Genomic DNA, 57,671 nt, shown 5'->3' with positions numbered 1-57,671 from the left:
GCCTGATCCCGTACTCGGTGCAGTACGTCGTCCTACGCGCCTTCTACGCGTACGAAGACACCCGCACCCCCTTCTACAACACGGTCATCGTGGCGGCGGTCAACGCGGGTGCCTCCGCGCTCTGCTACTTCCTGCTCCCGGCCCGCTGGGCCGTGGCGGGCATGGCGGCCGTGTACGGCCTCTCCTACGCCATCGGCGTCGGTGTCGCCTGGCGGCGGCTGCGCAAGCGGCTGGGCGGCGACCTCGACGGCTCCCGGGTGCTGCGTACGTACGCGCGCCTGGCGATCGCCTCGGTTCCGGCGGCGCTGCTCAGCGGCGCGGCCTGCTACGGCATCGGACACTCCCTCGGACAGGGCGTCTTCGGTTCCCTCGTGGCGCTCGTGGCAGGTGGGGCGGTACTTCTCGGTGTCTTCTTCGTGGCCGCCCGGCGCATGCGGATCGATGAGCTGAATTCGCTCGTCGGCATGGTGCGCGGGCGTCTGGGGCGCTGAGGCCGGGGTAGTCGCACAACCATCGTCCCCCTCTGCGTGTCGTGCATAGCGGCGGACTGTGGGCACAATTGGTTTCGGCGTCGGACAGCGTGCAACGGATGGGGAGGCAGGGACGACGGTGGCGGAACGGAGCACGGCTGCCGTCGACGTGGCAGACAACAGCGGCGATGAGCCGCTGACCGCCAAGGCGGATCAGGCCACGGCCGACGGGGTGGCCAAGAACCCGAAGCGGGACTCGGACATCGACCAGGTACAGGGGAACGGCGCGGTGGAGGCCCTCGGAGAGACGTCCTCGACCACCGAACTGCACAGCGGTCACAAACTCGCCAGGCGCTACCGCCTGGAGGAGTGCGTCACCCGTCTGGACGGATTCAGCAGCTGGCGGGCGGTCGACGAGAAACTACGGCGAGCCGTCGGGGTGCACATCCTGCCCGCCGACCACGTGCGCGCCCGTGCCGTGCTGGCGGCCGCCCGTTCGGCGGCGCTGCTCGGCGATCCACGTTTCGTCCAGGTCCTCGACGCGGTCGAGGAGAACGACCTCGTCTACGTGGTGCACGAGTGGCTGCCGGACGCCACCGAGCTGACCGCCCTCCTCGCGGCGGGCCCGCTGGAGCCGCACGACGCCTACCAGATGGTCAGTCAGGTCGCCGGAGCCATGGCCGCCGCTCACCGCGAGGGCCTCTCCCATCTGCGGCTGAACCCGAACGCGGTGCTGCGCACCTCCTCGGGGCAGTGGCGCATCCGCGGCCTCGCCGTGAACGCCGCCCTGCGGGGTGTGGGTTCCGACACCCCGCAGCGCACGGACACCGAGGCGATCGGCGCCCTGCTCTACGCCGCGCTGACCCAGCGCTGGCCCTACGAGAGCGACGCGTACGGCCTGGCCGGCCTGCCCAAGGACATCGGGCTCATCGCGCCGGACCAGGTGCGCGCCGGAATCCACCGGGGCCTGTCCGAGCTGACGATGCGCGCGCTCGTGAACGACGGCGCCACCGCCTCCCGGCACGAGTCCGCGTGCACCACGCCGGAGGAGCTGGTCAAGGCGATCGGCGAGATGCCGCGCGTGCGGCCGCCGGAGCCCTCGTTCACCCGTCCGCCGGAGTACCAGCGCACGACCTACCAGCAGGGCACCTACGGCCGTTCCCCGGCGCATCCCGGGGCCGCGCAGCCCATGGAGCCCCCGCCGGCCCCGCTCCAGAGCCGTACGGGCAAGGCGCTGAAGTGGACGGTCTCCGCCCTGCTCATCGCGGCGCTCGGCCTCGGCAGTTGGCAGCTCGCGGACGCCCTGATGCACCGCGGCGACAACTCCGACGACACGAACACCACGCAGACGCAGGACGACGGTGACAAGAGTCCCGTCAAGGCGGCGCCGCAACCGGTGAAGATCCAGAGTGCCCAGGAGTTCGTCGCCAAGGGGGATGCCCAGCACCCGGCGGACGTCGCCGAGACCTACGACGGGGACCCGTCGACGGCCTGGCGCACCAAGACCTTCAACGAGGGGCCGACGATCGCCCCCTTCAAGCCGGGTGTGGGCATCGTCTACGACCTCGGCTCGGCGAAGGACCTCGACGCCGCCACCATCGGGCTCCGCTACGGCGGCGACCACACGACGGTGGACCTCTACACGTCCGACTCGGCGCCTGTCTCGCTGGACTCGATGAACAAGGTCGGCAGCAGCACCACCACGAGTACCACCGCCACGGTGAAGCCGAGCAAGCCGGCCAAGGCGCGGTACGTCCTGGTCTGGCTGACGGCGGTTCCCAATTCCGGCTATGACGCGGCCACCTACTCGGGCGCGGGCTTCAAGCAGGGCATCACCGAAGTGCATTTCACAGGCTGACGTCTCATCCGAGTCGGAGGGGGACGATGGCAGGCGGCGGTGGGTACGGGGACGTGCGGGACGAGGATCTGCTCGCGCGTCATGTACAGGGTGACCCCGATGCCTTCGCGGAGATCGTGCGGAGGCACCGGGACCGTCTGTGGGCGGTCGCGCTGCGGACGCTGGGGGACCGCGAGGAAGCCGCGGACGCGGTGCAGGACGCCCTGGTGTCGGCCTACCGGGCCGCGCACACCTTCCGGGGACAGTCGGCCGTCACGACCTGGCTGCACCGGATCACCGTGAACGCCTGCCTGGACCGCATCCGCAAGGCGGCCTCCCGGAAGACCGCGCCCGTGGACGACACCGAGCGCCTGGAACAGCTGCTGGAGCCGCACGAGTCGGCCGCCGCTCCCGCCGAGCGCAACGACCTCCACCGGCAGCTCCTGGAAGCCCTGGGCACCCTGCCCGCCGAGCAGCGTGCCGCGCTGGTCCTGGTGGACATGCAGGGCTACCCCGTCGCCGAGGCGGCCCGGATTCTGGACGTGCCCACCGGGACGGTGAAGAGCCGGTGCGCGCGGGGCCGGGCCAGACTTCTCCCCCTGGTCACCCACCTGCGTCCCGGTACCTCGGCCGACGGTGGAAAAGAACCCGCGACGGGACGGAACCGGGTGCACGGGGCATCCGTCCCACCTGCGACAGGATCTGCGGGCAAGGGAACCGAAGACTCCGGGCCGAGTGGTTCAGCCGTCGTGAAGGGCGGAGGTGGGCGAGCATGACGTCCTCGACGGACACGACCGGGCACCCGGACGTCGCCGAGATCTCCGACCTGGCCGAAGGGCTTCTGCAGCCGTCCCGCAGCGCGGACCTGCGCCGCCACCTGGAGGGGTGCGAGCCGTGTGCGGAGGTGCACGCCGCGCTCGCGGAGATCCAGAGCCTCCTGGGCACGGTCACGGACGTGCCTCCCATGCCCACGGACATCGCCGACCGGATCGACGCCGCCCTCGCCGCCGAGGCCGCGGGCGGGCCCGAGCGGGCGGAGACCTCCGGGGCCGGTGGTCCTGTTTCACGTGAAACACCGCCCTCGTCGGACCGCCCCGCCACGCGCTCCCGCGCCACCAGCGGCCCCGGCCGGAAGGAGCGTGTCCGGAGCCGTCGCAGGACGGCCGCACTGGGCGCCGTCCTCACCGCCGCCGTTCTCGGGGCCGGGTCCCTGCTCATGCAGTCCCTCGGCGGCACCACGTCCGACAAGACGGCGCAGAGCGCGGCCTCGGCTCCCGCCGGCGCCTTCTCCGGGGTCAGTGTGAAGAGTCAGGTGTCGGACCTGCTCACCGCCCGGCAGGGACTCCAGCGCGGCAGCCAGCGCCCGCAGGGGGACGCGGAGACCGACCTGAGCCCCTCGGGGGGTACGCAGAGCGCGAACACACTGATCCAGACCGAGGTCCCGGTGCCCGACTGCGTCCGGCGGGCGCTCAACTCCGGTGAAACGGTTCTCGGCGCGAAGAGCGGCACCTACGCCGACAAGAGCGCCTACCTCGTCGTGGTGCCCGACAAGGCCGACAGCAAGCGCGTCACGGCCTATGTGGTCGACGCCTCCTGCACGGTCCGGCGCCCGGCGGCCGTCGGCGACGTGCTGCTGAAGCAGTCGCTCGCCCGCCCCTGAAACGGCGGGGGCGCCGGCTCCGTACCTCGCTCGTCGTCGCCATGGCGTGAGCCGTCGTGTGGTCGGACATCAGGGGAATGTGTGCCCCTTAGGATCGGTTGGGTGGTGTGAGAGTCCCGGCAGGGACTCCCACCGGTCGGCCGAAACAGACCAGAGACGAGGAACCAAGCCGTGAGCGACGTCCGTAATGTGATCATCATCGGCTCCGGGCCCGCGGGCTACACGGCGGCGCTGTACACCGCCCGTGCGTCCCTGGAGCCCCTGGTGTTCGAGGGTGCCGTCACCGCCGGTGGCGCGCTGATGAACACCACCGAGGTGGAGAACTTTCCGGGCTTCCCCGACGGCATCATGGGCCCCGAGCTGATGGACAACATGCGGGCGCAGGCCGAGCGCTTCGGCGCCGAACTGCTCCCGGACGACATCGTCTCCGTCGACCTGACCGGCGACGTGAAGACCGTCACCGACACCGCGGGCACGGTCCACCGGGCCAAGGCCGTGATCGTCGCCACCGGCTCCCAGCACCGCAAGCTCGCGCTGCCCAACGAGGACGCGCTGTCCGGCCGTGGCGTCTCGTGGTGCGCCACCTGTGACGGCTTCTTCTTCCGGGACCAGGACATCGCCGTGATCGGCGGCGGTGACACCGCGATGGAGGAGGCGACCTTCCTCTCGCGGTTCGCCAAGTCCGTGACGATCGTCCACCGCCGGGACACCCTGCGCGCCTCCAAGGCGATGCAGGAGCGCGCCTTCAACGACCCGAAGATCAAGTTCGCCTGGGACAGCGAGGTCGTCGAGATCCAGGGCGAGCAGAAGCTCACCGGGCTGAAGCTGCGCAACCTCAAGACCGGCGAGCTGTCCGAGCTGCCCGTCACGGGACTGTTCATCGCCATCGGCCACGACCCGCGCACCGAGCTGTTCAAGGGACAGCTCGACCTGGACGCGGAGGGCTACCTGAAGGTGGACGCGCCCTCGACCCGGACCAACCTGCCCGGCGTCTTCGCCGCGGGCGACGTGGTCGACCACACCTACCGTCAGGCGATCACCGCGGCCGGCACCGGCTGCGCCTCGGCGCTGGACTCCGAGCGCTACCTCGCGTCCCTGCTGGACGAGGGCGGCCACGCCGAGCCCGAGAAGACCGCCGTCTGACTTGCCCCATCCCCCCCCACCGAAAGATCAAGTGAGGAGCCCGCTGTGGCCGGCACCGTGAAGAAAGTGACTGACGACTCCTTCGACGAGGACGTCCTCAAGAGCGACAAGCCCGTCCTGGTGGACTTCTGGGCCGAGTGGTGCGGTCCGTGCCGCCAGATCGCTCCGTCCCTGGAGGCCATCGCCGCCGAGCACGGCGACAAGATCCAGATCGTCAAGCTGAACATCGACGAGAACCCGGCCACCGCCGCCAAGTACGGCGTCATGTCGATCCCGACGCTGAACGTCTACCAGGGCGGCGAGGTCGTCAAGACGATCGTCGGCGCCAAGCCGAAGGCCGCTCTCGTCCGCGACCTGGACGACTTCATCACCGGCTGACGTTTCACGTGAAACATGGCCCACGAAGGGGCCGACCCGCTGAGGGTCGGCCCCTTCGTCGTGTCCGTGTCGCCGCACGGGCCGGTAGGGCAGTCAGAGCGGCCGCAGCGCCGGTTCCTTGTGCACCGCGCCCAGGAGCCGGTCGAGGGCCAGCTCGACGTCTTCCTTCCAGGACAGCGTGGAACGCAGTTCCAGACGCAGCCGGGGATGCTGGGAGTGCTGCCGGACCGTCTTGAAGCCGACGGCGAGAAGATGGTCGGCGGGCAGCAGGCAGGCGGGCTCTTTCCAGCGGGTGTCCCCGAACGCCTCGATGGCCTTGAAGTTCCGCCGCAGCAGATCCTTGGCGACCGCCTGCACCAGCGTCCGGCCCAGCCCCTGCCCTTGATAGCGGGGCATGATGAACGACGTGATGAGCTGGACGGCATCCGGAGAGACCGGGCTCGTGGGGAACGCCATGGAGCGCGGCACATAGGCAGGCGGGGCGTAGAGGACGAAGCCGACCGGCACATCGTCCACATAGGCCACCCGGCCGCAGGAGCCCCAGTCCAGCAGGACGGCGGAGATCCAGGACTCCTTCTCCACCACCGTGGTGCCCGCCCGCACGGCGGCCTCGGCACTGACGGGGTCCAGCTCCCAGAAGACGCACGAGCGGCACCGCTGGGGGAGATCCTGAAGGTTGTCCAGCGTGAGCGGTACGAGCCGACGCCCCATGAAAGCCGTTCCTCGCTTCCTTCGCCGCATCACATCCGTTCGCATCGTATCCACGATGGGATTCCCTCGATACCGGCGCAAAGCAAAGAGCGGACCGTGTTCCGGTACACACCGGACACGGCCCGCTCAGGCGGCCTCGCTGACGCCGACGGCCTCCAGGAGTACTACTCCTCGGAGTCGTCCTCCTGGAGCCCCTTCGACAGGATCGGCCCCTCGCCCGGAGCCAGCGTGCCGAGGATGCGCTCCAGATCGTCCACCGAGGCGAACTCGACGGTGATCTTGCCCTTCTTCTGACCGAGGTCGACCTTCACCCGGGTCTCGAACCGGTCGGAGAGCCGCGTCGCCAGATCGCTCAGCGCCGGGGAGACGAGTGCGCCCGCCCGCGGCCCCTTGGCGCGCTGGGCCCGCTGCGGCCGCGACCCCATCAGGGTCACGATCTCCTCGACGGCCCGCACCGACAGCCCCTCGGCCACGATGCGGTGGGCCAGCCGGTCCTGCTCCTCGGAGTCCTCCACGGACAGCAGCGCCCGCGCGTGACCCGCCGAGAGCACGCCCGCGGCAACCCTCTTCTGCACCGTCGCCGAAAGCTTCAGCAGTCGCAGGGTGTTGGAGATCTGCGGCCGGGAGCGCCCGATCCGGTCGGCCAGCTGGTCGTGCGTGCAGTTGAAGTCCTTGAGCAACTGGTCGTAGGCGTGTGCCTCTTCCAGCGGGTTCAACTGCGCGCGGTGCAGGTTCTCGAGCAGGGCGTCCAGCAGCAGCTTCTCGTCGTCCGTCGCACGGACGATCGCCGGGATGGACTCGAGCTCCGCCTCACGGCTCGCGCGCAGCCGGCGCTCACCCATGATGAGTTCGTAGCGGTCGTCGCCCAGTTCACGGACCACGACGGGCTGGAGCAGGCCGACTTCCTTGATGGAGACGACCAGTTCGTTCAGCGCGTCCTCGTCGAAGACCTCGCGCGGCTGGCGCGGGTTCGGCGTGATGGCCTCGATCGGCAGCTCGGCGAAGTAGGCACCGGCGGGCGGCGCGGGCCGCTCGTCCACCAGGCCCACGGGAGTGTCCTCCGGCTCCTGGGCCTGCGGCGGCAGGACACCGCTGCGGCCGATTCCGGTCGGCCTGCGCTCGGGCGACTGCGCCGGACCCGATGCCGGGGAGGCGGACGAGCCGCCGCCCAGCACGGCCGAGGCCGGGATCTTCTCGGTCGGTGCCGCGGGGATCAGCGCGCCAAGTCCTCGGCCCAGCCCCCTCCGTCGTTCGCTCACTGCGTCCCCTCCACCATGTTCGGGTCGTTCTGAGTACCGAGGTGGGCCTGGGTCGGGTCGTAACCGATCCCCACGCCCCTCAGCGCGATCTCTCGGGCGGCCTCGAGATAGGAGAGCGCGCCGCTCGATCCTGGATCGTAGGTCAGGACCGTCTGCCCGTAGCTCGGCGCCTCGGAGATACGGACCGAGCGGGGAATGCTCGTCCGCAGCACCTCCTCGCCGAAGTGGGTGCGCACCTCTTCCGCGACCTGGGAGGCGAGCCGGGTCCGGCCGTCGTACATGGTGAGCAGGATCGTCGACACATGCAGGGACTGGTTGAGGTGGCCCCGCACCAGATCGACGTTACGCAGGAGCTGGCCCAGACCCTCCAGTGCGTAGTACTCGCACTGGATCGGGATGAGGACCTCCTGGCCGGCGACGAGCGCGTTGACCGTCAACAGGCCCAGCGACGGCGGGCAGTCGATGAGGACGTAGTCCAACGGCTGCTCGTACGCCTGGATCGCGCGCTGCAGCCGGCTCTCGCGGGCCACCAGGGAGACCAGCTCGATCTCCGCACCGGCGAGGTCGATCGTGGCGGGAGCGCAGAAGAGGCCCTCGACATCGGGGACGGGCTGGACGACCTCGGCGAGGGGCCGGCTGTCCACCAGGACGTCGTAGATGGAGGGAACTTCGGCGTGGTGGTCGATCCCCAGTGCCGTGGAGGCGTTGCCCTGCGGGTCGAGGTCGACCACCAGGACCCGGCCGCCGTGCAGCGCGAGCGAGGCGGCGAGGTTGACGGTCGTCGTCGTCTTGCCGACGCCGCCCTTCTGGTTGGCGACCACGATGACTCGGGTCTGCTCCGGCCTCGGCATGCCTTCCGCGGCACGGCCGAGGGCGTCGACCGCCACTTGGGCCGCACGACCGATGGGAGTGTCGTCCATCGGAGGCGGTGTTTCACGTGAAACATCCGCCCCCCTCGATTCGGTACGGGGACCGGGGACCGGATCGGTCATCGGTCCCGCGATGTTGGCGTCGGACCGCAAGGATTCACTCTCCTCGACTACAGGCTCGCAATGAACAGAGCCTCCCATGTCTTCGGGGGCGCGAACCAGTGAGCCCTGGCGTTCTGTGGAGAAGTCCACCTCTGTGGACAACTTCGGTACCCCTCCGAGTGAACCAAGAGGCCGCCGGTCGTGGGGTTCTGCCGCGGCGCGACCGCGGCTGATGATGCCGTGCAGCAGGGAGCGACGTTTCACGTGAAACACGATGCTCCGCCACGACGACCGGGGCTCCGCGACACTCCGTCCCGGCCGGCCGACTAGTCCGGCCGAGGCAGCCTGGCGGGGCCTCCCGCATGAGAGGGCAAGAAAAATGCGCCCCCGGCATCAGCCGAGGGCGCACTTCACAGAACTCAGCGGCGGCGACGCGTCCGGCTGGTCCGGGCCGCCTTGGCCCGCTTGGCGGCGAACCGCACACCGCCCGGGCTCTCACCGACCTCCACCCGGACCACGGTGGACAGCGGGTCCACCACGCCCTCGCCGACCTGGAGCACGGAGGTGGACACCGCGCCGAGCTTGCTGAGCGCGGTGGACGCCGCCTTCAGCTCCTCCTCGGCGGTGTCGCCCTTGAGCGCCAGCATCTCGCCGTACGGCCGCAGCAGCGGGATGCCCCAGGTCGCAAGCCGGTCCAGGGGAGCAACGGCGCGAGCGGTCACCACGTGGACCGGCGGAACCTTGCCGAGCATCTCCTCCGCCCGGCCCCGGACCACGGTGACGTGGTCCAGCCCGAGCAGCTCCACGACCTCGGTGAGGAACGTGGTGCGCCGCAGCAGCGGCTCCAGCAGGGTGATGTTCAGGTCGTCCCGCACCAGGGCCAGCGGAATGCCCGGCAGTCCCGCACCCGAGCCGACATCGCACACCGTCACCCCCTCGGGCACGGCCTCGGAGAGCACCGCGCAGTTCAGCAGGTGCCGCTCCCACAGGCGGGGCACCTCCCGCGGGCCGATCAGACCACGCTGGACTCCGGCCTCGGCCAGCAGCTCCGCATAGCGGACCGCGTCGTCGAAGCGATCGCCAAACACTTCCCGCGCCTGTTCGGGCGCGGGGGGAAGCTCCGCTGCCTCCGTCACGGGGACCGTCCTTCCGTACCGCGCCGGTGCTTCACGCACCGGCCCTCAGAACTACCAGGCTGACAAACTTCGGCCCCGTCTGTAGGTCAGACGGGGCCGATGGAACCATGGGGCCGATCAGGCGGGCAGCACGACGACGAACCGCTGCGGCTCCTCGCCCTCGGACTCGCTGCGCAGTCCCGCACCCTTGATCGCGTCGTGGACGACCTTGCGCTCGAAGGGCGTCATCGGCTTGAGCTTCATGGGCTCGCCGCTGCTCTTGACCTCGGCGGCCGCCTTGGCGCCCAGCTCGGCCAGCTCGGCGCGCTTCTGGGCCCGGAAACCGGCGATGTCCAGCATCAGCCGGCTGCGGTCACCGGTCTCGCGGTGCACGGCCAGGCGCGTCAGCTCCTGCAGCGCCTCCAGCACCTCGCCGTCCCGGCCGACCAGCTTCTGCAGGTCGCGGGCGTTGGCGTCACTGATGATCGAGACAGAGGCCCGGTCGGCCTCCACGTCCATGTCGATGTCGCCGTCGAGATCGGCGATGTCCAGCAGACCCTCGAGGTAGTCCGCAGCGATCTCACCCTCCTGCTCCAGGCGGGTGAGGGTGTCTGCACCCTCGGCGGCGGCGGTGGTGGTGCCTTCCGTCACGGGATGGGCTCCTTCTTACTTCTTGGACGGGGACTTGGGCCGCTGGCCACCCTTGCGCTGCCCGGACTGGGCCTTGCTGCGGGTGCCGGAACCGGGCTTCGGGGTCTGCTTCGGGGCCGTGGGCGCGGCGTCCTTCGGCTCGTCCGACTTGGTCAGCGAAGGCGAAGAGGGCGAGGCGGACGAGGGCTCGTCCTCCTGCTCGGCCTCGTGCGGCTGCTTCTGTCCCGACTGGCGCTGGGACTTGCTCTGCCGCTTGGGCTGCTGGCGACGGGCCGCGGTGGGCGTACCGTCCTCGGCGTGAGCGACGGTCTGGGTCTCGCCCTTGACCACGCTGCCGTCGGCCTGGGCCACGAGGCCGGCCTTGCTGAGGGCGTTGATGAACTTGCGCTCGGCGTCGTTGCGGTCGCGGCCCTTGGCGACGATCGCCTTGACGATCAGGCGGGAGCTGCGCCGGCGGACCTTGCCGTGGTGCGTGACGTGGCCGGTGAGCCGCTCCAGGTAGGCGGCCTGGGCCTTGGAGCCGGGAGTCGGGTTGTTGCGGATGACGTACATCTGCTGGCCCATGGTCCACACGTTGGTGGTCAGCCAGTAGACGAGGACACCGACCGGGAAGTTGATGCCGAAGACGGCGAACATGATCGGGAAGACGTACATCAGCATCTTCTGCTGCTGCATGAACGGCGTCTTGACCGAGGTGTCGACGTTCTTCGTCATGAGCTGGCGCTGCGTGTAGAACTGCGACGCCGACATCAGGATGATCATGACCGCGGTGACGACCCGCACGTCGGTGACCGTGGCACCGAGCGCGTGGAGGGTGTCCGCGCCGTCCTTGAACTTCGCCGCGAGCGGGGCACCGAAGATGTGGGCCTTACGGGCGCTCTCCAGCAGCGAGTCGTTGATGACGCCGATGGTCTTGCCCGACGCGATGCCGTTGAGCACGTGGTATAGGGCGAAGAAGAACGGCGACTGCGCCAGGATGGGAAGGCACGAGGAGAGCGGGTTGGTACCCGACTCCTTGTACAGCTTCATCATCTCTTCGGACTGGCGCTGCTTGTCGTTCTTGTAGCGCTCCTGGATCTTCTTCATCTCCGGCTGGAGCGTCTGCATCGCGCGCGTCGCCTTGATCTGCTTCACGAAGAGCGGGATCAGGCAGATGCGGATCAGGACCACCAGGGACACGATGGACAGGCCCCAGGCCCACCCTGTGTCAGGACCGAAGATCGACCCGTACACCGTGTGGAACTGGACGATGACCCAGGAAACGGGTGTCGTGATGAAGCTGAAGAAGCTGGCAATCGTGTCCACTAATCATGCTCCTTGGGCATGGGACGAGGTCTCTGCGGCCGGGCCCGAAGGTGGCTCGGAAGAAAGCTTCGCCTCGGTGGCCGGGTCGGCGGAGTTCCCGCCCTTACGTGCGCCCCAGGCATTGCGCAGCATCTCGTGCCACCGCGGGCGCTTGCGCGGCGGGACATGGTCCACACCGCCGAGCGACCACGGATTGCAGCGGAGGATGCGCCAGGCCGTGAGAGCTGTTCCCTTGATGGCACCGTGCCGGTCGATGGCCGTGTAGCCGTAGTGGGAGCACGACGGGTAGTACTTGCAGACCGGCCCCAGCAGCGGACTGATCGTCCACTGGTACAACTTGATCAGAGCCAGTAGCGGGTACTTCATCGCGTGCCCCCTCCCAGTAGCCGTTGGAGAGCGGCGTCCAGGTCTTGGGCCAGCCGTGCGTGGTCAGCGTCGCCCGATCCGGGCAGCGCGCGTACGACTACCAGGCTACCGGGGGGAAAAAGGGCGACTCGGTCACGCATCAGGTGACGCAGTCTGCGCTTGACGGTGTTGCGGACGACCGCGTTGCCCACGGCCTTGCTCACGACGAAACCCGCACGCGTCGGGGGAGCGCTCTCCCCAGGCGCGTGCGGGTCCGTGGCACCGCTACGAAGGTGTACGACGAGGGTCGGGCGACCGGCCCGACGGCCTCGACGTACCGCGGATGCGAAGTCCTCGCGCCGCCTCAGCCGGTGTTCGGGGGGCAGCACGATGTCATGACCTGATCGGGATCAGGCGGACAGACGGGCGCGACCCTTGCTGCGGCGGGTCGCCAGGATGGCACGGCCGGCACGGGTACGCATACGAAGCCGGAAGCCGTGGGTCTTCGCGCGACGACGGTTGTTCGGCTGGAAGGTGCGCTTGCTCACTCGGGGGCTCCAGAAGAAATCGGTTAGCGGCGGGGTGCCGTCCTGGCTGTCACCGTGCGCCCACGAGTAGCTCGCGTCACGCCCGAGTGCACCGCTTCCCGATCACCTGAAGCGATCTGTGCCCATCGGAGGCAGGCGGCAGCAGCCATCGACAACTCGACCTGGTCACGGTACGCGCGGCTACGCCATCCGGTCAAACCGGCGCCCGTCGGGGGACACTGTCCACAGGCTGGGGACAACAACTTGAACCCTACCCGCCGCCCTGACTACCGTGGCTGGACTCCGATTCGTTCCCTTGTCCCCGCACGACCGGGATTGCCCGGCCCAGTCCGGCGTCCACCTGATTTTCGTCCCGACCCATCCCACGACCACACGTTCGTGGGACCTGCGAGAGAGCGTGCCCCGTGGCTGACGTACCTGCCGATCTTGCCGCAGTGTGGCCACGCGTACTGGAGAAACTCCTGGGCGAGGGCCGGGGCCAGGGTGTCGAGACCAAGGACGAGCACTGGATCCGGCGCTGCCAGCCGCTGGCCCTGGTCGCGGACACCGCGCTGCTCGCCGTGCCGAACGAATTCGCCAAGGGCGTACTCGAGGGCCGCCTGGCCCCGGTCGTCAGCGAGACCCTGAGCCGTGAGTGCGGCCGCCCGATCCGGATCGCCATCACCGTGGACGACTCCGTCGGCGGCCCCCCGGCCCCGCAGCCGTCCGCCGGCCACGAGCAGCCGGACACCCGCGACCAGGGCGCCCCGCCGCGCTACGAGGAGCCGGAGCTGCCCTCCGGTCCCTACGAGGGCTACGGCCGCCACCGCGCCGAGGACCAGCAGCGTCCGGGCGACGGCCCGGCCGGCCGCGGCGAGCGCCCGCCGACCGCGCGCGAGGAGCGGATGCCGACGGCCCGCCCCACCTACCCGGCGGAGTACCAGCGCCCCGAGCCGGGCGCCTGGCCGCGCCCGGGCCAGGACGACTACGGCTGGCAGCAGCCCCGCCTCGGCTACCCCGAGCGCGACCCCTACGCCTCCCCGTCCCAGGACTCCTACGACGGGCAGGACTACCGCCCGTCCGGCCGCGAGCGCCAGGGATACGAGCAGCAGCGCCCCGGCTACGACGCGCCGCGCCCCGAGTACGGCCCGCCCCGCGCGGAGTACGACCAGCGCGACCCGGTGAGGCGTGAGCGCCCCGAGCCGCCGTCGGAGAGCGGCGGGCACCGCGGTGGCGGCGGGACCGGGCGTCCCGAGATGCCGTCCGCCGGCCGCGGCGGCTCCGGCTCCTCGTCCTCCTCGCCGAGCCCCGGGGGCCCCGGTGAGCCGACCGCGCGGCTGAACCCGAAGTACCTCTTCGACACCTTCGTCATCGGCGCCTCCAACCGCTTCGCCCACGCGGCCGCGGTGGCCGTCGCCGAGGCTCCGGCGAAGGCGTACAACCCCCTGTTCATCTATGGGGAGTCGGGGCTCGGCAAGACCCACCTGCTGCACGCGATCGGGCACTACGCGCGGAGCCTCTACCCCGGCACGCGCGTGCGGTACGTGAGCTCGGAGGAGTTCACCAACGAGTTCATCAACTCCATCCGCGACGGCAAGGGCGACAGCTTCCGCAAGCGGTACCGGGAGATGGACATCCTGCTCGTCGACGACATCCAGTTCCTCGCGGACAAGGAGTCGACGCAGGAGGAGTTCTTCCACACCTTCAACACGCTGCACAACGCCAACAAGCAGATCGTGCTGTCCTCCGACCGGCCGCCCAAGCAGCTGGTCACGCTGGAGGACCGGCTGCGCAACCGCTTCGAGTGGGGTCTGATCACCGACGTCCAGCCGCCCGAGCTGGAGACGCGGATCGCCATCCTGCGCAAGAAGGCGGTGCAGGAGCAGCTCAACGCCCCGCCGGAGGTGCTGGAGTTCATCGCCTCCCGGATCTCGCGGAACATCCGTGAGCTGGAGGGCGCGCTGATCAGAGTGACGGCCTTCGCCTCGCTCAACCGGCAGCCGGTGGACCTGGGGCTCACCGAGATCGTCCTCAAGGACCTGATCCCCGGCGGCGAGGACTCCGCCCCGGAGATCACGGCCACGGCCATCATGGCGGCCACCGCCGACTACTTCGGGCTGACGGTGGACGACCTGTGCGGCACCTCGCGCGGCCGCGCGCTGGTCACCGCCCGGCAGATCGCCATGTACCTGTGCCGCGAGCTGACGGACCTGTCGCTGCCGAAGATCGGCGCGCAGTTCGGCGGCCGCGACCACACGACCGTCATGCACGCGGACCGCAAGATCCGGGCGCTGATGGCCGAACGGCGCTCGATCTACAACCAGGTGACCGAGCTGACGAACCGCATCAAGAACGGCTGACAGCGGCCGCCTACGGGCTCTGAGGGCGCTCCGGGAGATCTCCGGGGCGCCCTTCGCCGTTCCGGGGCGAGAGTGCCCGGAGGGACGCCACTGCTCCCGCCGGCGACCGCCCTCGGCGCCGCGCCGGCCGGCCGCGGGTGACTCCGCGACCGCCGCGCCCCGGCCGAGTCCGCGCTGAGCCGCTACCGAGCTCCTGCCGAGCCCTCTCCAGGCACCCCCACCACCCCTCCGAAGCCCGCTGAAGCCCCCCGGAACCCCGCCGACGGCCCCCGCAGACGCCTAAGTCCCGTGTCCCACCAGCAACCTTGTGTTCGATTCGCTGTGGGGTTACGGCCGCCCTCCACAGATTTCCCGACTTTCTTCCGCCCACAGGCTGGGGACTGCGAAGTTGTCCCAAGCTGTGTCCACAGGGACCCTGGGGGTTGGCCATCTGCCCAGCTCAGAGGGCTGTGGATTCGTGGACGAATGATCTCCACAGGGTGTGGACAAAGACTTCGTCCACACCCTGTGCGTAACGTTGTCCACGACTCGGCCCACAGGTTGGAGGTGGTTGTCCCCAGCGGAGACCAGCTTCTCCACATCACTGTCCACTGTTCGGCAACTCGACGGGCCCGGTCACTGCTCCGAGTGAAAGGCGTCACACGAAGCTGCCGAGGGGCCCTGTGGGAAACGTCGCCAAACCTGGGGACGCAACTGGGGAGAACTCGCCCCGTCCTGTGGGCGGTGTGTGCAGAACTTTCTGTTCTCCACAGAGAGGCCGAGTTGTCCACGGGCTTCGCCCACAGGCGCAGTGGATAAAATTTGGGCCCTGACCTGCGAAAACGGGGTTATCCACGGTATCCACAGGCCCTACTACTACTCCCGACTAGAGAGAGCTAGGAATCCGTTTCGAAGCGGGGCCTGTGCACAACTCGCTGTTTCGCGCTCGGCTGCCGCCCGGCCCGACTTGACCCTGACCGGCACCCGCTGTCAGCGCAGTGCGTCAGACTGGTCACCGGTGTCCTTCCCCTGGCAACGGGCGGCGACACCGAGTCGGAGGACTCAGACGGCAACAGCAGGAGGCGGCTTACGGTGAAGATCCGGGTGGAACGCGACGTACTCGCGGAGGCAGTGGCGTGGGCGGCACGCAGCCTTCCGGCCCGTCCGCCGGCGCCTGTCCTCGCCGGCCTGCTGCTGAAGGCCGAGGAGGGCCAGCTCAGCCTGTCGGGCTTCGACTACGAGGTCTCCGCCCGGGTGGGCGTCGAGGCCGAGGTCGAGGAGGAGGGCACGGTCCTGGTCTCCGGTCGCCTGCTCGCCGACATCTGCCGCGCGCTGCCGAACCGTCCCGTGGAGATCTCCACAGACGGTGTACGGGCGACCGTGGTCTGCGGCTCCTCCCGCTTCACCCTCCACACCCTGCCGGTGGAGGAGTACCCCGCACTGCCGCAGATGCCGACCGCCACGGGCACCGTCCCCGGCGAGGTCTTCGCGGCCGCCGCGTCCCAGGTGGCCATCGCCGCCGGGCGCGACGACACGCTGCCCGTCCTCACCGGTGTGCGCATCGAGATCGAGGGCGACACCGTCACCCTGGCCTCCACCGACCGCTACCGCTTCGCGGTCCGCGAGTTCCTGTGGAAGCCGGAGAACCCGGACGCCTCCGCGGTCGCCCTGGTCCCGGCCAAGACGCTGCTGGACACCGCCAAGTCGCTCGGCGCCGGTGACAGCGTCACCCTGGCGCTCTCCGGCTCCGGTTCGGGCGAGGGCCTCATCGGCTTCGAGGGCGCCGGCCGCCGCACCACCACGCGGCTGCTGGAGGGCGACCTGCCGAAGTACCGCACGCTCTTCCCGACCGAGTTCAACTCCGTCGCCGTGATCGAGACCGCCCCCTTCGTGGAGGCCGTCAAGCGCGTGGCCCTGGTCGCCGAGCGCAACACCCCGGTGCGGCTGAGCTTCGAGCAGGGCGTGCTGATCCTGGAGGCGGGCTCCAGCGACGACGCACAGGCTGTGGAAAGGGTCGACGCCCAGCTCGACGGCGACGACATCTCGATCGCCTTCAACCCGACCTTCCTGCTGGACGGTCTGAGCGCCATCGACTCGCCCGTCGCGCAGCTGTCGTTCACCACCTCCACCAAGCCGGCGCTGCTCAGCGGCAAGCCCGCGCTGGACGCGGAGGCGGACGACGCCTACAAGTACCTGATCATGCCGGTGCGGCTGAGCGGCTGAGTCGGGCTCCCCGGCAAAAGCCCAGGTGGGGGCGTACGTATGAGCGCGTATGCCCACAGCTGTGCGGGAGGGGTCGCCGTTAGGCTCGGTGCCGGGCACCCACGTGCCCGGCACGCCATTCAGCGACCTAAGGAACAACTGATGGAGCTCGGTCTCGTCGGCCTCGGCAAGATGGGCGGCAACATGCGCGAGCGCATCCGCCGCGCAGGCCACACCGTCATCGGATACGACCGCAACGCGGACCTCGCGGACGTCCACAGCCTCGAGGAGCTCGTGGGCAAGCTCAGCGCCCCGCGCGTGGTCTGGGTGATGGTCCCGGCGGGCGAGGCGACCCAGGCGACCGTCGACAGGCTCGGCGAGCTGCTGGAGCCCGGCGACGTGGTCGTGGACGGCGGCAACTCCCGCTGGACGGACGACGAGAAGCACGCCGAGGAGCTGGCGGCCAAGGGCATAGGTTTCGTCGACTGCGGCGTCTCCGGCGGTGTCCACGGCCTGGCCAACGGCTACGCGCTGATGTACGGCGGTGACGAGGAGAACGTCGCCAAGGTGCGGCCGGTCCTCGACGCGCTGAAGCCCGAGGGCGACTTCGGTTCCGTGCACGCCGGCAAGGTCGGCGCGGGCCACTTCTCCAAGATGGTCCACAACGGCATCGAGTACGCCATGATGCAGGCGTACGCCGAGGGCTGGGAGCTGCTGGAGAAGGTCGACTCCGTGGAGAACGTCCGCGAGATCTTCCGTTCCTGGCAGGAGGGCACGGTCATCCGTTCCTGGCTGCTCGACCTCGCGGTCAACGCCCTCGACGACGACGAGCACCTGGACGGCCTGCGGGGCTACGCGCAGGACTCCGGTGAGGGACGCTGGACGGTGGAGGCCGCGATCGACAACGCGGTGCCGCTGCCGGCGATCACCGCGTCGCTGTTCGCGCGCTTCGCCTCGCGGCAGGACGACTCGCCGCAGATGAAGATGATCGCCGCGCTGCGCAACCAGTTCGGCGGCCACGCGGTCGAGAAGAAGCCGTAGCCAGGAAGAAGAAGTAGTCCACAGGGTCGCCCCGGCGATCCACAGGCTGTTGAGGGAGGTCGGCGAACGACCATGCACGTCACGCATCTTTCGCTGGCCGACTTCCGCTCGTACGCCCGGGCCGAGGTTCCGCTCGGCTCGGGCGTCACCGCCTTCGTGGGCCCCAACGGCCAGGGCAAGACCAATCTGGTCGAGGCGGTCGGCTATCTGGCCACCCTCGGCAGCCACCGGGTCTCCGCCGACGCCCCGCTGGTCCGCATGGGCGCCGAGCGCGCCGTCGTGCGGGCGCAGGTCCGCCAGGGCGAGCGGCAGCAGCTCGTCGAGCTGGAGCTGAACCCCGGCCGCGCCAACCGGGCCAGGATCAACCGGTCCTCGCAGGTCAGGCCGCGTGACGTGCTGGGGATCGTGCGGACCGTGCTGTTCGCGCCCGAGGACCTGGCGCTGATCAAGGGCGATCCCGGTGAGCGGCGCCGGTTCCTGGACGAGCTGATCACCGCGCGCTCCCCGCGCATGGCGGGCGTCCGCTCCGACTACGACCGGGTGCTCAAGCAGCGCAACACCCTGCTGAAGTCCGCCGCCCTCGCGCGGCGGCACGGCGGCCGCTCCATGGACCTGTCCACCCTCGACGTGTGGGACCAGCACCTGGCCCACGCGGGCGCCGAGCTGCTGGCCCAGCGCCTGGACCTGATCGCGGTCCTGCAGCCGCTCGCCGACAAGGCGTACGAGCAGCTCGCCCCCGGCGGCGGGCCCGTCGCGCTGGAGTACAAGTCCTCCGCGCCCGGCGAGGCGCACACCCGCGAGGAACTCGCCGGGCAGCTTCTGGCGGCGCTCGCCGAGGCGCGCAAGCAGGAGATCGAGCGGGGCGTGACCCTGGTCGGCCCGCACCGCGACGACCTGGTGCTGCGGCTCGGCCGCCTGCCCGCCAAGGGCTACGCGTCGCACGGCGAGTCCTGGTCCTACGCGCTCGCGCTGCGCCTGGCCTCGTACGACCTGCTGCGGGCCGAGGGCAATGAGCCGGTGCTGATCCTGGACGACGTCTTCGCCGAGCTGGACGCGCGCCGCCGTGAGCGGCTGGCCGAGCTGGTCGCCCCCGGCGAGCAGGTGCTGGTGACGGCCGCGGTGGACGACGACGTGCCGCACGTCCTTGCGGGCGCCCGGTACGCGGTCTCGGGCGGCACGGTGGAGCCGGCGTGAGCGCCGGGGACGAGCGGGACCGCAAGGCGCCGGAGCCCTCCGGCGTCGACCTCGCGCGGGTGGCGCTGCGCGCCGCGAAGGAGCAGGCACGCGCGCGTGGGGACGCCGCGCGGCAGAAGAAGCAGGCGCGCCGCGGCGGTGGCCTGCGCTCGGGCGCGCGGGCGGACGGCCGCGATCCGATGGCTCTGGGCGCGGCGATCAACCGGCTGCTGAACGAGCGGGGCTGGGAGGCCCCGGCGGCGGTCGGCGGGGTGATGGGCCGCTGGCCGCAGATCGTCGGTGAGGACCTGGCGAAGCACTGCGTGCCGCAGCGGTACGACGAGGACGAGCGGGTGCTGTCGGTCTCCTGCGACTCGACCGCGTGGGCGACGCAGCTGAGGCTGCTCGCGCCGACGCTCGTGGCCCGGCTGAACGAGGACCTCGGTCACGGCACGGTCCGGATGATCAAGGTGAACGGTCCGGGCGCCCCGGTGCGCCGTTACGGGCCTCTCAGGGCGCCCGGAAGCGCCGGTCCGGGCGACACCTACGGGTGACGTACCTCACGTCCCACCTGTGAGTCGTACGCCCACTCCAGAGCCGTACAGACGTGCGGACGACGGGCCGATCATGGGCTTACCCCCCGATGGACAAGGGCTGACGGCCCGAAGCCCTGAGCGCCGCTGTGAGCCCCTCGCAGCCCCCTTCCCCATATCGGGACCCGGTCGGGGCCGGTTCAGGGCGGCACATGCGGACTCAGGTGCCCGCAAGCCCCCATCATTGTCGGCGCTACCGGTAGACTGGAAGGCAATCCCGCCCCAATCACGGGGACCGTCCGGGAAAAGCTGAGCAACGCTGATTCAGGGCTTACCAACGCAACATGCCGCAGCCGCTCCGGCAACCCTCCTCCCGGAGGGCGCGCACCCGCAAGGAGCGCTCGTGCTGTGCCAGAAAGGGCGCTTCGTGGCCGATTCCGGCAACCCCAACGAGAACATCCCTTCCACCGACGCCGGTCTCGGCGAGGCAGTCTCAGCAGCCTCGTACGACGCCAGCGCCATCACCGTGCTCGAAGGGCTGGACGCGGTCCGCAAGCGCCCCGGCATGTACATCGGTTCCACCGGTGAGCGCGGTCTGCACCACCTGGTGTACGAGGTCGTCGACAACTCCGTCGACGAGGCGCTGGCCGGCCACGCGGACACCATCGACGTGACGATCCTGCCCGACGGCGGGGTCCGTGTGGTGGACAACGGCCGAGGCATCCCGGTGGGCATCGTGGCCTCCGAGGGCAAGCCGGCCCTCGAGGTCGTGCTGACCGTGCTGCACGCGGGCGGCAAGTTCGGCGGTGGCGGTTACGCCGTCTCCGGCGGTCTGCACGGTGTGGGCGTGTCCGTGGTGAACGCGCTGTCCATGAAGGTCGCCGTCGAGGTGAGGACGGACGGCTACCGCTGGACGCAGGACTACAAGATGGGCGTCCCCACGGCGCCGCTGGTGAAGAACGAGGCGACCGAGGAGACCGGCACGTCGGTCACCTTCTGGGCCGACCCGGAGATCTTCGAGACCACGGAGTACTCCTTCGAGACGCTGTCCCGGCGTTTCCAGGAGATGGCGTTCCTCAACAAGGGCCTGACGATCAGGCTCACGGACGAGCGCGAGTCGGCGAAGGCCACGAGCGGCGCGGACGAGGCGGGCGCGGACGAGAAGGCCGAGGTCAAGTCGGTCACGTACCGCTACGACGGCGGCATCGTCGACTTCGTGACGTACCTGAACTCCCGCAAGGGCGACGTCGTGCACCCGACCGTCGTCTCGCTGGAGGCCGAGGACAAGGACAAGAGCCTGTCCCTCGAGGTCGCCATGCAGTGGAACGGCGGGTACAGCGAGGGTGTCTACTCCTTCGCCAACATCATCCACACGCACGAGGGCGGCACGCACGAAGAGGGCTTCCGAGCCGCGCTGACCTCCCTGATCAACAAGTACGCGCGCGACAAGAAGCTGCTGCGCGAGCGGGACGACAACCTCACCGGTGACGACATCCGCGAGGGTCTGACCGCGATCATCTCGGTCAAGCTGAGCGAGCCGCAGTTCGAGGGCCAGACCAAGACCAAGCTGGGCAACACCGAGGCCAAGACCTTCGTGCAGCGCGCGGTCTACGAGCACCTCAACGACTGGCTGGACCGCAACCCGGTCGAGGCGGCGGACATCATCCGCAAGGGCATCCAGGCGGCCACCGCGCGTGTGGCGGCCCGCAAGGCCCGTGACCTCACCCGGCGCAAGGGCCTGCTGGAGTCGGGCGCGCTGCCGGGCAAGCTGTCCGACTGCCAGTCGAACGACCCGTCCAAGTGCGAGATCTTCATCGTCGAGGGTGACTCCGCCGGCGGTTCGGCCAAGTCCGGCCGCAACCCGCAGTACCAGGCGATCCTCCCGATCCGCGGCAAGATCCTCAACGTCGAGAAGGCGCGGATCGACAAGATCCTGCAGAACCAGGAGATCCAGGCGCTGATCTCCGCGTTCGGCACGGGTGTGCACGAGGACTTCGACATCACGAAGCTCCGCTATCACAAGATCATCCTGATGGCGGACGCCGACGTCGACGGTCAGCACATCAACACCCTGCTGCTGACCTTCCTGTTCCGCTTCATGCGGCCGCTGGTCGAGTCCGGGTACGTGTACCTGTCGCGTCCCCCGCTGTACAAGATCAAGTGGGGCCGCGACGACGTGGAGTACGCGTACTCCGACCGCGAGCGCGACGCGCTGATCGAGATGGGCCGCCAGCGCGGCAAGCGCATCCGCGAGGACTCCATCCAGCGCTTCAAGGGTCTGGGCGAGATGAACGCGGAGGAGCTGCGCGTGACCACGATGGACCCGGAGCACCGTGTCCTCGGCCAGGTCACGCTCGACGACGCGGCCCAGGCCGACGACCTGTTCTCGGTCCTCATGGGCGAGGACGTCGAGGCCCGCCGCCTCTTCATCCAGCGCAATGCCAAGGACGTCCGCTTCCTCGACATCTGAGTCGGTCCCGGCTGACCGCACCAGGAAGGATCTTCACCAGCAATGACCGACGAAACTCCCGAGTTCATGCCCGAACCGGTGACCCCGGCGGAGGAGACGGGCGAGACCGTCACCCTCCGGATCGAGCCGGTCGGCCTCGACGCCGAGATGCAGCGCTCGTACCTCGACTACGCGATGTCCGTCATCGTGTCGCGCGCGCTGCCCGACGTCCGGGACGGCCTCAAGCCCGTCCACCGCCGTGTGCTGTACGCGATGTACGACGGCGGCTACCGCCCCGACCGCGGCTTCTACAAGTGCGCCCGCGTCGTCGGTGACGTGATGGGTAACTACCACCCGCACGGCGACAGCTCGATCTACGACGCCCTGGTCCGCCTCGCCCAGCCGTGGTCGATGCGCATGCCGCTCGTCGACTCCAACGGCAACTTCGGCTCCCCGGGCAACGACCCGGCGGCCGCCATGCGCTACACCGAGTGCAAGCTGGCGCCGCTGTCGATGGAGATGGTCCGCGACATCGACGAGGAGACCGTCGATTTCAAGGACAACTACGACGGCCGCTCCCAGGAGCCGACCGTCCTGCCCGCCCGCTTCCCGAACCTGCTGATCAACGGTTCGGCCGGTATCGCGGTCGGCATGGCGACCAACATCCCGCCGCACAACCTCCGCGAGGTCGCGGCCGGCGCCCAGTGGCACCTGGAGCACCCGGAGGCGTCGCAGGAGGAGCTGCTGGACGCCCTCATCGAGCGCATCAAGGGCCCGGACTTCCCGACCGGCGCGCTGGTCGTGGGCCGCAAGGGCATCGAGGAGGCGTACCGCACCGGTCGCGGCTCCATCACGATGCGCGCGGTCGTCGAGGTCGAGGAGATCCAGAACCGGCAGTGCCTGGTCGTCACCGAGCTGCCGTACCAGGTGAACCCCGACAACCTGGCGCAGAAGATCGCCGACCTGGTGAAGGACGGCAAGATCGGCGGCATCGCCGACGTCCGCGACGAGACGTCGTCCCGCACCGGTCAGCGCCTGGTGATCGTCCTGAAGCGGGACGCGGTCGCCAAGGTCGTGCTGAACAACCTGTACAAGCACACCGAGCTGCAGACGAACTTCGGCGCCAACATGCTGGCCCTGGTCGACGGGGTGCCGCGCACGCTGTCGCTGGACGCGTTCATCCGGCACTGGGTGACGCACCAGATCGAGGTCATCGTCCGCCGGACCCGGTTCCGGCTGCGCAAGGCCGAGGAGCGCGCCCACATCCTGCGCGGTCTGCTGAAGGCCCTGGACGCCATCGACGAGGTCATCGCGCTGATCCGGCGCAGTGAGACCGTCGAGATCGCCCGCGGCGGCCTGATGGACCTCCTCACCATCGACGAGATCCAGGCCAACGCGATCCTCGAGATGCAGCTGCGCCGTCTGGCCGCCCTGGAGCGCCAGAAGATCGTCCAGGAGCACGACGAGCTCCAGGCGAAGATCAACGAGTACAACCGCATCCTCGCCTCCGAGCCGCTCCAGCGCCAGATCGTCCACGACGAGCTGGCCACGATCGTCGAGCGGTTCGGCGACGACCGGCGCAGCGCCCTGGTGCCCTACGACGGCGACATGTCCATCGAGGACCTGATCGCCGAGGAGGACATCGTCGTCACCGTCACGCGCGGCGGTTACATCAAGCGCACGAAGACGGACGACTACCGGGCGCAGAAGCGCGGCGGGAAGGGGGTGCGGGGCGCGAAGCTGAAGGAGGATGACATCGTCGACCACTTCTTCGTCTCCACCACGCACCACTGGCTGCTGTTCTTCACGAACAAGGGCCGGGTCTACCGGGCCAAGGCGTACGAGCTGCCCGACGCCGGCCGGGACGCGCGCGGCCAGCACGTGGCCAACCTGCTCGCCTTCCAGCCGGACGAGGCGATCGCCGAGATCCTCGCGATCCGCGACTACGAGGCGGTGCCGTACCTGGTGCTCGCCACGAAGGCGGGCCTGGTCAAGAAGACCCCGCTGAAGGACTACGACTCGCCGCGTTCCGGCGGTGTCATCGCCATCAACCTGCGGGCCCGCGAGGACGGCACGGACGACGAGCTGATCGGCGCGGAGCTGGTCTCGGCCGACGACGACCTGCTGCTCGTCAGCCGGAAGGCGCAGTCCATCAGGTTCACCGCGTCGGACGACACGCTGCGCCCGATGGGCCGTGCCACCTCCGGTGTGAAGGGCATGAGCTTCCGCGAGGGCGACGAGCTGCTGTCGATGAACGTGGTGCGGCCGGGTACCTTCGTGTTCACCGCGACGGACGGCGGTTACGCCAAGCGCACGGCCGTGGACGAGTACCGCGTCCAGGGGCGTGGCGGTCTGGGCATCAAGGCTGCCAAGATCGTGGAGGACCGTGGTTCGCTCGTGGGCGCGCTGATCGTCGAGGAGAGTGACGAGATCCTCGCCATCACCCTCTCCGGCGGTGTGATTCGTACGCGCGTCAGCGGGGTCAGGGAGACGGGCCGTGACACCATGGGCGTCCAACTGATCAACCTGGGCAAGCGCGATGCCGTGGTCGGCATCGCTCGCAACGCCGAAGCGGGGCGCGAGGCGGAGGAGGTCGACGGCGAGATCGTCGTCGACGAGACCGCCGAGGTCACTGTCATCGACGGCACGGACGAGGGTGAGGCGCCCTCGGCCGAGTAGGCACGAGGAGTGAATCACGTGAGCGGAGCCACGGGCGCCGGATCGGCCGGTACCTCCACAGGTACCCAGACGGACGGCGGCGGCCGTGGCTCCGCCGCGAACGAGGGGAAGCAGGGGAAGGCGGGGAAGAAGCGGGGCGGCGAGGCCGGCCCGCGGCCGGCTCCCGCCGCCGCCTCCTCCTCCGCTCCTGCTCCTTCCTCTTCGAGTTCCCAGGGGGGAACCGTGACGGACACCCGTGGTGCCCGGGCCGAGGCCGACGCGACCGAGGGCACGGCGGCGTCCCCGCTGCCCGGTGAGCGCGGCCCCGAGCAGCCCGCCGGGCCCTACCACCCGCCGCAGGCGTACGCGGCGCAGCCGCCCGAGGGTGCGGTACGCCGTCCGCGCACCGGGGTGGGCACGGCGCCGCGCACCCGCAAGGCGCGCCTGAGGGTGGCCAAGGCCGACCCGTGGTCGGTGATGAAGGTCAGCTTCCTGCTCTCCATCGCGCTCGGCATCTGCACGATCGTGGCGTCGGCGGTGCTGTGGATGGTGCTGGACGCGATGGGGGTGTTCTCCACCGTGGGCGGCACGATCTCCGAGGCGACCGGGGCCACCGAGGCGACCGGTTTCGACCTCCAGTCCTACCTCTCCCTGCCGCACGTCCTGATGTTCGCCACGATCATCGCGGTCATCGACGTCGTGCTGGCCACGGCCCTGGCGACCCTGGGCGCCTTCATCTACAACCTCTCCGCGGGCTTCGTTGGCGGCGTCGAACTGACGCTGGCGGAGGACGAGTGAGGGTGCCTCCGGGCTCCCGTGACCGTCCCCCGACAACCGATTTTGGGACTGCCCCGGTCGTGCGCTAATCTTCAGGAGTCAGCGCGCGGGACACACCCCGCAGAGCGCGGGCGGGGCTATAGCTCAGTTGGTTAGAGCGCATCCCTGATAAGGATGAGGCCACAGGTTCAAATCCTGTTAGCCCCACATCGACGAAGACCCCCGGTCCACTTGGACCGGGGGTCTTCTGCTGTTCCGGGGAAGTGGGGCGGGCGCCTCGGCGTCGCCGGTGCCTGTGGCCGTGCCGGGAACGCGAAGACCCGATCGCTGGCGACGGGGGATGCACCAGCGATCGGGCTATGGCCAAGGGTAACAAGGTTGAGGGCGTTGCGGGGCCAACGGGGTTGATCCGAGGGGGAGTTGGCTGATCTTGGTCGGTCAGGGGCGGCACGGGGGGTCGTAGGAGAGGCGGGGGAGGTACTCGTGCCACTTCTCCCGGGTCAGGACGTTCCGGGTGACCGCGCAGATGTGGTGGACCGCCGCGTCGGCGTCCAGGCTCCACAGCCGTACCGTGTCCGCGCCGCTGGAGACGCCCAGGACGTGGCTGCGGGGGCTGAAGGCGAGGAAGTTGCCCGTCTTGGCGTACGGGCTCATCGACTGGCCGATCGGCGCCGCCGAGGCGGGGTCGGTGAGGTTCCAGAGGCGGACGGTGTTGTCGTTGCCGCCGCTGGCCAGGGTGCGGCCGTCCGCGTTGAAGGTGAGCGAGGTGACCGACTCCGTGTGCCCGGTCAGGGTGCGGCCCACGGGTGCGGCCGAGGCGGGGTCGGTGACGTCCCACAGGCGGACCGTGTCGTCGTCGCCGCCGCTGACCAGGGTGCGGCCGTCCGGGCTGTACTCCAGCGCGTTGACCGGGCCGGAGTGGCCGGTCAGCGGGTGGCCGCGCGGCACGGGGCGGGCCGGGTCGCGCACGCTCCACAGCCGGATCGTCCCGTCCGCGCTGCCGCTGGCCAGGGTGCGGCCGTCCGGGATGAACTCGAGGGCGTTGATGTAGCCCCGGTGCCCGGCCAGGGGCGGGCCCCAGGGGGCCGGGTGCGCGGGGTCCGTCACGTTCCACAGCCGCAGGCGGCGGTCGTCGTAGGCGGTGGCGAGGATGCGGCCGTCGGGGCTGAAGGCGAGTGCGTCGGAGCCCATGAAACGGGTCATCAGCCGCAGCGGCGGCCCGGCGACCTCGGGACGGGCGAGGTCGCGGACGTTCCACAGGTAGACCGAGCGGTTGCCGGTCAGCACGGCCAGCCTGCGGCCGTCCGGGGCGAACATCAGGGTGCGCTGCCCGCCGTCCGCCGGCATGAACGGCGCGCCCAGCGCCACCGGCCGGCCGGGCGCCGTGATCCGCCACAGCCGTACCCGGCCGTCGCGCGCGGCCGTGGCCAGCACCTTGCCGTCCGGGCGGAACGAGGCGCTGCGCCCCGTCATGTCCGAGGTGGGCACCGCCCACAGGCGGGTCTTGCCGTCCCCGCTGCCGGTGGCGAGGGTGCGGCCGTCAGGGCTGAAGCCCAGCGCGTACATCTCGCCGCTGCTGCCCGCGAGCGGTTCGCCGACCTGGGAGGGGGAGCCGGGGTCGGTGACGTTCCACAGGCTGGCCGTGCTGTCGGCGCTGGCCGCCGCGAGCCGCCCGCCGTCCGGGCTGAAGGCCACCGACCACACGGGCCCGGTGTGCCCGGTCAGCGGGGAGCCGAGCGGGGCGGGACGCGCCGGGTCGGCGACGTCCCACAGCCGGATGGTGTCGTCCGCGCTGCCGCTGGCCAGCACCTTGCCGTCGGGGCTGAACGCGACCGAGTGCACCAGGTCGGTGTGGCCCCGCAGCACCTCGCGCCGCGCCTCGGGGTGCCGGGGGTCGGCGACGTCCCACAGCCGCACGGTGTCGTCGTCGCCCGCCGAGGCCAGGGTCCGCCCGTCCGGGCTGAACGCCACCGAGCGCACCGGCGCGGTGTGCGCGCGCAGCGTCCGCAGCGGGCGCGCCCGGTGCGGATCGGCCACGTTCCACAGGCGTACGGTGCGGTCCTCGCCCGCGCTGGCCAGGGTGCGGCCGTCGGGGCTGAAGGCGACCAGGTAGATCGTGCCGTCGTGCCCCGCCAGGGGCTCCCCCAGCGGCTCGGGGTGCGCGGGGTCGGTGACGTCCCACAGGTGGACGGTGCCGTCGTCGCCCGCGCTGGCCAGGGTGTGGCCGTCCGGGCTGAACACCGCGCTGCTCACCCAGCTCCGGTGGCCGCGCAGCGGCGCCCCCAGGGGCTTCGGGCGGCCTCGGTCGGCGACGTCCCACAGGCGGACGGTGCGGTCGTAGCTGGCGGTGGCGAGCAGGCGGCCGTCCGGGCTGAAGGAGGTGAGGTAGACGGCGCCGGTGTGGCCGGTCAGGGGGGTGGCGAGCGGGGCGTTCACGATGGAGATCAGCCTGCTGTAGGCGCCCTCGTCGTCCGGGCGCAGCCGGTGCGCCACCAGGTCGAGGCCGGCCGCCAGCGAGGGGTCGGTGTGCTGGACCCGGTCGGCCTCCGCGAGCACCTGCTCGAACACGGCGTCGTTGCGCTGCTGCCAGGCCACCACCGCGGCCCCCGCCGCGAGCACCGCCAGCACGGTGAGCGCCGCCACCGCGGCCCGGCTGATCAGCACGGTCCGCCTGCGCAGCCGTACCGCGGCGGCCAGGAAGTCCAGCGCGCCCCGGGTGAGGTAGGTGTCCCCCGCCGACTCCGCCCAGCCGCGCGCCTGTTCGAGACGGGAGCCCCGGTACAGCAGGGAGCTGTCGCGCGCGGAGTCCTCCCAGGCCCGCCCGTCCTCCTCCAGCCGCTGGCGCAGCAGATGGTCGCCCCGGTTGTCGTCGATCCAGTGCCGCAGCCGGGGCCAGGCGTGCAGCAGCGCCTCGTGGGTGATCTCCACGGTCTCCGCGTCGAGGGTGACCAGCCGGGCGCGGACCAGCGCCTCCAGCGACTCCTCGGTCTTGTCCGGGTCGGTGGACTCCGCTGCCAGCTGGCGCCGGGTGCCGCGCCTGCGGGTGGCCTGGGTGTCCTCGCCGAGCCGGACCAGGCGCAGCAGGAGCAGCCGGGCGGCGGTGCGGGCGGCCGGGTCGAGCCCGGACCAGGCCCGCTCGGCGGTGGCCGCGACCGCGCCCTGGATGCCGCCGGCCGCCCGGTATCCGGCGACCGTCAGGCGTCCGGCCTTGCGGCGCTGCCAGGTGGCGAGCAGGGCGTGGGAGAGGAGCGGGAGGACGCCCGCGTCGTGGGCGCCGCGCGGTCCGTCCGCGCTGACCTCGCGGACGATCAGCTCGGTGAGTCCCGCCTCCAGTTCCAGGCCGACCGCCCTGGCCGGTCCGTTGACCGCCTCGCGCAGCTCGGCGGTGGTCAGCGGGCCGAGCACCATGTGCCGGTGCTGGAGGGCGTCGGCGAGTTCGGGGTAGCCGAGGCACTCCTCGTAGAAGTCGGCGCGGATGCCGAGGACGATCTGGACGGGGGCGTGGCCCTCGGGGCCGGGGGTGCAGGCGGCGTGCAGGAACTGGACGAAGGCCCGGCGGTCGGTCTCGCTCGGGCAGAGGGTGAAGGTCTCCTCGAACTGGTCCACGATCAGCACCGGAGGGGCCGCCGCGCGGGTACCGGCCGCCGGTGACGGGGACTGCGGGGACTCGGGTGAGGTGCGCGGGCCGGGGATGGTGACGGCCGGCGCGCCGGGGGCCCGGCCGAGGGCCCACGCGGCGACCGCCTCGCGTATCGCTCCGGCGGCCGGGCCGCGTGCCTCCTCCCCGCCGGCCGACCGCGCCCGCCCGGCGAGCGGGGCCAGGGCCGGGATACGGCGGGTCAGCTCGCCCAACGGGTCGGAGCCGGGCACGAGCTGGACGACGGTACGGGGAGCGCCGTCCCCGTCCGCCGCGAGGCCCTCCTCCAGCGCGGGCACCAGGCCGGCGTTGAGCAGGGACGACTTCCCGGCGCCCGAGGCGCCGACGAGCATCACCAGCCCCCCGCCGCGCTCGGCGGCGCGCAGCTGGGCCACCAGCGCCTCCGTGCCGCGCTCGCGGCCGAAGAACCAGCGGGCGTCCTCCTGCCGGTAGGAGGCGAGGCCCCGGTACGGGCACACCCCGCCGGCGACGGGTGTGTCCTTGGCCGGGGGCGGTTCGGCGGGGCCGTCCGGGCGCTCGCCCACCGGGTCGGCCAGGGCGCGTTCCCACAGCCGCTGCCACTGGGCCAGGTCGTACAGGCCGGCGGAGACCGGGGCCGGGCGGGCGCGGCGGGCCTCGGGGATGAGGATCTGGAGGACGGCGGCGAGGGCGGCGAACTGGGCGGGCGCGTTCTTGGCCCGCCGCCAGTCGCTGATGCGCTGGGCCGAGACCCGCACCGGGCGTCCGCGCTCGTCCACCCGCTGGAGCCGGACGACCGCCTCGGACACGCTCTTCAGGGGCGGGTTCCCGGCCTCCCTGTAGAGCAGCGCCAGGCGTTCGGCGAAGGCTGTGCGTGCCCCTGAGTCGGAACCCAAGGTCCCACTCCTCACTTCCCCCGAGGCTGATGCGTCCGGACCGGAAAACTCACCCTATACGGCTGACCTGCGGGAAAGCCGGGGTGCGCTGGTCCGGTCCTCCTGGTTCGACGGCGTAGGTGGCAGGATCGCATCGCGGTAGCGGAGCTGTCACTCACCGTCCGGACCGGCCACCTGCCGAGTCCGTGAGAAGGCCCCGCCGGACGCCGAACGTTCTCGGTCAACATTCGCCAGGAGCGTGTCACGGCGCGGCGGGACGCCCTGAGATCCGTCGGCGGGGTGCCGGGCACACCGGCGCGCCGCGGGACGAGGACCCCCCGCTCCGTTCGGTACCGGTCCCCACGAGGGGAGGGACCGGTGCCGGACGGGCGGTGGCGCCGCCGGTTCGGGTGGCAGTCGCGGGGGCAGGCTCGACGTGCGTGCGGGCCGCCGATGGCCCGTGGCGCCGGGGCTGTCCGCGCGAGCAGGGGAGGACGCATGAAGGTGTCCGTGGACCGGAACGCCTGTTACGGCTCGGCGGAGTGCGCGTACCGCGCTCCCGAGGTCTTCGACTTCGTCGAGGGGTACGGCGTGGTCAGGCCGGGCCGGGAGGGGTCCGGCGACGATCCGCTGGTGCGCGAGATCGCGGAGAGGTGTCCTTCGCAGGCCGTGCTGCTGGGGGAATGAGGCCGCTGGGGGGAATGGGGCGGACGTGATGCGGGCCCCCGGGCCGCGTGGGCCAGGGGGCGTGCCGTGTCGACGGTCGCGTACGCAAGTCGCCAGTGTGTCGAGACGTCCGCGGTATCAGGTGCCGGCCGGGGCCTCAGCAGTCGAGGTGGGACGCGTGGATCTCGCCGCTCTCGGGGCGGAGGGTGGTGTCGGTGCGGTCCGGGGCGTTGACGCGGTGCGGGGCGTTCGCGCCCGCTTCGCGTCCGGCGAGGGAGCGGTGCCGGCAGTTGGGGGACTTCCCGTGGGCCTCGGCCCGGATGCGCTGCTTCATCGTGGGGGGCAGTGCTCTGGCTTGCGCCCAGACCTGATGGCTCGCGGCCGCCGGCGCGGTCTCGGCGATGTGCTCCGTGCTGCCCTGGCTCGGGCTCTCGGTGCGGGCCGAGGCGACCGGGGCGGTCGCGGTGACGAGTCCGAGCGCGGTGCACAGCGCGAGGAAGGCGGTGACGATGGCCGTCCAGAGCGTCATGACCTTGTTCCTGGCCATAACCCCTCACTTTCAGGTTGGGCGATTTGCGTACTTTCCTCATGATGTGTATGTGGGCGGCGAAGTGGTGGACCGACGCCCGTGGCGCGTCGATGTTCAGATGAACACCACTCGAATGGCCGCAAGGAGGTGGAAAGCTGCCGAAAGTGCGATGAACGGGGAGGAAGGAAACCCTCTGTGCGGGTGTGATCACCCTCCGATCGCAACGGCTCCGGGCCGCCGCAACCCCTGACTGGGGGCGGGAGTTGGGGGCCTGCCGCAGGTCACCGGGAGGTCTCGGCCGGTGTGTATAGTCGGGCGCCAGAGGTCCCCTACGTCAACGAAAGACGAGGTCGCGCGGTGAAGAAGCTGCTCCTGGTCGCACTGGCCGCCATCGGCGGTCTCCTTGTGTACCGCCAGATCCAGGCGGATCGGGCCGAGCAGGACCTGTGGACGGAGGCCACCGACTCCGTGCCCGCCGGTTCCTGAGACCACGGCACCACGATCTGTGCGAACCCCGGCCGCCCGAAGCGGCCGGGGTTCTGTGTTGCCGGGGCCCGGCACGTGGTGTACGTCTCGTCCGTGGACCGCGGGCGTTTCGGACGGCCGCGCGAAAACCCTGATGGCGCAAGCGGTACCGGGCAGGATGGGCCCCGGCACGGTGCGGACGGTGGCCTAGGGGCAGGGGGCGCGCATGCGGCGGGGGTTGCGGGACGCGATGGCGGCGGTGTGCGCGGGGGTCCTGGTGTGGGCCGCCGTGTGGGCACCCGCGCCGGACGCCGTGGCCGTGTCGCGTGGGCCCGGCTACGCCTTCGCACCCGGTGCCCGGAGTGTCGCGGGCGCACAGGACACCGCCGGAGCGCGGATGCTCCAGCCCGGCCGCACCTACCGCAGCGCCCTCCCGGCGCACGGCAGGCTCTACTACCGCCTCACCCTGACCGCCAGGGACGACGTCTACGTCCCCGTCACCGCCGTACCCCCGCGCGATGCGGCGGTCGCCGCCACGGACGGCATCCGGGTCTCGCTCCAGGACGCCGACGGCAACCCCTGCTCCTACTCCTCCGCGTCCTTCGGCGCCGGGCTCAGCCCCCGGCCCGTCACGGCCGCCGGCCGGCGGGACACCGGGAGTTCGCTCTGCCAGAGCGCTGCCGTGTACTACCTGCTGGTGGAGCGGCTGGACGCGAAGAACTCCGGATCGGAGCGCTGGGACCTGGAGCTGGCCCCCGCCACCGAACCGGGTCTGGCGGCGGACGGCCCCACCACGCCGCCCCGCTCCTGGGACTCCGCCACACCCGAGCCGCCCGGCGGCGTCCCGAGGGAGAGAAGGGGAGGCGACGGCTTCGGTTCCGCCCGCCCCCTCGGCCAGGGCGTCTGGCGCACCCGGCTCGCCCCCGGCGACACCGTCTTCTACAAGATCCCGGTCGACTGGGGCCGCCGCGTCCACGCCGGTGCCGAACTGGACGCCACCGACAGCGGCCACGGTTACGCGGGCGGCGCCCTCACCCTCTCCCTCCTCAACCCGGCGCGTGTCCCCGTCGACGACGTCGCCCTCGGCTACTCCGGCACCCGCCGCGCCGCCGCCCTCGCCCCGCTGCCCCCGGTGGAGTACACCAACCGGTACGCCGTCCCGAGCGGGCAGAACGCGCTGCGCTTCGCCGGTGACCACTACCTCGTCGTCCACCTCGGCGCGCACCTGGCCGACTCCTTCGGCCCCGGCCCCTTCGGGGTGACGCTCCGGGTACGGGTGGACGGGGACGCGCACGCCGGGCCCGCGTACCGGGGGCACGCCGAGCCGGACGGCCTCTTCGCCCTGAGCGCGACGGACAGCCCGGTCGCGGGCGCGGGCACGGGGGACACCGGGGACACCGGGGACTCCCCGGGCGGCGATCCGGCGATGCGGGCGCTGGCCTACGGCGGACTCGGCGCCGGTACCGCGCTGCTGCTGTGGCTGGCCGCCTGGACCCTGCTCGCCCGGCGCGCTCAGACGCGGGCCAGCGCCCAGAAACCGACGGCGTAGCAGACCAGCGCCAGCAGCAGCACCGGGACCGCCACCCTCGCCGGAGGACCGGGACGCGGCCGGCGCCGGGCGCGGTGGCCGGGGGCAGGGGTGCGCGGTTCGGGGGCGGGCCCGCCGGGCGGAGGGACGCGCGGGTCGCGGGCGGTGTACGCGGCGGTCCCCGGGTCGACGGCCGGCCGGGCCGGGCGTGGGGGCGGGAGGTGGAAGCTTCCGGTGTCGGACATGGGCAGGCCGACGGCGACCGGAGCCACGGGGGCGGGGGCCGGGGGCAGCGGGGCGTCGGTGGTGGTGCCGCTGGTGTCCGGCGCGTCGGCTGCCCGGCGCTCCCAGCGGGCGTCCACCGCGGCGGCGGGCTTGAGCGGGCCCTCGGTGCCGAAGCCGGGGGGCAGCGGGCCGAGCTGGTCGAAGATCTCGACGGACTCGTCGTCGGGCCCCGGTTCCGGCAGGAGTTCCCTCGCGGCGGCGAGCGCCTTGCGCGCACCCGTGGCCGTGCGGAAACGGGCGGCGGGGTCGGGCTGGAGCAGGGTGGCGATCACCTGCCACAGCGGCTCGGGCACCCGCGCGGGCGCGCCAGGCGTCCCGTGTTCCAGGAAGTACCGGACGATCTCCTTGCCGTCCGGCTTGGCCCCCTCCAGCAGGTACAGGGCGACCAGGCCGACGGCGAACAGGTCGCCGGGGTAGTCGGGTTCGGCCCCCAGCAGATGTTCGGGCGCCAGATAGCCCGGGGTGCCCACCACGAGGTTGGTCTCGGTCAGCCGGGGCTCCCCGAACCGCATGGCGATGCCGAAGTCGGACAGCCGCAGCCTCGGCCGGCCGGTGCCGGTCGCCTCCAGCAGCACATTGGCGGGCTTGACGTCCCGGTGCACGACCCCCTCGGCGTGCACGGCGCTCAGGCCGGACAGCAGCTGGTCCAGCAGGGTGCAGACGAACAGCGGCGGGAGCGGGCCGTAGTCGTTGACGAGATGGACCAGGGAGCCGCCCGACACCAGATCCATGGTGAACAGGACCTGGTCGTCGTCGGCCGCCCAGCTCGCCGGTGCCAGCACATGCGGATGATCGATGCGCAGCGCCTGCTCGCGCACGAAGCGCAGCAGGGTGTGGGCGTCGCGTTGCTGGAGCACCTTGGCCGCGACGTAGCGCCGTCTGCGGTGGTCCCAGGCGCGCCACACCGCGCCCACTCCGCCACGCCCGATCGGGTCGGCCAGCTCGTACCGGCCCGCGAAGACCTCACCCATGACCGTGCAGCTCCTCCCCCTGGTGCGCTGCCCCGGCCGTACGACCGGGCCCGGTGCCGGACCCCCTCCGGACCGGGCCGGGGGTCAGTTCTGGTGGGACTGGTAGTGCGCGACCGCGTCGGCGGTGCGGCCCGCGCCGTAGACCCGGAGGAACTCTGCCAGTTCGGGGTGGGTCGGGGCGAGGGTGTCCGCGGCGTCGATGATGTCTCCGGCGGCGGCGACCGAGCGCAGCAGTGACTGGATCTCGCGCACCACCCGCTTGACCGTCGGCGCGCCCGAACTGCTCGTCGTCTGCGTGGTGTTGCTCAGCACCGAGCCCCCTTGGGACTTCTTGATCTCGTCCATGCGGTCGGTCGCCTCGGCCGCGCTCACACTGCCGTCCGCCACCTGTGCGGCCAGCTCCTGCAGGAGCTGCACCCGCTGGACCACGGCGGGATTGCCGATCTTGGCGCGCTGGCCGCTCATCAGCTGCGACAGCATCGGGGCCGACAGCCCCAGAGCGGCGGCGAGCCGGGCCTGATTGAGCCCGAGATCGTCGATGAGCTTACGGAAGAGCGCCCCCAGCGGCTCCCCGTACCAGTTCCGCTGGAGCTCCCGCGCTCTCGCGGTGGCTTCCTGCTGTGCGGCGTCCATTGCGTCTCCCCATCGCTTCCCCAGAAAACCGAGGTTCGCTGTAGCGAACCCACGTCGAGCATCCTACGGAGCGTGGTGTTTCGCGGGGACCCCCAATCTTTTTGCGGGATACGGGGGGTGAACCGGTACTCTGGTCTGCGACGCCCGCCGGGAGCGTGATCTCCTGTCGGCCGTTCCCTTCCGGGGCCTTAGCTCAGTTGGTAGAGCGCTGTCTTTGCATGGCAGATGTCAGGGGTTCGACTCCCCTAGGCTCCACAGCGAAAAGCCCCCTCCGACCTGCGGAAACGCAGTCGGAGGGGGCTTTTTCCGGTCACCGTGGGGACGGGGCCGAGGATGGGGGCGGGGCGCTGTTTCACGTGAAACAGCGGGTGGTGCCCGTGACTTGGGGCGTCAGGTCACCTGTTCTCTTCGCCCTCGTCTTCTTCGATCTTCGCCTGGACCTCGGGGTCCAGCACGGAGGGTCCGGTGCCGTCGACCGAGTGCAGACGGGCGGCGTCCGGCATCTCCGTGGCGGCCGGGGGCTCGACCAGCCAGTCCGGGTTGGCCTGGCGGTCCCACCACTGCCACGCGGCGTATGCGCCACCCGCGAGCAGGCTCGCCAGCGCCACGTACTTGAGCGCGCGGCCGCGGCGGCCCCGGCGCTCGTTGCGGCGGGCCAGCTTCTTGATCTCCTTGGCCGAGACATTGCCGCGCAGCGCGACCAGGGCGGCCGCACTGCGTGCGGCGGCCTCGTCGTACACCGGGGTGGCGGCGGCCACGGCCTGCTCGATCACCGGGCGGGAAGCCTCGGCCGCCTGCTTGGCGGCCTTGCGGGTCAGCACGGCGGCTTCCTGCGCCGCCTGGTCGACCTTCGGCGGTACGTGGGAGAGGGCTCGCTCCACCCGAGGGGCGAGCCGGGAGTCGTACTGAAGGCGTGCCTGGTCGGCCGCCTGGGCGACCACGGGCGCCAGCCGTACTCGTGCCTCCTGCGTGTAATGAGCGGCACGCTCCTTGGCCGTGTCGGCATAGGGCGCCACCACGTCCGCTGCGTGCAGCACGCTGTCCTTGGCCGAACCGGTCGCGGCGCGCACGCTGTCGATGCGGGTCACGGGAACCTCCTCCTCGGTGGCGTACGGTATTTCGACTGTCCACCCTGTTACGGATCATGCCTGCCCCTGCCCCACGCGGCATGCGTGGGCGGGCATACGGGTGCCCATCGCCGTCGAATTCATGAAATTCCGGTCGGCCGATCTTGCGGGAAACCCGCCGCCGCCCGTCCGGCTCCGGGCCGCCGGGGGCGTGCGAGGATCGGGGGCGAACGGAAAGACAACGGAAGGCAGATCGTGGCCGAGCAGCTTTACGCCACCCTGAAGACGAACCACGGCGACATCAAGATCAGGCTGTTCCCGAACCACGCGCCGGCCACGGTCAGGAACTTCGTCGAGCTGGCTCAGGGCGAGCGGTCCTGGAAGCACCCGGGGACCGGCGTCGAGAGCACGGACCGGCTCTACGACGGCACCACCTTCCACCGGGTGATCAGCGGCTTCATGCTCCAGGGCGGCGACCCGATCGGCACCGGCATCGGCGGGCCCGGCTACCAGTTCCCGGACGAGTTCCACCCCGACCTGTCCTTCAACAAGCCCTATCTGCTCGCGATGGCCAACGCCGGGCCGGGCACCAACGGCTCGCAGTTCTTCATCACGGTCTCGCCGACCACCTGGCTCAACCGCAAGCACACCATCTTCGGCGAGGTCGCCGACCCGGCGAGCCAGAAGGTGGTCGACGCCATCGCCGCCGTCCCCACCGGCCGCAACGACCGTCCGGTCGAGGACGTGGTGATCGAGTCCGTGGTCGTGGAGAAGACCGAGAGCTGACCGGTGACCGCGCGGGAGCCGGCCCGGCGCCGGTGAATCCCGCACAGGGAACCAAACGCCCCGCTCGTCCGTAAGGATGGGCGGGGGGCGGTGCTGTGCCCCCCCGGCCGGCTCCGGCGGACGACGCGAGGGACAAGGGGATCTCATGGACCAGGCCGCAGCCAGTGCCCAGGGCGCCCGCAGTGTGCCCGTGTGCTACCGGCACCCGGACCGCGAGACCGGCGTGCGCTGCACCCGCTGCGACCGGCCGATCTGCCCCGAGTGCATGGTCGACGCCTCCGTCGGCTTCCAGTGCCCCGACTGCGTGCGCGGCGGCACCCCCGGACCCGGCGGCCCCGCTCCCGCCGCCGGTGACAGCCGGCCCCGCACCCTGGCGGGCGGCACCCTCACCAGCGACCCCCGGCTGGTCACCAAGATCCTCATCGGGCTGAACCTGGCGTTCTTCCTGGTGCAGATGTCCCTGGGCGATGCCTTCACCAACCGCCTGGACCTCATCGGCCAGGCCTACGCCGCCCACCTCCCCGGAGTGCAGGGCGTCGCCGAGGGCCAGTACTACCGCCTGCTGACCTCGATGTTCCTGCACGGCGGGTACGTGCACATCCTGTTCAACATGCTCAGCCTGTGGTGGATCGGCGGCCCGCTGGAGGCGGCCCTCGGCCGGGCCCGCTACCTCGCGCTGTATCTGATCTCCGGTCTGGCCGGCAGCGCGCTCACCTATCTGCTGGCCGCGCCCAACCAGCCCTCCTTGGGGGCCTCCGGCGCGATCTTCGGCCTCTTCGGCGCCACCGCCGTCCTGCTGCGCCGCCTCCGGTACGACATGCGGCCGGTCGTCGTGCTGCTGGTGGTCAACCTGATCATCACGTTCGGCTGGGCGAACATCGCCTGGCAGGCGCACATCGGCGGGCTGGTCGCCGGCCTGATCACCGGCGCCGCGATGGTCTACGCCCCGCGCGAGCGGCGGGCGCTGGTGCAGTACGGCGCCTGCGCGGTGGTGCTCGTCGTGGTGGCGGTTCTCACCCTGGTGCGCACCCTTCAGCTCACCTGAGACCGAGTTTGTCCACAGTGTGTGTCCGATCTTGTGCACACGGTGCGCGAACGACTGTGCCCCCTGCCGCTCGGATGAGTATCCGCAGGTCAGGCAGGGGGCGCTGAGGTGCTGAACAGTCGTGGGATGGTGTTCCCGGCGTCAACCGGGGATTAGTTATCCACAGATCGTATTCCTTTTCCCCAGGGGGATGTGGAAACTGCCTTGGCCTGTGGATAACTCAGCGGAGAGCCGTGGGCAGAGCCCGCCGGGACCAGGACCGGAGCCCGGTCACTTCCACTGCGTGGAGACGCCGAAGCCCGCCGCGATGAAGCCGAAGCCGACGACGATGTTCCAGTTGTCCAGGCTGTCGATCGGCAGCGAGCCGTCGGTCACGTAGAACACCACGATCCATGCCAGGCCGATGAGGAACATGGCCAGCATGACCGGAGCGACCCAGGCGCTGTTGGTGAGCTTGAGCGCCTGCGCCTGCTTGACGGGCGGCGGCGTGTAGTCGGCCTTCTTGCGGATCCGTGACTTCGGCACGAAGGTCTCTCCCTGTCGATGCGCTGCGTGGCCGCGCAGGTGTCTGGGTCGGGCTCGGGGCAGCGTACAAGGGGACGGCAAGGGCGCACTGAGCGCGCCCCGGGACGTCCGTTAGCGTAGTGCTTCCGCGGCGCCGAAGGAGATAAGGGTACGTTGAGCAATTCTGCCGACTCCCAGGGGACGGAATCAACGGGTTCCGCTCCGGCCCGCCGTCCGCGCCTGCGGCCGGTGCGGATTCTCACCGCCGGCGTCTTCGCTCTGGCCGGGCTCATCTTCGTCACCAGCTTCAACACCGCCAAGGGCACCGACCTGCGCACCGACACCTCGCTGCTGAAGCTGTCGGACCTCATCCAGGAGCGCAGCCGGAAGAACCAGGGGCTGGACGAGACCAACGCCACCCTGCGGCACCGCGTCGAATCGCTCGCCGAGGGCGACGACGGCAGCACCCGCGCCCAGGACGAGCGGCTCGGCGGGCTGGAGAAGAGCGCCGGCACCGAGCGCGTGACCGGCCGGGCGGTCACCGTCACCCTCAACGACGCCCCGCCGAACGCCACCGCCAAGCTCCCCGGCTATCCCCCGCCGCAGCCCGACTACCTCGTCATCCACCAGCAGGACCTCCAGGCGGTGGTCAACGCGCTGTGGCACGGCGGGGCCCAGGGCATCAAGGTCATGGACCAGCGGCTGATCTCCACCAGCGCCGTGCGCTGCGTCGGCAACACCCTGATCCTCCAGGGCCGCGTCTACTCGCCCCCGTACAAGATCACCGCTGTGGGTGACCCGGACCGGCTGAAGCAGGCGCTCGCCGCGAGCAAGGCGATCCAGAACTACATGGTGTACGTCAACGTCTACGGCCTCGGCTGGGACGTCGCCGACCAGGGCACCGTCACCCTGCCCGGTTACACCGGCACCGTGGACCTGCACTACGCGACCCCGGTGAAGTAGCCGCCGCTCACCCGGCGGCCGCGTGTTCGCCCGCCCGGGCGGCCGGGAGCGGCGCGAAACCGGTCCTTTGGTCGTTGAGGTGATCGGCGCCCGGCGCCGTATGTCCAGGTGTGCTCCAGGCACGCCGGTGACGGGCCCGGCGCCGTTAGTCTGGTGCCGTACGGCGCGAGTCAGGAGCCGTGGAGGAACGGAAAGGGACGGCATGTACGGCTGGATCTGGCGGCATCTGCCGGGCAACGCGCTGGTCAGGGCACTGATCTCGCTGCTGCTCGTCGTGGCCGCGGTCTACGTCCTGTTCCAGTACGTGTTCCCGTGGGCGGAACCGCTGCTGCCCTTCAACGATGTGACGGTGGACAACCAGTGAGCAGCGCGCGGATTCTCGTCGTCGACAACTACGACAGCTTCGTCTTCAACCTCGTCCAGTACCTGTACCAGCTCGGTGCGGAGTGCGAGGTGCTGCGCAACGACGAGGTGACCACGGCGCATGCCCAGGACGGCTTCGACGGCGTCCTCCTCTCGCCCGGACCGGGCACGCCGGAGCAGGCCGGGGTCTGCGTGGACATGGTCCGGCACTGCGCCGCGACCGGTGTCCCGGTGTTCGGGGTCTGCCTCGGCATGCAGTCGATGCAGGTCGCCTACGGCGGCGTGGTCGACCGGGCGCCGGAGCTGCTGCACGGCAAGACCTCGCCCGTGATCCACGGGGGCCGGGGCGTCTTCGCCGGCCTGCCCTCGCCGTTCATCGCCACCCGGTACCACTCGCTGGCCGCCGAGCCGGCCACCGTCCCCGCGGAGCTGGAGGTCACCGCCCGCACCGAGGACGGGATCATCATGGGGCTGCGCCACCGTGAACTCCCTGTGGAGGGCGTGCAGTTCCACCCCGAGTCGGTGCTGACCGAGCACGGCCACCGGATGCTGGCCAACTGGCTCGCCGAGTGCGGCGACCACGACGCGGTGGCGAGGTCGGCGGGGCTCGCCCCGGTGGTGGGCAGGGCCACGGCGTGACCACGCCGCGCCCGGAGCGCGAGGACGGGTACGGCGGGGTGCCGTACGGGTCCTACGGTCCGGCGTTCATGGGCCCGGCCGATCCGGGCACGGCACGGATGCCCGCGGTGGGCGGGTACGACGACTACCCGGTGATGCCCGAACTCCCGCTGGACGACCGGACGATGGGGCTGCGGGTGCCCGCCCCGCCGGAGGGCGCGTACGGCTCGCTGAGCGGCTCCGCGGGCGCTTCGGGCGCCCCGGGGACCACCGGGGGCCGCGCGGCCCGCAGAAAGGCCGCCAAGCGGGGCGGTGGGCGCGGCGGGCGCCACGGCGGGGGCCGGGAGGCGGCGGCGCCGGCGGGAGCCGTGGAGGGTGCGGGACGGCCGCTGTCGCGGATGGAGGCCAGGCAGCGGGAGCGGGCCCGCAAGCCGGGGGCCGCGGTCCTGGTGAGCCGGGCGGTCGGCGAACTCTTCATCACCACCGGTGTGGTCATGCTGCTGTTCGTCACCTATCAGCTCTGGTGGACGAACGTGCGCGCGCACGCGCAGGCCGGCAGCGAGGCGAGCCAGCTCCAGGACGAGTGGGCGAACGGCAAGCGGGCGCCGGGGGCGTTCGAGCCGGGGCAGGGGTTCGCCCTCCTGCACATCCCCAAGCTGGACGTGGTGGTGCCGATCGCGGAGGGCGTCAGCAACAAGGACGTGCTCGACAAGGGCATGGTCGGGCACTACGGCGAGGCCCCGCTGAAGACGGCGATGCCGTACGACAAGGCCGGCAACTTCGGGCTCGCCGCGCACCGCAACACCCACGGCGAGCCCTTCCGCTACATCAACCGGCTGGTGCCGGGCGACGCGGTCGTGGTCGAGACGCAGGACGAGTACTTCGTGTACAAGATGGCGTCGACGCTGCCGGTGACGCCTCCGTCCAACACCAGCGTGCTGAATCCGGTGCCCCAGGGGTCCGGGTTCACCCAGCAGGGGCGGTACATCACCCTGACCACCTGCACGCCCGAGTTCACCAGCAAGTACCGGCTGATCGTCTGGGGCAAGATGGTCGAGGAACGCCCGCGCAGCAAGGGCAAGCCGGACGCGCTCATCCAGTAGCGGCGCTCCGCCGAAGAGCAGAACATGGGCAGGGGATCTGTGGCAGCGACCGCCGACGGCACCGAAGAGCACACGGACGCGCCCGGCACGGGCGGGGGTCCGCCGCGGGGGCAGGGGCCGGTCGCCCTCGCGGTCAGCTTCCTCGGGGAACTCCTCATCACGGCCGGAGTGGTGCTCGGCCTCTTCGTCGTCTACTCGCTGTGGTGGACGAACGTCGTCGCCGACCGGCACGCCGACCGGCAGGCCGACAAGGTCCGCGACCACTGGGCGCACGCCGCCACGGGCCCCGGCGCGCTGGACACCAAGGAGGGCATCGGCTTCCTCCACGTCCCGGCCATGCGCAACGGCACGGTGCTGGTGGAGAAGGGAACCTCGCCGGGCGTCCTGGACGACGGCGTGGCCGGCTACTACACCGACCCGGCCAAGGCCGTGCTCCCGATGACCGGCAAGAAGGGCAACTTCACGCTCGCCGCGCACCGCGACGGCCACGGCGCCAAGTTCCACAACATCGACAAGGTGCGCGAGGGCGATCCGGTCGTCTTCGAGACCAGGGACACCTGGTACGTCTACAAGGTCTACTCGATCCTGCCCGAGACCTCGAAGTACAACGTCGACGTCCTCGCCCAGGTCCCGAAGGAGTCCGGCAAGGCCCAGCCGGGCCACTACATCACCCTGACGACCTGCACCCCGGTCTACACGAGCCGCTACCGGTACGTGGTCTGGGCGGAGCTGGTCCGCACGCAGAAGGTGGACGGCGAGCGGACGCCGCCGAAGGAACTCGGCTGACCGTTCCCGGCGTACGGGCGGAGAAAGAGAAGTCACCCGGCACCTGACAGGTGCCGGGGGACTTCTCTTCGTTCCGGGGAGGCGGGTCAGCCGTTCGGGCCGCCGAAGATCCCGCCGCCGTTGTTGCCGCCCCCGCCCACGACCGCGAGGGTCACGGTGTCGCCCTTGTTGACCGGCGTACCGGGCGCGGGGTTCTGCTGGAGGACGATGCCGTTCTCGTCACCGGCGCCCGGCCCCTGGGCCTGGACCTGGAGGCCGAGGTCCTGGAGGGCCTTGCGGGCGTCCTTGAGGGCCTGGTTGCGGACCTCCGGGACCTGCACCTGCTGTGGGGTGTCGTTCTTGCCCACGAGGACGGACACCGGGGTGTTCTTCTTCACCTGGGTGCCGGCCGGCGGGTTGGTGCCCTGGACCTTGCCGTTCTGGGCCGGGTCGGCCACGGGCTGGTCGTTGCAGGTCGGCGTGAGCCCGGCGTTCTGCAGCGCGGCCTTGGCCTCGTCACAGGTCTTGCCGGCGAGGTCCGGGACCGCGACCTTCTCCTCGGCCTTGGCGACGATCAGGGTGATCGCCGACCCCTTCTGCACCTCGTTGCCGCCGACCGGGTTCTGGTCGAGGACGTTGCCCGGGGTGTCGCTGGAGACGCGGAGCTCCTTCTTCACCGTGAGCTGGTAGTCGTCGCCCTCCAGCTTCTCCCTGGCGTCGTCGAAGCTGAGCCCGATGACGCTCGGGACCGTCACCTTGGGGGCGCCGGTGGAGACGGTCAGGGCGATCTTGTCGTCCTTCTCCACGTCCGAGCCGGCGGCCGGGGTCTGCGAGCAGACCTTGTTCTTGGGCTGGTTCTCGCACGGCTCGCGCTTGATCTCGCCCAGCTGCACACCGGCGTTGTCCGCCATCTTCTGCGCCTGCGAGAGCGAGTTGCCGACGAAGTTCGGTGCCTGCAGGGGCTTGTCGCTCTTGCCGGGGAACATGTACATCCCGATCAGCACGGCGCCGACGAGCACCAGCACGCCCGCGACCGCGAGCAGGATCGTGGAGGAGTTGCTGTTCTTCTTCTGCTGGCGCCGGCGGTCGGGCCGGTCGTCGTAGCCGTAGCCGCCGTCGTCCGGGTTCATCGGCGGGAGCATGGTCGTCGCCCCGGCCGGCTCCTGCCGCATGGCGGTGGTGGCCTGGTCGTCGGCGTAGCCGTAGCCGACCGTGCTCATCGCGGCGGTCGCGGCGACGGGCTGGCCGTCGAGGCACGCCTCGATGTCGGCACGCATCTCGTCGGCCGACTGGTAGCGGTAGTTCGGGTCCTTGGTCAGCGCCTTGAGGACGATCGCGTCCATCTCCGGCGTGATCTCGGGGTCGAACACGCTCGGCGGCTGCGGCTCCTCGCGCACGTGCTGGTAGGCCACGGCCACCGGGGAGTCGCCGACGAACGGCGGACGGACGGTCAGCAGCTCGTAGAGGAGGCAGCCCGTGGAGTAGAGGTCGGACCGGGCGTCGACCTGCTCGCCCTTGGCCTGCTCCGGCGAGAGGTACTGGGCGGTGCCGATCACGGCGGCGGTCTGCGTCATCGTCATCCCGGAGTCGCCCATGGCGCGGGCGATGCCGAAGTCCATCACCTTGACCTGGCCGTTGCGGGTCAGCATGACGTTGGCCGGCTTGATGTCCCGGTGGACGATGCCGCTGCGGTGGGCGTACTCCAGGCCCTGGAGGATGCCGATGGTCATCTCCATCGAGCGCTCGGGCAGCAGCTTGCGCCCGGAGTGCAGCAGCTCACGGAGCGTGGAGCCGTCGACGTACTCCATCACGATGTACGGGATCGAGACCCCGTCGATGTAGTCCTCGCCCGTGTCGTAGACCGCGACGATCGCGGGATGGTTGAGCGAGGCGGCAGACTGGGCCTCCCGGCGGAACCGGGCCTGGAAGGACGGATCACGCGCGAGGTCCGCGCGCAGCGTCTTCACCGCCACGGTGCGGCCGAGGCGGGTGTCATGGGCGAGGTAGACCTCCGCCATGCCACCACGGCCGAGCACGTGGCCCAGCTCGTACCGGCCGCCTAGGCGACGCGGCTCTTCCATAGCTACTTACCAGCCCTCTCCGTCGGTCCCGGCCGGCACGGGTGTGCGCGGCCGGAGCTGCCGTCCGGGCCTACCGTACCCGGCTCGCTCTGTGTGACCTGGCCAAGCCGGTAACCCGATACCGGACCGGTATCGCAACGTGCGCCGATGTGAAGGCCACGTGAGCGGACTCACTTCTTCGAGTTGATGACCGCTTCCATGACCTTCTTCGCGATCGGGGCGGCGAGGCCGCCACCGGAGATGTCGTCGCGGACGGCGTTGTCGTCCTCGATGACCACGGCCACCGCGACCGGGGCGCCGCCGTCGGGCAGCTTGGCGTAGGAGAGGAACCACGCGTAGGGGTTCTCGCTGTTCTCCACACCGTGCTGCGCGGTACCGGTCTTGCCGCCCACGGTCACACCGTTGATCTGCGCGTTCTTACCGGTGCCGTCCTTGACCACCGTCTCCATCATCGACTGCAGGATCTGGGCGTTGCCCGGCGTGAGCGGCTGGCTCATCTGCTCCGGCTCGGTCTTCTCGACCGGGTCCAGGTTGGAGGAGCGCAGCTCGTCGACCATGTACGGCTTCATCAGCTTGCCGTCGTTGGCGACCGCGGAGGCGACCATGGCCATCTGCAGCGGGGTGGCGGCGGTGTCGAACTGGCCGATGGAGGACAGCGCGGTCTGCGAGTCGTTCATGTCCTTGCCGAACACCGAGGCGTTGGCGCGGGTCGGCGTGAAGTGCTCGGAGCCGAAGCCGAACTTCTTGGCCTCCTCCAGCATCTTGTCGTTGCCGAGGTCGGCGCCGATCTTGCCGAAGACGGTGTTGCAGGAGAACTGGAGCGCGACCCGCATCGTCGCGTCCTTGCAGGGGATGTTGCCCTCGTTCTTCAGCTCGGTCTGCGTGCCGGGCATGACCCAGGGGAGCGGGGTGTCCGTCTTCTGGTCGGCCGAGGAGTACTTGCCGTTCTCCAGCGCCGCGGCGGCGGTGACCACCTTGAAGGTCGAGCCGGGCGGGTAGGTCTCGCGCAGCGCCCGGTTGAGCATCGGGTCGGAGGAGTCGCTCTTCTTCTGCAGCTTGCTCCAGGCGGCCGCGTCGTCGTCACGGGCGCCCGCGAAGGACGACGGGTCGTAGGAGGGGTACGAGGCCAGTGCCAGGATCTTGCCGGTGGAGGGCTCCAGGGCGACGACCGCGCCCTTGCCGCCCTGGTTCTTCAGCCCGCTGAAGGCGGCCTTCTGCGCCGAGGAGTTGAGCGTGGTGACGACGTCACCGCCCTGCTTCGGCTTGCCGGTGATCATGTCGAGGGTGTTGCGGAAGAACAGCCGGTCGTCGTTGCCGGTGAGGATGCCGTCGTTGATCTTCTCGAGCGCGGTGCTGTCGAACGCCTGGGAGGAGTAGCCGGTGACCGGCGCCCACATGGGGCCGTCCTTGTACGTGCGCTTGAACTTGTAGTCACCGGACTTGCTCTCGACGGAACCGGTTATCGGGTTCCCGTCGACGACGATGTTGCCGCGCGGCGAGGCGTAGCGCTCGATGGCGACGCGGCGGTTGTCCGTGTCCGTGCGCAGCTTGTCGGCCTGGGCGTACTGGAGCCAGTTGTCGCGGATCAGCAATGCCAGGACGAGCAGTCCGCAGAAGACTGCGATGCGGCGCAGGGGCTTGTTCACGTCCGGCCTTTCCACGAGCTGACAGGGGCGGCTCCTGTCGCTTCGGTCTCTCGGTGTCGCTGGGGCTGTCCCCCGTCCATGGCCGCCCACAGTCTAGGGGCAGCCGCTGTGGCCGCGGACGGTCCGGCGGCCGGGCGGCGGGACCCGCCCAGGGGTACGGTCCCGCCGCCGGCCGCGCTCACTGCGGGTCGGGCCCGGTGGCGCCGGGCCGCACGATCTGCGTCATCTCGGCGTCCGGGTTGGACGCGGGCGTCGGCGCGGGCCTGCGGGCGGTGTCGCTGATGCGGATCAGCACACCGATGAGGGCCCAGTTGGCGATGACGGACGAACCGCCGTACGCGAGGAACGGCATCGTCATACCGGTCAGCGGGATGAGGCCCATCACACCGCCGGCGACGACGAACACCTGGAGGGCGAACGCGCCGGACAGGCCGATCGCGAGGAGCTTGCCGAACGGGTCGCGGGCGGCGAGCGCCGTGCGCACACCGCGCTCGGCGATCAGACCGTAGATCAGCAGGATCGCCATGATCCCCGCGAGACCCAGTTCCTCGCCGTAGGTGGCGAGGATGAAGTCGGAGTTGGCCGCGAAGCCGATCAGCTCGGAGTGGCCCTGGCCCCAGCCGGTACCGAGGGTGCCGCCGGAACCGAAGGCCCACAGGGCCTGCATGGCCTGTTCGGAGTGCAGGACGCCGTCACTCACGCCGGACCGGCTGGCCGCGAACTCGCCCATGGGGTCGAGCCACGCCTGGACACGGGTCTGGACGTGCGGCTCGAAGCTGGCGACGCCGACGGCGCCGGCCGCCGACATCAGCAGACCGAAGACGATCCAGCTGGTCCGCTCGGTGGCCACGTACAGCATGATCACGAACATGCCGAAGAACAGCAGCGAGGTACCGAGGTCGGTCTCGAAGACCAGGATGAGGATCGAGATGGCCCAGACGACCAGGATCGGGCCGAGGTCGCGGCCGCGCGGCAGGTAGATGCCCATGAAGCGGCGGCTGGCCAGCGCGAGCGCGTCCCGCTTGACCATCAGATAGCCGGCGAAGAACACCGCCAGCACGATCTTGGCGAACTCACCCGGCTGGATGGTGAAGCTGCCGACCTGGATCCAGATCTTGGCGCCGTAGACGTCGGCACCGAGGCCGGGGACCAGCGGGAGGAGCAGCAGGAACAGCGCGACCACCATCGAGATGTAGGTGTAGCGCTGGAGCGTGCGGTGGTCCTTGAGGAAGATCAGCACGATCACGAAGAGCGCGATGCCCAGGGCCGTGTAGATCAGCTGGTTGGTCGCCTTGTCACCGGCCGCGTGCATGGCCTGGAGCCGCTTGGACTGGTCCAGCCGCCAGATGGCGACCAGGCCGAGCCCGTTGAGCAGGGTGGCCAGCGGAAGCATCAGCGGGTCGGCGTACGGGGCGAACTTGCGCACCGCGAGGTGGCCGACGCCGGCCAGCAGGCCGAGGCCCAGGCCGTAGCCGAGCAGGCCCGCGGGGACCTGGTCGTTGAGGGCCAGGCCCACGTTGGCGTAGGCGAACACCGGGATGGCCACGGCGAAGATCAGCAGGGCCAGCTCGGTGTTGCGGCGGCTCGGCGCACCGATCGAGCCGATCGTGGACGTGTGGTGCGTCGGCGTGTTGGTAGTACTGCTCATCGTGTGACGGGGCCTCTCACGGCTTGCCTACTGCTTGCCGCACTGATCGGCGACCTTCTGCTCATCCTCGGAGAGGCTGGGGCCGGGCCGGGGAGTGGCGGACGCGGTCGGGGACTTCGAGGGCGACGCCGGGGACTTCGACGAGGAGGCCGAGGGGTCCGGCGAGGGGCTGGCCTTGGTGAAGGCGGTCTTGGTGGCACCGGTGGTGCCGCCGGTCTCGCCCTGGCCCGTCCTGGAGTTCTGCTGCTCACGCTCGGCGGCCGTGCGTTCGGCCTCCTTGCGGCAGGCGGAGGCCTGCACACCGAGCGTCTCCACCTTGGAGCGGGCCTGGGAGAGCCCGCCGGCCGCGATCGTGTTCTTGACCTGCGTCTGCTGGTACGCCGGCAGGTACTTGAGTTCGATCTCGGGGTGGTCCTGCTCGACCTTGGACAGCGAGACCCAGGCGAGGTCCTGACTGATGCCCCGGTAGAGCGCGACGTGTTCGCCGTTGGTGCCGACGTAGTACTGGGTCTGGGTCCAGCGCCAGCCGCCGTAGACCGCGCCGCCGATCACCGCGAGGGCCAGCGCGCTCCAGAGGGAACGCTTCAGCCAGCGCATGCCCTTGCGGGGCTTGGTGAAGTCCTCGTCGGAGTACTCGGCGAAGCCGCCCTGGGGGGCGTATTCGCCGGTGTCGCCGGGGGGCTGGCCGTGCCTGCCGCCGCCCTGCCTGCGGCCCTGGCGGCCCAGGTGCGAGGCGCGGCCGGCCGGGGTCTGCATGATGCCGTTGTCGTGGTTCAGGTGGTGCTGGTTCTCGGCCACGGCACCGACCACGACCGGGGTGTCGGAGAGCTGTCCGGCGAGGGTGTCGCCGGTCTCCAGGTCGAGCACGTCGGCGATGATCACCGTGATGTTGTCGGGGCCGCCGCCGCGCAGCGCGAGCTGGATCAGCTCCTGCACGGTCTCCTGGGGGCCCTGGTAGCTGGCGAGGGCCTCCTCCATCGTCTGGTGGGAGACGACGCCGGAGAGCCCGTCGGAGCAGATGAGGTAACGGTCGCCCGCGCGGACCTCGCGGATGGAGAGGTCGGGGTCGACGTGGTCGCCGCTGCCGAGGGCGCGCATCAGCAGCGCGCGCTGCGGGTGGGCGTTGGCCTCCTCCTCGGTGATCCGGCCCTCGTCGACCAGGCGCTGCACCCAGGTGTGGTCCTGGGTGATCTGGCTGAGCATGCCGTCGCGCAGCAGGTAGGCGCGGGAGTCGCCGACGTGCACGAGACCGAGCCGCTGGCCGGTCCACAGCAGCGCGGTGAGGGTGGTGCCCATGCCCTCGAGCTGGGGGTCCTCCTCGACCATGGTGCGCAGCTGCTCGTTGGCGCGGCGCACGGCGTTGCCCAGCGAGGTGAGGATGTCGGAGCCGGGCACGTCGTCGTCGAGCGTGACCAGGGTGGAGATGACCTCGGAGGAGGCGACCTCACCGGCGGCCTGGCCGCCCATGCCGTCGGCGATGGCGAGCAGGCGCGGACCGGCGTAACCGGAGTCCTCGTTGCCCTCCCGGATCATGCCCTTGTGCGATCCGGCGGCGAAGCGCAGTGACAGGCTCATGCGCACCTCGCCAGTCGGCTCCGGGTACAGCCGGTCGTGTCGAGCCACACTGCCCACCCTCCGGTCGGGAGCGCGCGGGGGACCGGATTGCGGTCCGCCGCCGCGTGCTCGCTCCGCTCGCGCTCATTCATTGGTGTAGCACTACTTCCGCAGCTCGATGACGGTCTTGCCGATGCGGATCGCACCGCCCAGCGGGACCGGCGTCGGGGTCGTCAGCCGGGACCGGTCCAGGTACGTGCCGTTGGTGGAGCCGAGGTCCTCCACGATCCACTGGCCGTCGCGGTCGGGGTAGATCCTGGCATGCCTGCTGGAGGCGTAGTCGTCGTCCAGCACGATCGTCGAGTCGTGCGCGCGGCCCAGCGTGATGGTCTGGCCCTGGAGCGCGACGGTGGTCCCGGCGAGGGTGCCCTCGGTGACCACGAGCTTGCTGGGCGCGTTGCGCCGCTGGCGGCCGCCGCTCTGCTGGGCCCGCTGTCCACGCTGGCCGCGCTGCTGCTGCGGCGGTGCGGACTGCTGCCGGGCGGCGGTCTGCGGGCGCGTGGCTTCCCTGCGCGATCCCCGCTGTGTGACACGCGTACCGAACAGATCGCTGCGGATGACCTGCACGGCCACGATCACGAACAGCCACAGTACGGCCAGGAAACCCAGCCGCATGACCGTGAGGGTCAGCTCTGACATTGCCCCCGCTTCACCCTTCGGCTTGCCTATAGATAACGGTGGTGCTGCCCACGACGATCCGCGAGCCGTCGCGGAGCGTAGCGCGGGTGGTGTGCTGGCCGTCCACCACGATGCCGTTGGTGGAGCCGAGGTCCTGGATGGTCGAGGGGGTCCCGGTCCGGATCTCGCAGTGCCGGCGCGAGACGCCGGGGTCGTCGATCCGTACGTCCGCCTCGGTGCTGCGGCCCATCACCAGGGTCTGGCGGGAGATCTGGTGGCGGGTGCCGTTGACCTCGACCCAGTACCGGGTGGCGCCGCCGCCCATGGGCGCGGCCGAGGGCCGCTGGGTGGCGGGCTGGGGGTAGCCGTAGCCGCCGGGCCGGGCGCCGGGAGGCGGCGCGGACGGCATCGGAGGAGCTCCGGCGGGCGGGTAGCCGTAGCCGCCCTGGGGGGCCGAGGGGCCCTGGCCGCCGGACTGGGGCGCCGAGGGGTCCTGCTGGCTGCTGGAGGAGGCGAGGGTGCGGCTGCGCACCCGGTACAGACCGGTGTCCAGGTCGGGGGCCTTCTCCAGGGTGACCTTGATCGGCCCCATGAAGGTGTAGCGCTGCTGCTTGGCGTAGTCGCGCACCATTCCGGCCAGCTCGTCGCCGAGCTGTCCGGAGTAGGGGCTGAGCCGCTCGTGGTCGGGCGTGCTCAGCTCCACGATGAAGTCATTGGGGACCACGGTCCGGTCGCGGTTCCAGATGGTGGCGTTGTTGTCGCACTCCCGCTGGAGCGCGCCGGCGATCTCCACCGGCTGGACCTCGGACTTGAACACCTTGGCGAAGGTGCCGTTGACCAGACCTTCGAGACGCTGCTCGAATTTCTTCAGGACTCCCATGGGGCACCTCCTCCGTCGCTGCCGTTCTGCCGTGCCGTGCTCGGCGCGGCAGCCTCGCCGGTACTGCTCACTGATCGTATCTACGCGCCCGGCAATCAGCCGGTTCCCCCAGCGGGCCCCCTTCGAACTCCTTCGGAGGAGGATCGTAGAGGTGGCCCTGCTCCAGTGTCCCGCACCCGGCGGGGAGCCCGGTCCCCCTGTGGACGAGATGGCCGGGACCGGTACGAGGTTGATACCTGAACAGCTTTGTCTCCGTGGCGGAGGTTGCGAGCGGGGCCGACAGGGCCCGCGTGCGGTGCGGGTTCACCGGCCGGGCGGGACAGATGGCCAGGTGGGGGGCCTGGAGAAGGGATGTGATTCCACCCCGTGGGCCGTGCTAATGTTCTGCATGTCGGAAGGGGCCAGCCCGCAAGGGCCGAACCGGAAGACACACCCAATGCGCGGGTGGCGGAATAGGCAGACGCGCTGGATTCAGGTTCCAGTGCCCGAAAGGGCGTGGGGGTTCAACTCCCCCCTCGCGCACAGTAGCCAAGTGGGCGGCATCGTCAAGATGCCGCCCACTTCGGCGTTTCCGGCCAGGTCCTCGCGTGCGGGCGTTTGTGAGGAAGGTCTCAGGGCCCCTTGATCGCGGGGCAGTTGGCCGGCACGCGGAGTGTCGGGCTTCTCACGGATCTCTCAGCGCGGCCTTATGGCGCCCTCACGGACCGTTCCTAACGTGCCGACATGTTCTTCACCTACCTGAGGCGCGAGCTGCGCCGCCGCAGAAAAGCGGCCCTCGTCGTCGCCTCCGGGCTCGCGCTGGGCATCGCCCTGGTCATCGTGGTCAACTCCGTGTCCAACGGCATGGGCAGGGCCCAGGACAAGGTCCTCCAGTCGCTCTACGGCCTCGGTACCGACATGACCGTCACCAAGGCGGCGTCCGCCTCCACCGGGGACGCGCAGCGGCCGCGCTTCCGGTTCGACGCACAGGACGACGGCGGCTCCGCGTCGCAGAGCAGCGACCGCGTGATGGTGCAGGGCTTCAGCACCCTCGCCGCCACCACGGTCGGCAAGGTCGCCTCGCAGCAGGGCGTCTCCGACGCCGCCGGCGGTCTGAGCCTCAACGTGGTGAAGGTCAACGGTGAGTTCACCCGGGGCAAGTTCGAGCAGAACTCCGGCGGCGGCCGGGGCGGCCCGGGCCAGGGCGGCGGAGCGCCCTCGGGCGAGGTGCGCGGCGGAGGCGCCGACTTCGACATCAACCAGTACACGGTCTACGGCACCGATGTCACCAAAACGGCCCTCGGACCCCTGACCTCCTCGAAGATCACCAGCGGCCGCGGCTTCAAGGCGACCGAGACCGACGCCAAGGTCGTCGTCGCCGACGCGGCGTACGCGAAGACGAAGAAGTACAAGGTCGGCAGCGAGATCACCGTCAAGGGCGTCACGTACGAGGTGATCGGCATCGCCACCGCCAGCAGCGGTGACTCGGCCGCCAACCTCTACATGCCGCTCAAGCAGGCACAGACCCTGGCGGGCGAGAAGGACAAGGTCACCACGATCTACGTCAAGGCGACCGACTCGCAGCAGATCGCCGCCGTCAAGGGCACCATCCGGAAGAACGTCTCCGGCACGACGGTGACCACCTCGGCCGACCTCGCCGACACGGTCTCCGGCTCGCTGTCCACCGCCTCCACTCTCGCGTCCAGCGTCGGCAGGTGGCTGTCCGCCGCGGTGCTGATCGCGGCCTTCCTGGTCGCCGGGCTGCTCACCTCCTCCGCCGTCTCCCGACGGGTGCGCGAGTTCGGCACGCTCAAGGCGCTGGGCTGGAAGTCGCGCCGGGTGACCGGGCAGGTCGTCGGCGAGGCCGTCGTCAACGGCCTGGTCGGCGGTGCGCTGGGCATCGCGCTCGGCCTGGCGGGCGCCTACGCCGTCACCGCGGTCAGCCCGAGCCTGCAGGCGCAGCTCAGCGGTGCCGGCGGTGGTGCCAGCGGTGGCGCCGGGGGGATGCGGGGCGGCTTCGGCGGTGGCGGCGGCCTCGGCGGACCGGGGCGGCAGGCCGCCAAGTCCATGGAGGTCGCCCTCACGGCGCCGGTCGGCGTGACGACGATCCTGCTCGCGGTGGGCCTGGCGGTGGCCGGCGGCCTGATCGCGGGGGCCTTCGGCGGCTGGCGGGCCTCCCGGCTCCGTCCGGCGGACGCGCTGCGCCGCGTGGAGTAGCGGCCGCCGCACCGTACGCGCATGCCCGACCCGAGACCACAGGAGCCACCATGTACCACTTGAGAAACGTCGCCAAGACCTACACCCGCGGCAAGGACACCGTCCACGCCCTCGACGGCGTCGACCTCACCATCGGCGAAGGCGACCGCCTGGTCATCCAGGGGCCCACCGGCGGAGGCAAGTCCACGCTGCTCCAGATGCTCGGCGGCCTGGACCGTCCGGACTCCGGCGAGGTCGTGCTGGACGGCACGGACCTGGCCGGGCTGTCCGAAGCGCGGCTGACCAAGGTCCGCAGCGAGACCATCGGCTTCGTCTTCCAGTCCTTCAACCTCATACCCACGCTCACCGCGCAGGAGAACGTGGAGACCGCCCTGGTGCCGCTCGGGGTGAAGGCGCGGGAGCGCCGTGCGCGGGCCGCCGAGGCGCTCGCCTCGGTGGGCCTCGGTGAACGGCTCGCCCACCTGCCGTCCGAGATGTCCGGGGGCCAGCAGCAGCGCGTCGCCATCGCCCGCGCCCTGGTCAAGCAGCCCAGGGTGCTGCTCGCCGACGAGCCCACCGGCAATCTCGACGAGGGCATGCGCGACGAGATCATGGAGGTGCTGGAACGGATGTGGAAGGAGCACGGGCTGACCTTCGTCATGGTGACCCACGACTCCGCGATCGCCAGGAAGGCCCCGCGGCTGGCGACCATCCGCAAGGGCCGGATCACGGTCACCGAGCGCGCGGTCGCGTAGGAGGCCGCGCGGGCGCGTGCCATGACGGGGCGTGCGGTGCCCCGAGGCCCGGTCCGAGGGTGCTGGTGCGGGAGAAGCGGCGGATGTCCGCATCCGGCGAGTTGTCCACAGGGTCTGACACGTTTCGGCCACCGCATGTACCTTCTGCACGAGTTGATGTTCGAGACGCTCGTGCGGGGCGTGGGCTGTCAGGGTGCGGGGGAGGCGGTCGTGGTGGCCGGAGCCGGAGCGGAGCCGACTGACGCGGTGCGGGAGAGCCGGGTGCCACGGCTGCGCGGGTTCGCGCAGTGGCCGCCGGACGGCTCCGCCAAGCGCCGGGGCAAGGCGCTGCGGGCCGACGTGCCCCGCGCCCGTCACCGGGACCTCGTGGCGGACGGCGATCGTCCGGACGCGGTCGCCGCGGTCGAGGAGTCCAACGCCGGGCGCATCCCCGAGCTGACCCCGATCCGGGTGGGCCGCATGGCCGCGTCGCCCTTCGCCTTCCTGCGCGGCTCGGCGGGCCTCATGGCCCACGACCTGGCCCGCACCCCGGCGACCGGTATCGGCACCCAGCTCTGCGGCGACGCCCACGCGGCCAACTTCGGTCTCTACGGAGACGCGCGCGGCGGTCTGGTCATCGACCTGAACGACTTCGACGAGACGGTGCACGGTCCCTGGGAGTGGGATCTGAAGCGGCTCGCCGCCTCCCTGGTGCTGGCCGGCCGCCAGGCCGGGGCCGACGAGGACACCTGCCGTGCCGCGGCGCGGGACGCCGTGGGCGCCTACCGGCGCACCATGCGGCTGCTCGCCGGGCTGCCCGCGCTGGACGCCTGGAACGCCATCGCGGACGAGGAACTCGTCTCCCACGCCGACGCCCATGACCTGCTCGGCACCCTGGAGCGGGTGGCGGCGAAGGCGCGGGCCAACACCAGCGGGCGCTTCGCCGCCAGATCGACGGAGGAGACCGAGGACGGCGGCCGCCGCTTCGTCGACGCCCCGCCGGTGCTGCGCCGCGTCCCGGACGCCGAGGCGGCCGCCGTCGCCGGCTCGCTGGAGCCGTATCTGTCGACGCTCGGCCCGGACCGGCTCCCGCTGCTCTCCCGGTACGCGGTGCAGGACGTCGCCTTCCGTGTCGTCGGCACCGGCAGCGTCGGCACCCGTTCCTACGTCGTGCTGCTCCTGGACCATCGCGGGGAGCCGCTCGTCCTGCAGGTGAAGGAGGCCCGGCCCTCCGCGCTCGCCCCGCACCTGGCCACGGCGGGCTTCCCGGTCCCGGCGGCCGGACACGAGGGGCGGCGGGTGGTGCTCGGGCAGAAGCGGATGCAGGTCGTCAGCGACATACTGCTGGGCTGGACCACGGTCGGCGGACTTCCCTTCCAGGTACGCCAGTTCCGCAACCGCAAGGGCAGCGTCGACCCCGCGGCCCTCGCCGCCGACCAGGTCGACGACTACGGCCGGATGACCGGCGCCCTGCTGGCGCGGGCCCACTCCCACAGCGCCGACCCCCGTCTCATCGCCGGTTACTGCGGGAAGAACGAGGAACTGGACGACGCCGTGGCCGACTTCGCCACCGCCTACGCCGACCGCACCGAGGCCGACCACGCCCGGCTGGCCGCGGCGGTCCGCTCGGGGCGGATCGCGGCCGAGACGGGAGTGTGACCGCCGATGCCGATGCCGATGCCGAATCCGATCCCGACGCCGGGGGCGGTGGCCGTCGTCCTGAAGCCGCTTGCCGGGGTGCCGAGATGAAGTACGTCGAGCTGCGCGGCGGAGGCGGCGAGGAGCCGGTGCTCGCCGATCCCCGCCCCTATCTCGCCCGGCTGCCGGGCATCGCCGCCGGACTCCCGCCCGGCGCCCGCGCCTTCGCCACCGACCCGGCGCACTACGACCCCGAGGCCAAGCGCTGCGTCCGCGACCTGCTGCCCGCCCGGGTGAGCCGCACGGCCGACGGCGACGTCGAGATCCGCTTCCGGCACAACTGCTTCCGCCACGAGGAGGACCTGCTGGTCCGCTACACCGGCGTCTCCCGCTTCCAGTCGGACGTGCTGGACGTGTGCGACCCGGCCTCGCTGGGCGATGTGATCCTCGACGAGATCCTGCCGCAGCCCGGCGGCTGCACCCACGAGGTGGCCTGCCGTCCCGGCCGGCTGGTGGTGGCCTGCCAGGACCTGGTGGCCCAGTGGGTACCGGCCGCCTGCCCGGACACGGGCTTCGGCGCGGGGGTGGAGGAAGGGGCCTAGGGAGGAAGGGGCCTACGAAGGATGAGCGAATCGCGTGGCGGCGTCGCGCCGTTCGGACGGGACCGGGGGTTGTGGCCGTGGCCTAGGCTGGTCGGGTGACGACCCCGGAAGCTGAGCAGAGCGAGCAGTCCCAGGCACCGCGGCCCGAAGAGCGGCTGGAGAAGGCCGTCCGCGTCGCAGAGCAGGCCCTGATCGACTTCGAGATCGCCGTGGAGACCTTCCGCGTCGAGGTCGAGAACTTCGCCCGGCTCCACGAACAGCGGCTCGGTCCCCTCTACGCCCGCATCGAGGAGCTGGACGCCTCGATCGCCGAGGCGCGGGCCGCCCGCACCCAGGACCCTGAGGACATCCGCCGTGCCGCCGAGGCGCGTGCCAACCTCTCGCCCATCCCCGGGGTCGAGGAACTCCTGCACGGCTGGATGGACGGCCAGGGCCTGTTCCCCGAGGCCACCGCGATGCTCACCGACCAGCCCGTGCGGCCCCCGGAGCGCGTGCGCCCCAGCGAGGAGGTGCGCAAGCTCTACCGCGACCTCGCCCGCAAGGCCCACCCCGACCTCGCCCAGGAGAACGCCGAGCGCACCCGCCGCGAGGAGTTCATCACCCGCGTCAACGCCGCCTACGCCCGCGGCGACGAGGCCCTGCTCAGGGAACTCGCCGCGGAGTGGGCCGCCGGCCCGGTGCCGCCCGAGCGGCAGCCCAGCCCCAGCGACGAGCTGTACGCCCGCCTGGAGTGGCTGGCCCAGCGCAAGGAGCTGCTCACCCTGGTCGCCCGGGAGCTGGAGAACGGCGCCATCGCCGGCATGCTCCGCCTGGCCCCGGACGACCCCGACAGTCTGCTCACCGAGATCGCCGAACGGCTGCACGGTGACATCGCGCGACGTGAGGCCGATCTCGCGGCCCTGCTGACGCAGGAGTGAGACCGGCGTCGGGCCGGGCGCTTCGGGTAGCGTCGGGGGCATGAGTTTCGGAGCTGGTGTGCCCACGGTCGAGGTCACGGACCTCAAGGACGGCGATTTCCTGCTGGACGTCCGCGAGGACGACGAGTGGCGGGCCGGTCACGCCGAGGGAGCGCTGCACATCCCGATCAGCGACTTCGTCGCCCGGTACGGCGAGCTGACCGAGGCCGCCCCGCAGGACGGCCGGGTCAACGTCATCTGCCGCTCCGGCGGCCGCTCGGCCCAGGTCACGATGTACCTCGTCCAGCAGGGCATCGACGCGGTGAACGTCGACGGCGGCATGAAGTACTGGGAGGCCGCGGGCCGCCCCGTCGTCACGGACGCGGGCCAGGCCGGGGTCGTGATCTAGGCACCCTCGCTCACCGGTCGAAGTCCACCTCCACCTTCTCCGTCATGGGGTGGGACTGGCAGGCCAGGACGTAGCCCGCTTCGGTCTCCTCGGGTTCGAGGGCGAAGTTGCGGTCCATGCGGACCTCGCCGGTGACCAGGAAGGCGCGGCAGGTGCCGCAGACGCCGCCCTTGCAGGCGTAGGGGGCGTCGGGCCGGTTGCGCAGGACGGTGTCCAGGAGGGACTCGCCCTGCTGGGCCGGCCAGCTGCCGCCGCGGCCGTCGAGGCGGGCGGTGACCGTGCTGTGCGCGGGTGCCGGGACGGTGGTGGCCGGGGCGGTGCCGCCGTCCACGTGGAAGATCTCCTGATGGATGCCGGTACGGTCCACGCCGAGTCCGCGCAGGGCCCGTTCGGCGTCCTCCACC

Annotated in this window: 52 protein-coding genes and 3 tRNA genes (2 of these 55 only partly in view); 33 read left to right on the top strand and 22 right to left on the bottom strand. The window is 71.0% G+C overall.

Features of this window, described 5'->3' with window-relative positions; translation table 11 throughout:
* The 6 genes from murJ to trxA all read left to right on the top strand — a co-directional run.
* A protein-coding gene (gene murJ, locus ABZ898_RS12780) for a murein biosynthesis integral membrane protein MurJ (RefSeq protein WP_361656573.1) crosses the window boundary here: on the top strand, positions 1-491 show its 3' portion. The gene continues 1,816 nt to the left of window position 1, outside the view; only the last 491 of its 2,307 coding nucleotides appear in the window; its start codon lies beyond the left edge, outside the window; its stop codon occupies positions 489-491.
* 118 nt (positions 492-609) lie between these two features.
* The gene (locus ABZ898_RS12775; protein WP_361656571.1) at positions 610-2,328 is read left to right on the top strand and encodes a serine/threonine protein kinase; all 1,719 of its coding nucleotides are present in this window, start codon (positions 610-612) and stop codon (positions 2,326-2,328) included.
* 26 nt (positions 2,329-2,354) lie between these two features.
* Positions 2,355-3,083, top strand: coding sequence for an RNA polymerase sigma factor SigM (gene sigM, locus ABZ898_RS12770; protein WP_361656568.1), 729 nt, complete (start codon positions 2,355-2,357; stop codon positions 3,081-3,083).
* The gene (locus tag ABZ898_RS12765) at positions 3,080-3,967 is read left to right on the top strand and encodes a hypothetical protein (RefSeq protein ID WP_361656565.1); all 888 of its coding nucleotides are present in this window, start codon (positions 3,080-3,082) and stop codon (positions 3,965-3,967) included. The genes sigM and ABZ898_RS12765 overlap by 4 nt, the downstream gene beginning before the upstream one ends.
* A 171-nt stretch (positions 3,968-4,138) precedes the next feature.
* Positions 4,139-5,110 (top strand): thioredoxin-disulfide reductase, encoded by a 972-nt coding sequence (gene trxB, locus ABZ898_RS12760; RefSeq protein WP_361656562.1) that lies wholly within the window; start codon positions 4,139-4,141, stop codon positions 5,108-5,110.
* Between the two features lie 45 nt (positions 5,111-5,155).
* Positions 5,156-5,488 carry a thioredoxin gene (gene trxA, locus ABZ898_RS12755; RefSeq protein WP_161147293.1) on the top strand — a complete coding sequence of 111 codons (333 nt, stop codon included), beginning with the start codon at positions 5,156-5,158 and terminating at the stop codon, positions 5,486-5,488.
* Between the two features lie 93 nt (positions 5,489-5,581).
* On the opposite strand, the gene ABZ898_RS12750 is transcribed toward trxA, so the two are convergent.
* The 9 genes from ABZ898_RS12750 to rpmH all read right to left on the bottom strand — a co-directional run bounded on the left by ABZ898_RS12750 (position 5,582) and on the right by rpmH (position 12,393).
* A complete protein-coding gene (locus tag ABZ898_RS12750; RefSeq protein ID WP_361656559.1) occupies positions 5,582-6,199 on the bottom strand; it encodes a GNAT family N-acetyltransferase in 618 nt (205 codons plus the stop codon).
* Between the two features lie 164 nt (positions 6,200-6,363).
* The gene (locus ABZ898_RS12745) at positions 6,364-7,458 is read right to left on the bottom strand and encodes a ParB/RepB/Spo0J family partition protein (protein WP_361656557.1); all 1,095 of its coding nucleotides are present in this window, start codon (positions 7,456-7,458) and stop codon (positions 6,364-6,366) included.
* Complete coding sequence (locus ABZ898_RS12740; RefSeq protein WP_361656554.1) at positions 7,455-8,528, bottom strand: ParA family protein; 1,074 nt, start codon at positions 8,526-8,528, stop codon at positions 7,455-7,457. Before ABZ898_RS12740 ends, ABZ898_RS12745 begins: the two co-directional genes overlap by 4 nt.
* Positions 8,529-8,848: 320 nt before the next feature.
* Entirely contained in the window at positions 8,849-9,565 is a 717-nt protein-coding gene (gene rsmG, locus ABZ898_RS12735) for a 16S rRNA (guanine(527)-N(7))-methyltransferase RsmG (protein WP_031179077.1), read from the bottom strand.
* A 117-nt stretch (positions 9,566-9,682) separates the two neighbouring features.
* Positions 9,683-10,195, bottom strand: coding sequence for a R3H domain-containing nucleic acid-binding protein (locus ABZ898_RS12730; RefSeq protein ID WP_361656551.1), 513 nt, complete (start codon positions 10,193-10,195; stop codon positions 9,683-9,685).
* A gap of 15 nt (positions 10,196-10,210) precedes the next feature.
* Positions 10,211-11,500, bottom strand: coding sequence for a membrane protein insertase YidC (gene yidC / locus ABZ898_RS12725; protein ID WP_361656549.1), 1,290 nt, complete (start codon positions 11,498-11,500; stop codon positions 10,211-10,213).
* Positions 11,501-11,503: 3 nt separating this feature from the next.
* Positions 11,504-11,866, bottom strand: a complete 363-nt coding sequence (gene yidD, locus ABZ898_RS12720; RefSeq protein WP_030806014.1) for a membrane protein insertion efficiency factor YidD — start codon at positions 11,864-11,866, stop codon at positions 11,504-11,506.
* Positions 11,863-12,234, bottom strand: coding sequence for a ribonuclease P protein component (gene rnpA, locus ABZ898_RS12715; protein ID WP_361656546.1), 372 nt, complete (start codon positions 12,232-12,234; stop codon positions 11,863-11,865). Before rnpA ends, yidD begins: the two co-directional genes overlap by 4 nt.
* Before the next feature lie 21 nt (positions 12,235-12,255).
* On the bottom strand, positions 12,256-12,393 hold the full coding sequence (gene rpmH, locus ABZ898_RS12710; RefSeq protein WP_003975051.1) for a 50S ribosomal protein L34: 138 nt from the start codon (positions 12,391-12,393) through the stop codon (positions 12,256-12,258).
* A gap of 404 nt (positions 12,394-12,797) precedes the next feature.
* Here rpmH and dnaA point away from each other — a divergent pair, with 404 nt between their 5' ends.
* From dnaA to ABZ898_RS12665, 9 genes are all read left to right on the top strand, one after another.
* Positions 12,798-14,732, top strand: a complete 1,935-nt coding sequence (gene dnaA / locus ABZ898_RS12705) for a chromosomal replication initiator protein DnaA (RefSeq protein WP_361656543.1) — start codon at positions 12,798-12,800, stop codon at positions 14,730-14,732.
* A gap of 1,071 nt (positions 14,733-15,803) precedes the next feature.
* Positions 15,804-16,934 (top strand): DNA polymerase III subunit beta, encoded by a 1,131-nt coding sequence (gene dnaN / locus ABZ898_RS12700; protein ID WP_030806004.1) that lies wholly within the window; start codon positions 15,804-15,806, stop codon positions 16,932-16,934.
* A gap of 141 nt (positions 16,935-17,075) precedes the next feature.
* On the top strand, positions 17,076-17,954 hold the full coding sequence (gnd, locus tag ABZ898_RS12695) for a phosphogluconate dehydrogenase (NAD(+)-dependent, decarboxylating) (RefSeq protein WP_086690353.1): 879 nt from the start codon (positions 17,076-17,078) through the stop codon (positions 17,952-17,954).
* A gap of 72 nt (positions 17,955-18,026) precedes the next feature.
* A complete protein-coding gene (gene recF, locus ABZ898_RS12690) occupies positions 18,027-19,148 on the top strand; it encodes a DNA replication/repair protein RecF (protein ID WP_361656539.1) in 1,122 nt (373 codons plus the stop codon).
* Positions 19,145-19,681 (top strand): DciA family protein, encoded by a 537-nt coding sequence (locus ABZ898_RS12685; protein WP_361656536.1) that lies wholly within the window; start codon positions 19,145-19,147, stop codon positions 19,679-19,681. The genes recF and ABZ898_RS12685 overlap by 4 nt, the downstream gene beginning before the upstream one ends.
* Positions 19,682-20,087: 406 nt before the next feature.
* Positions 20,088-22,130 carry a DNA topoisomerase (ATP-hydrolyzing) subunit B gene (gene gyrB, locus ABZ898_RS12680; protein ID WP_361657050.1) on the top strand — a complete coding sequence of 681 codons (2,043 nt, stop codon included), beginning with the start codon at positions 20,088-20,090 and terminating at the stop codon, positions 22,128-22,130.
* Between the two features lie 66 nt (positions 22,131-22,196).
* On the top strand, positions 22,197-24,788 hold the full coding sequence (gene gyrA, locus ABZ898_RS12675) for a DNA gyrase subunit A (protein ID WP_361657047.1): 2,592 nt from the start codon (positions 22,197-22,199) through the stop codon (positions 24,786-24,788).
* A gap of 18 nt (positions 24,789-24,806) precedes the next feature.
* A complete protein-coding gene (locus ABZ898_RS12670; protein WP_361656533.1) occupies positions 24,807-25,565 on the top strand; it encodes a DUF3566 domain-containing protein in 759 nt (252 codons plus the stop codon).
* Between the two features lie 112 nt (positions 25,566-25,677).
* Positions 25,678-25,751, top strand: a tRNA-Ile gene (locus ABZ898_RS12665).
* Between the two features lie 231 nt (positions 25,752-25,982).
* On the opposite strand, the gene ABZ898_RS12660 is transcribed toward ABZ898_RS12665, so the two are convergent.
* Positions 25,983-30,056: a WD40 repeat domain-containing protein gene (locus ABZ898_RS12660; protein ID WP_361656530.1), complete on the bottom strand. Its 4,074-nt coding sequence runs from the start codon at positions 30,054-30,056 to the stop codon at positions 25,983-25,985.
* 477 nt (positions 30,057-30,533) lie between these two features.
* On the opposite strand from ABZ898_RS12660, the gene ABZ898_RS12655 reads away from it, so the two are divergent.
* Positions 30,534-30,722, top strand: a complete 189-nt coding sequence (locus ABZ898_RS12655) for a ferredoxin (protein ID WP_361656527.1) — start codon at positions 30,534-30,536, stop codon at positions 30,720-30,722.
* A gap of 136 nt (positions 30,723-30,858) precedes the next feature.
* Here ABZ898_RS12655 and ABZ898_RS12650 read toward each other — a convergent pair whose 3' ends face one another.
* Positions 30,859-31,248 carry a DUF6344 domain-containing protein gene (locus ABZ898_RS12650; protein ID WP_361656524.1) on the bottom strand — a complete coding sequence of 130 codons (390 nt, stop codon included), beginning with the start codon at positions 31,246-31,248 and terminating at the stop codon, positions 30,859-30,861.
* A gap of 339 nt (positions 31,249-31,587) precedes the next feature.
* On the opposite strand from ABZ898_RS12650, the gene ABZ898_RS12645 reads away from it, so the two are divergent.
* Both ABZ898_RS12645 and ABZ898_RS12640 read left to right on the top strand, forming a co-directional pair.
* Positions 31,588-31,716: a DLW-39 family protein gene (locus ABZ898_RS12645; protein ID WP_010467770.1), complete on the top strand. Its 129-nt coding sequence runs from the start codon at positions 31,588-31,590 to the stop codon at positions 31,714-31,716.
* 205 nt (positions 31,717-31,921) lie between these two features.
* On the top strand, positions 31,922-33,244 hold the full coding sequence (locus ABZ898_RS12640; RefSeq protein WP_361656521.1) for a hypothetical protein: 1,323 nt from the start codon (positions 31,922-31,924) through the stop codon (positions 33,242-33,244).
* Here ABZ898_RS12640 and ABZ898_RS12635 read toward each other — a convergent pair.
* Together ABZ898_RS12635 and ABZ898_RS12630 are read right to left on the bottom strand one after the other, a co-directional pair.
* Positions 33,208-34,479, bottom strand: coding sequence for a serine/threonine-protein kinase (locus ABZ898_RS12635; protein ID WP_361656518.1), 1,272 nt, complete (start codon positions 34,477-34,479; stop codon positions 33,208-33,210). The genes ABZ898_RS12640 and ABZ898_RS12635 overlap by 37 nt on opposite strands.
* 84 nt (positions 34,480-34,563) lie before the next feature.
* Entirely contained in the window at positions 34,564-35,112 is a 549-nt protein-coding gene (locus ABZ898_RS12630) for a helix-turn-helix transcriptional regulator (RefSeq protein WP_161189634.1), read from the bottom strand.
* A gap of 182 nt (positions 35,113-35,294) precedes the next feature.
* On the opposite strand from ABZ898_RS12630, the gene ABZ898_RS12625 reads away from it, so the two are divergent.
* Positions 35,295-35,367, top strand: a tRNA-Ala gene (locus tag ABZ898_RS12625).
* A 140-nt stretch (positions 35,368-35,507) separates the two neighbouring features.
* Here ABZ898_RS12625 and ABZ898_RS12620 read toward each other — a convergent pair.
* A complete protein-coding gene (locus tag ABZ898_RS12620) occupies positions 35,508-36,200 on the bottom strand; it encodes a DUF5324 family protein (RefSeq protein ID WP_361656515.1) in 693 nt (230 codons plus the stop codon).
* 234 nt (positions 36,201-36,434) lie between these two features.
* Between ABZ898_RS12620 and ABZ898_RS12615 the strand changes: the two genes are divergently transcribed.
* Positions 36,435-36,965, top strand: a complete 531-nt coding sequence (locus ABZ898_RS12615) for a peptidylprolyl isomerase (RefSeq protein ID WP_361656512.1) — start codon at positions 36,435-36,437, stop codon at positions 36,963-36,965.
* A gap of 145 nt (positions 36,966-37,110) precedes the next feature.
* Positions 37,111-38,010 carry a rhomboid family intramembrane serine protease gene (locus ABZ898_RS12610; RefSeq protein WP_361656509.1) on the top strand — a complete coding sequence of 300 codons (900 nt, stop codon included), beginning with the start codon at positions 37,111-37,113 and terminating at the stop codon, positions 38,008-38,010.
* A gap of 270 nt (positions 38,011-38,280) precedes the next feature.
* Here the strand turns inward: ABZ898_RS12610 and crgA are convergent, their stop codons facing one another.
* Positions 38,281-38,535, bottom strand: a complete 255-nt coding sequence (gene crgA / locus ABZ898_RS12605; RefSeq protein WP_361656507.1) for a cell division protein CrgA — start codon at positions 38,533-38,535, stop codon at positions 38,281-38,283.
* Positions 38,536-38,688: 153 nt separating this feature from the next.
* Here crgA and ABZ898_RS12600 point away from each other — a divergent pair, with 153 nt between their 5' ends.
* From ABZ898_RS12600 to ABZ898_RS12580, 5 genes are all read left to right on the top strand, one after another.
* Entirely contained in the window at positions 38,689-39,477 is a 789-nt protein-coding gene (locus tag ABZ898_RS12600; protein ID WP_361656504.1) for a DUF881 domain-containing protein, read from the top strand.
* 202 nt (positions 39,478-39,679) lie between these two features.
* Positions 39,680-39,841, top strand: coding sequence for a hypothetical protein (locus ABZ898_RS12595; RefSeq protein ID WP_361656501.1), 162 nt, complete (start codon positions 39,680-39,682; stop codon positions 39,839-39,841).
* Positions 39,838-40,479, top strand: a complete 642-nt coding sequence (locus tag ABZ898_RS12590) for an aminodeoxychorismate/anthranilate synthase component II (protein WP_361656498.1) — start codon at positions 39,838-39,840, stop codon at positions 40,477-40,479. The genes ABZ898_RS12595 and ABZ898_RS12590 overlap by 4 nt, the downstream gene beginning before the upstream one ends.
* Positions 40,476-41,561: a class E sortase gene (locus tag ABZ898_RS12585; protein WP_361656495.1), complete on the top strand. Its 1,086-nt coding sequence runs from the start codon at positions 40,476-40,478 to the stop codon at positions 41,559-41,561. The genes ABZ898_RS12590 and ABZ898_RS12585 overlap by 4 nt, the downstream gene beginning before the upstream one ends.
* 39 nt (positions 41,562-41,600) lie before the next feature.
* On the top strand, positions 41,601-42,347 hold the full coding sequence (locus tag ABZ898_RS12580; RefSeq protein ID WP_361657044.1) for a class E sortase: 747 nt from the start codon (positions 41,601-41,603) through the stop codon (positions 42,345-42,347).
* Between the two features lie 86 nt (positions 42,348-42,433).
* On the opposite strand, the gene pknB is transcribed toward ABZ898_RS12580, so the two are convergent.
* The 6 genes from pknB to ABZ898_RS12550 form a co-directional block, all read right to left on the bottom strand.
* Positions 42,434-44,407, bottom strand: a complete 1,974-nt coding sequence (pknB, locus tag ABZ898_RS12575) for a Stk1 family PASTA domain-containing Ser/Thr kinase (RefSeq protein WP_361656492.1) — start codon at positions 44,405-44,407, stop codon at positions 42,434-42,436.
* Positions 44,408-44,577: 170 nt separating this feature from the next.
* A complete protein-coding gene (locus ABZ898_RS12570; RefSeq protein ID WP_361656489.1) occupies positions 44,578-46,053 on the bottom strand; it encodes a penicillin-binding protein 2 in 1,476 nt (491 codons plus the stop codon).
* Between the two features lie 178 nt (positions 46,054-46,231).
* On the bottom strand, positions 46,232-47,701 hold the full coding sequence (locus ABZ898_RS12565) for an FtsW/RodA/SpoVE family cell cycle protein (protein WP_361656486.1): 1,470 nt from the start codon (positions 47,699-47,701) through the stop codon (positions 46,232-46,234).
* A gap of 27 nt (positions 47,702-47,728) precedes the next feature.
* Positions 47,729-49,276, bottom strand: coding sequence for a Stp1/IreP family PP2C-type Ser/Thr phosphatase (locus ABZ898_RS12560; RefSeq protein WP_361656483.1), 1,548 nt, complete (start codon positions 49,274-49,276; stop codon positions 47,729-47,731).
* Between the two features lie 141 nt (positions 49,277-49,417).
* Positions 49,418-49,954, bottom strand: coding sequence for an FHA domain-containing protein (locus ABZ898_RS12555; protein WP_361656480.1), 537 nt, complete (start codon positions 49,952-49,954; stop codon positions 49,418-49,420).
* A 10-nt stretch (positions 49,955-49,964) separates the two neighbouring features.
* Positions 49,965-50,813 carry a DUF3662 and FHA domain-containing protein gene (locus ABZ898_RS12550; protein ID WP_361656477.1) on the bottom strand — a complete coding sequence of 283 codons (849 nt, stop codon included), beginning with the start codon at positions 50,811-50,813 and terminating at the stop codon, positions 49,965-49,967.
* A gap of 438 nt (positions 50,814-51,251) precedes the next feature.
* Here ABZ898_RS12550 and ABZ898_RS12545 point away from each other — a divergent pair.
* From ABZ898_RS12545 to ABZ898_RS12515, 7 genes are all read left to right on the top strand, one after another.
* A tRNA-Leu gene (locus ABZ898_RS12545) sits at positions 51,252-51,335 on the top strand.
* Between the two features lie 201 nt (positions 51,336-51,536).
* Positions 51,537-53,009, top strand: coding sequence for an ABC transporter permease (locus ABZ898_RS12540; RefSeq protein ID WP_361656474.1), 1,473 nt, complete (start codon positions 51,537-51,539; stop codon positions 53,007-53,009).
* Between the two features lie 50 nt (positions 53,010-53,059).
* A complete protein-coding gene (locus ABZ898_RS12535; protein ID WP_361656471.1) occupies positions 53,060-53,743 on the top strand; it encodes an ABC transporter ATP-binding protein in 684 nt (227 codons plus the stop codon).
* 135 nt (positions 53,744-53,878) lie between these two features.
* The gene (locus tag ABZ898_RS12530) at positions 53,879-55,381 is read left to right on the top strand and encodes a DUF2252 domain-containing protein (RefSeq protein ID WP_361656468.1); all 1,503 of its coding nucleotides are present in this window, start codon (positions 53,879-53,881) and stop codon (positions 55,379-55,381) included.
* Between the two features lie 86 nt (positions 55,382-55,467).
* Positions 55,468-55,962, top strand: a complete 495-nt coding sequence (locus tag ABZ898_RS12525; protein WP_361656465.1) for a hypothetical protein — start codon at positions 55,468-55,470, stop codon at positions 55,960-55,962.
* A gap of 95 nt (positions 55,963-56,057) precedes the next feature.
* Positions 56,058-56,879 carry a hypothetical protein gene (locus ABZ898_RS12520; RefSeq protein ID WP_361656462.1) on the top strand — a complete coding sequence of 274 codons (822 nt, stop codon included), beginning with the start codon at positions 56,058-56,060 and terminating at the stop codon, positions 56,877-56,879.
* Positions 56,880-56,919: 40 nt separating this feature from the next.
* A complete protein-coding gene (locus ABZ898_RS12515) occupies positions 56,920-57,267 on the top strand; it encodes a rhodanese-like domain-containing protein (protein WP_361656459.1) in 348 nt (115 codons plus the stop codon).
* Positions 57,268-57,277: 10 nt separating this feature from the next.
* On the opposite strand, the gene paaE is transcribed toward ABZ898_RS12515, so the two are convergent.
* Positions 57,278-57,671: the 3' end of a 1,2-phenylacetyl-CoA epoxidase subunit PaaE gene (paaE, locus tag ABZ898_RS12510; RefSeq protein ID WP_361656456.1), read on the bottom strand. The gene runs 671 nt beyond the window's last position; 394 of the gene's 1,065 nt are visible here — the last part of the coding sequence; its start codon lies off the right edge, out of view; the stop codon is at positions 57,278-57,280.

It is taken from the genome of Streptomyces sp. NPDC046860 (assembly GCF_040645115.1).
Classification (GTDB): Bacteria; Actinomycetota; Actinomycetes; order Streptomycetales; family Streptomycetaceae; genus Streptomyces.
The sequence above is the reverse complement of the archived record's forward strand: the minus strand, read 5'-3'. Positions and strand labels throughout refer to the sequence as shown.

Bases quoted from the DNA above. Each gene is read 5' to 3' on its own strand.
- ABZ898_RS12650 (WP_361656524.1), bottom strand. From the start codon at position 31,248: ATGGCCAGGAACAAGGTCATGACGCTCTGGACGGCCATCGTCACCGCC.
- ABZ898_RS12550 (WP_361656477.1), bottom strand. From the start codon at position 50,813: ATGGGAGTCCTGAAGAAATTCGAGCAGCGTCTCGAAGGTCTGGTCAAC.
- ABZ898_RS12635 (WP_361656518.1), bottom strand. From the start codon at position 34,479: ATGGGTGAGGTCTTCGCGGGCCGGTACGAGCTGGCCGACCCGATCGGG.
- ABZ898_RS12565 (WP_361656486.1), bottom strand. From the start codon at position 47,701: ATGAGCAGTACTACCAACACGCCGACGCACCACACGTCCACGATCGGC.
- ABZ898_RS12530 (WP_361656468.1), top strand. From the start codon at position 53,879: ATGTACCTTCTGCACGAGTTGATGTTCGAGACGCTCGTGCGGGGCGTG.
- gyrA (WP_361657047.1), top strand. From the start codon at position 22,197: ATGCCCGAACCGGTGACCCCGGCGGAGGAGACGGGCGAGACCGTCACC.
- ABZ898_RS12525 (WP_361656465.1), top strand. From the start codon at position 55,468: ATGAAGTACGTCGAGCTGCGCGGCGGAGGCGGCGAGGAGCCGGTGCTC.
- ABZ898_RS12640 (WP_361656521.1), top strand. From the start codon at position 31,922: ATGCGGCGGGGGTTGCGGGACGCGATGGCGGCGGTGTGCGCGGGGGTC.
- recF (WP_361656539.1), top strand. From the start codon at position 18,027: ATGCACGTCACGCATCTTTCGCTGGCCGACTTCCGCTCGTACGCCCGG.
- gnd (WP_086690353.1), top strand. From the start codon at position 17,076: ATGGAGCTCGGTCTCGTCGGCCTCGGCAAGATGGGCGGCAACATGCGC.
- ABZ898_RS12765 (WP_361656565.1), top strand. From the start codon at position 3,080: ATGACGTCCTCGACGGACACGACCGGGCACCCGGACGTCGCCGAGATC.
- ABZ898_RS12610 (WP_361656509.1), top strand. From the start codon at position 37,111: ATGGACCAGGCCGCAGCCAGTGCCCAGGGCGCCCGCAGTGTGCCCGTG.
- ABZ898_RS12515 (WP_361656459.1), top strand. From the start codon at position 56,920: ATGAGTTTCGGAGCTGGTGTGCCCACGGTCGAGGTCACGGACCTCAAG.
- sigM (WP_361656568.1), top strand. From the start codon at position 2,355: ATGGCAGGCGGCGGTGGGTACGGGGACGTGCGGGACGAGGATCTGCTC.
- ABZ898_RS12595 (WP_361656501.1), top strand. From the start codon at position 39,680: ATGTACGGCTGGATCTGGCGGCATCTGCCGGGCAACGCGCTGGTCAGG.
- ABZ898_RS12655 (WP_361656527.1), top strand. From the start codon at position 30,534: ATGAAGGTGTCCGTGGACCGGAACGCCTGTTACGGCTCGGCGGAGTGC.
- ABZ898_RS12630 (WP_161189634.1), bottom strand. From the start codon at position 35,112: ATGGACGCCGCACAGCAGGAAGCCACCGCGAGAGCGCGGGAGCTCCAG.
- ABZ898_RS12555 (WP_361656480.1), bottom strand. From the start codon at position 49,954: ATGTCAGAGCTGACCCTCACGGTCATGCGGCTGGGTTTCCTGGCCGTA.
- yidD (WP_030806014.1), bottom strand. From the start codon at position 11,866: ATGAAGTACCCGCTACTGGCTCTGATCAAGTTGTACCAGTGGACGATC.
- ABZ898_RS12740 (WP_361656554.1), bottom strand. From the start codon at position 8,528: ATGGGAGGCTCTGTTCATTGCGAGCCTGTAGTCGAGGAGAGTGAATCC.
- ABZ898_RS12535 (WP_361656471.1), top strand. From the start codon at position 53,060: ATGTACCACTTGAGAAACGTCGCCAAGACCTACACCCGCGGCAAGGAC.
- pknB (WP_361656492.1), bottom strand. From the start codon at position 44,407: ATGGAAGAGCCGCGTCGCCTAGGCGGCCGGTACGAGCTGGGCCACGTG.
- ABZ898_RS12540 (WP_361656474.1), top strand. From the start codon at position 51,537: ATGTTCTTCACCTACCTGAGGCGCGAGCTGCGCCGCCGCAGAAAAGCG.
- ABZ898_RS12750 (WP_361656559.1), bottom strand. From the start codon at position 6,199: ATGGGGCGTCGGCTCGTACCGCTCACGCTGGACAACCTTCAGGATCTC.
- ABZ898_RS12560 (WP_361656483.1), bottom strand. From the start codon at position 49,276: ATGAGCCTGTCACTGCGCTTCGCCGCCGGATCGCACAAGGGCATGATC.